The following is a 56,177-nucleotide window of genomic DNA, read 5'->3' as shown; positions in this document are numbered from 1 at the left end:
CCCGGGACCGGGTGTTCGCCGCCGCGCGTGAACTGTCCTTCCAGCCCAACCCGCTGGCCCGCAGCCTCGTCACCGGCCAGACCAGGACGGTCGGGCTGCTGACCAGCGACAGCGTGGGCCGGTTCGGCATCCCGGTGATGCTCGGCGCGGAGGACGCGTTCGGCTCGGGCGAGACCGCGGTGCTGCTGTGCGACGCCCGCGGCGACGCCTTCCGGGAGCAGCACTACCTGCGCACGCTGCTGGCCAGGCGGGTGGACGGGCTGATCGTCGTGGGGGAGAGCACCGACCCCCGGCCATCGATCAGCCGGGACCTGCCCATCCCGGTCGTGTACGCGTACGCGCCCTCCGACGACCCGGCGGACGTGTCGTTCGTGCCCGACGACGTGACCGGGTCGGGCGACGCCGTACGGCACCTGATCGCGCTGGGGCGGCGCCGGATCGCGCACGTCACCGGGCCGACGCACTACACGGCCGCGCGGGAACGCGCGGAGGGCGCGCTGGGCGCGCTGGAGGCGGCCGGGCTGCCGCTGTCCGGCGGGCAGGTCGTGTACGGAGTGTGGTCGCAGCGCTGGGGGCGGCACGCGGCGGAGATCGTGCTCAACGCCGACCCGGACGTGGACGCCGTCTTCTGCGGCAGCGACCAGATAGCGGCCGGGCTGATCGAGGCGGCCAGGGAGCGGGGCCGGCGGGTGCCCGACGACATCGCCGTGGTCGGCTACGACAACTGGGAGGTCCTCTCGCAGGAGACCCGGCCGCCGCTGACCACCATGGACATGAATCTGGAACTGCTCGGCCGCACCGCCGCGCAGCACCTGTTCGCCGCCATCGAGGGGCGGGCCACCAGCGGCGTGCACCGGATGCCGTGCCGCCTGGTCATCAGGGACTCGGCCGCCCCGCCGGCCTTACAGTGACCCGGGCGCGCAGGCGGCGGAGCATCCTGGCGTCCTCGAAGCCGACCTCGCGGGCCGCGGACTCCATCATCGCGCCGTGGCCGATCAGGTGCTCGGCCCGCTCCAGCCGCAGCGTCTGCTGATACCGGAGCGGGGTCAGGCCGCCGGTGGCGCGGGTGAACGCGCGGGTCAGCGTGCGCTCGCTGACGCCGGCGTGCGCGGCCAGCCGGGACAGCGGGAGCGGCTCGGTGAAATGGCCGTCGATCAGGTCCTGGACCCGGTGCACGGTGTCGTCCAGGTGGGCCCGGTGCCGGAGCATGGCGCTGGCCTGGGGTTCGCCGCCGTTGCGGCGGGCGTACACGACCATGTCGCGGGCCACCCTGGCGGCGGCCGCCGGGCCGTGGCGGGCCGAGAACAGGTGCAGGGCCAGGTCGATGCCGCTGGCGATGCCGGCCGAGGTGACCACCCGGTCGTCGACGGTGTAGAGCACGTCGCGGACCACGGTGGCGCGCGGGTACCTGGCCGCCAGCTCGTCCTGCAGGTCGTGGTGGGTGGTGCAGCGGCGGCCGTCCAGCAGCCCGGCCAGGCCCAGCGCCTCCGCGCCCGCGCAGACGCTGGCCACCGTGCCGCCGGCCGCGTGGTGGGCGCGCAGCCGCGCCAGCTCCTCCTCGCGGGGGCGCGGCCCGGCCCGCAGCGTGGCGGCCCGCCAGCCCGGGACCAGGATCAGATCGTCCCGCTCCAGTTCGGGCCAGCGGGTCTGGGCGACCACCGGCAGCCCCTGGGCGCTGGTCAGGTGCTCCCGCTCGGCGACGTAGGTCAGCTGGTACGCGCCGTGGAAGACCTGGGCGGGGCCGGCCAGGTCCAGCAGGTGCACCCCCGGAAGCAGGACGAAGACGACGCGGGTCATTCCAGTTCGGCCACCGTGACGATCCGGGCGAAGCGGTCGCGCAGGACGGCCTCGGTGCGGGCGACGATCTCCTCGGCGGTGAATCCGCCGACCGGGCCGGTCGTGGTGGCGTCGGTGACGAACAGGACCTGATACCCGAAGTCGCTCCCGACCCTGGCGGTGGTCTCGACGCACTGCTCGGTGCGGATGCCGCAGACCGCCAGCTCGGTCACGCCCGCCTCGGTGAGCAGCTGCTGGAGGTTGGTGGTGGTGAAGGCGTTGTGGGAGGTCTTCCGCAGCGCCGGCTCGCCGGGCAGCGGGCGCTCCACCTCGTCCATCAGCCGGACGTGCCCGTTCGCGGGGTCGAACGCGTTGCCGCTGCCCGCTTCGGCGTGCAGGACCCAGACGACGAGGTCACCGCGGGCGCGGGCCAGCCGCACCAGGCGGTTGACCGGTTCGGCGATCTTCGGGTTGCCGATCTCGTCCCAGCTGGGCAGGGCCCGGAAGGACTCCTGGACATCGATCACGATCAGAGCTCGCTTCATGTCTTCCAGTCTGACCAGGACACACACTACCCGGCAGAGCTGATCCAGCCGATTGCCGGACCGATCCGGTCACGGCCGTTAAACCTGTTTCCGGCGGCCGGGGGGTTTGGGTAGGCTCGCCGCCAATTGACCTTGGCGATGGAGGGGAGGCGGCCGTGCGTTACCACGTGACCGTCGTCATTCCCCCGTCCCGGTACGAGGTGATCCTGGTGTCTTCGGCCGGCCGGCGGCAGCTGCGCGGCTGACGCCGGACGTCCGGGCTGTTCCGTCCGGGATTCGCGCTGTCCTGGCATGGATCTCCCTTGAAGGGCCATGGGCATGCGTACCATCTGAACGACACGCTGGCCGCCGTACGTAATCTGGGCATTCTCGCGCACGTCGACGCGGGCAAGACGACCGTCACCGAGCGGATCCTGTACGCCACCGGCGTCACCTACAAACGCGGCGAAGCGCACGACGGCACCACCGTCACCGACTTCGATCCGCAGGAGCGCGATCGCGGGATCACCATCTTCGCCGCCGCGGTGAGCTGCGTCTGGGACGGCCACCGGATCAACCTGATCGACACCCCCGGGCACATCGACTTCTCCGACGAGGTGGAGCGCTCGCTGCGGGTGCTCGACGGCGCGATCGTGGTGTTCGACGGCGTCGCCGGAGTCGAGCCGCAGAGCGAGTCGGTCTGGCGCCAGGCCGACCGATACGGCGTGCCCCGGATCGCCTTGGTCAACAAGCTGGACCGGGCGGGCGCGGACCTCGACGCGGCGGCCGAGTCGATCCGCGAACGCCTGCACGTCACCCCGCTGGTGGTCCAGCTGCCGATCGGCCGCGAGGACGGCTTCACCGGAGTGGTGGACCTCGTCCGGATGCGCTCGCTGATCTGGGCCGACGGCCAGGACACCGCCCGGGAGGGCCCGGTGCCGGAGGACCTCGGGGACGAGGCGCGGCGGCGGGCCCGGCTGCTCCAGGAGGCGGTGGCCGAACGGCACGCGCTCGCGCTGGAGGAGTTCTGCGCGGAGGCGGCCGTCTCCGCGCCGACGCTGGCCGCCGCGCTGCGCGACCTGACCCGCACCGGTGAGGGCGTGGTCGTGGTGTGCGGTTCCGCCTACCGCAACCGCGGGATCGAACCGCTGCTGGACGCCGTCGCGGCCTACCTGCCGTCGCCGCTGGACGTGCCGCCGGCGCCGGGGCCAGCCCGTGCGACCCCGCCGCGCCTGTGCTCTTCGAGCCGGCGACGGTGGCCGACCGGGTGGTCTCCGTGGCCGTCGAGGCCGGCTGGCGGGACGCGCTGGCCGAAGGCCCCCTGGGCGGTCACCCGGTGACCGGCCTGCGGGTCACGCTGACCGACGGAGCCACGCATCCGAAGGACTACTCGGAACTGGCGTTCCGCACCGCCGGCCGGTTCGCGCTGCGGGAGGCGCTGCGGGAGGCGCTACGGGAGGCGCTACGGGCCGGCGCGATGGTGCTGCTGGAACCGATGGCCGAGGTGACGGTCACCGTGCCCGGCGACGCCGTCGGCGGCGTGCTGGGCGATCTGGCCGCGCGGCGCGGCCGGGTGTCCGGGTCCGTCGTCCGGGCCGGAACCGTGGTGATCACCGCGACGGTGCCGCTGGCCGAGCTGTTCGGGTACGCGAACCGGCTGCGGAGCCGTACCCAGGTTCGGCCGGGCGCCCGCGCTGAACGGCCTGGATCTCGTCGTCGGAACCGGCGAGGTGCACGGCTTCCTGGGGCCCAACGGCGCGGGCAAGACCACCACCCTCCGGGTGCTGCTCGGCCTGCTGCGCGCCGACGCGGGCCGGGTGCGGGTGCTCGGCGGCGACCACTGGCAGGACGCGGTGGAGCTGCACCACCGGCTGGCCTACGTGCCCGGCGAGGTGAACCTGTGGCCCAACCTGTCCGGCGGCGAGGCCATCGACCTGTTCGGCGAGTTGCGCGGCGGTCTGGACAAGGCCCGCCGCGCCGAACTGCTGGAGCGTTTCCGGCTGGACCCGGCGAAGCGGTGCCGTACCTATTCCAAAGGCAACCGGCAGAAGGTCGCGCTGATCGCCGCGGTTGCCTCCGACGTGGAGCTGTTCGTCCTGGACGAGCCCACCTCCGGGCTGGATCCGCTGATGGAGGCGGCCTTCCAGCAGACCGTTCACGAGGTGAGCGGGCGCGGCGCGACCGTGCTGCTGTCCAGCCGACGAGTTCCCAACCGAGGAGCTGCGGGCCACCGCCCTGCGCGGAGCCGGGTCCAGCCCGGCCGTCCTGCTGATGCGCGGCACGCCCGACGGCACCAGCCTCGGCGCCACGGTCAACTTCCGCAACCTCGCGTTCATGCTGGTCCTGGCCGCGCTGATGAGCACGTTCGCGGTGGTACGGCACACCAGGCGGAACGAGGAGACCGGACGGGCCGAGCTGATCGGCGCCAGCAGCGTCGGCCGCCACGCCGTGCTCGCCGCCGCGCTGGCCGTGACGTCCGGCGCGAACCTCGTGCTGGGCGCGCTCCTGACCGGCTTCCTGCTCGCCGCGGGACTGCCCGCGGCCGGGGCGTTCGCGTTCGGCGCGGCCTGCGCCGTTGACCGGTATGGCCTTCGCCGGGATCGCCTCCGTCGCCGCGCAACTCTTCCAGAGCGCCCGCGCCGCCAACGCCTGCGCGGCCACCGCCGTCGGGGTCGCTTACCTGGTGCGCGGCATCGGCGACGCCCTCGGCGAGCGGGCCGCCGACGGCGTCCAGATGACCGGCGGCTGGGCGTCCTGGGCGGCTCCGCTCGGCTGGGGCATGGCGGCACGGCCGTTCGGCGCGGAACGCTGGTGGGCCCTCGCGCTGCCCCTCGTCCTGCTCGCCGTCTGCGTGTACGGCGCTTTCGCGCTGGCCGACCGGCGTGACCTGGGGGCCGGTCTGATCCCCGACCGGCCGGGCCCGAAGACCGGGTCGCGTTCGCTGCTCAGCCCGATCGGGCTGGCGTGGCGGCTGAATCGCGGGTCGGTGCTCGGCTGGGTGGCCGGAAGCACCGTGTTCGGCGTCGGGATCGGGTCGCTCGGCAACGCCGTGAACGAGGCGATGTCCGGCAACACGGGAGCCTCCAAACTGCTCGGGCCGCTCGCCGGGACCGGCCGCGCCGACCTGGTGGACGTGTACTTCGCCGCGATGATGAACGTGTTCGGGGTGCCGGAGCCGGTCTCACCGACGCGTCCGTCGGCGGCGACGAGGGCGTCGCGACCCTGATCGGCGCGGGTCTCGCCCAGCTGCCCGCCGCGCTGGCCGTGGCCGGTTTCTGCCGTGGCCGCCGAGGCGGGGCCGATCGTGAGAGGGTTCGCCGATCCGCCACCGTGGGGTTGCCGTGCGCGGCGCGCAGCAGCAGCAACGCGGCCAGCGCGCCGACGAGCAGGGCCAGCAGGAGCAGGACGCCGACCACCACCGCGTACCCGCTGGACAGCAGGGACACATCGGATCGGCCCTTGATGAGGCTGAATCCGATCAGGGCGGCCAGCGCCGAGGCCATTGCGCCAGGCGGCCGCCGCCGCCCGGACGCGGGGCAGTTCGGTGCGGGAGCATGGCCAGCTGGTCCTGCGCCCGCCGCGGGGCGCCCGGCCGGCCGGGACCGCCCGGCTGCGGGTGGACCGTCATCGGCCCGCCGCCGGGAGCACGAACAGCCAGTAGGCGCCGCAGCCGACATACCCGTCGGGACGTCCCGGGTGCGCCTCCTCGCAGGTGCAGATCATCGGCTCGCCGCGATCGGCGGCCTCCGTGGGCCGGGCGCCTTTGAAGATCGTGGCGGTGACCGGGATCTCGATGTGGGCGGCGCAGCGGGGGCAGGGCCGTGCACCACCAGGTCCGCGCCGTAGGTCTCGACGGTGAACTGGTCCGCCGTGCGTTTCGCGTACTCGGGAGAGGTGATCGCCTGGTACGCCAGCGGGCCGGACTCCTCGGACATACCGGTCTCCTTGTTCGGGCCTATGGGCCTATGTGGATGAAGGGGGTCCACACGCTGGGCTGGTGTGGGTGCCGCGCGCGCAGCCGCCGGACGGCCTGGTGCAGCGCCGGCCGTCCCGCCGGGTGACGGCCGACGGGAACGCGGGATATCCGGGAATCTCGGTGCGTGTTCCGCTCAGGCATGTCCGTCCTGGGGCCGGCCGGAGCGGATGAACGCGAGGACCGCGAGGACGCGGCGATGCGAAGCGGGGTCGTCGAGGAGTTCCAGTTTGCCGAATACCTGGGCGACGTGGGCTTCGACGGTGCGTTCGGTGATGATGAGGCGGGCGGCGACGGCCTTGTTCGACAGGCCTTCGGCGATCAGCGCGAGGACCTCGCGTTCCCGGCCCGTCAACGCCGCGAGGGGATCCTTCGCCCGCCGTCTGCCCAGGAGCCGGGCGACGATCGTGGGGTCGATCACCGTTTCGCCGTCGGCGAGCCGGCGGAGGGCGTCGACCAGGATGGCCTGGTCGAAGACGCGTTCCTTGAGCAGGTAGCCGACGCGCTCGGGATGGTCGCGCAGGAGGCGCATCGCGTAGGCGGGCTCGACGTACTGGGAGAGGACGAGCACGCCGATCCGCGGATGCTCGGAACGGATCCGTTCGGCCGCGACCAGGCCCTCGTCGGTGTGCGTGGGCGGCATCCGGATGTCCACCACGACCAGGTCCGGCCGCTCGGCGTGTACGGCGGCCAGCAGCGCGCGGGCGTCGTCGACTTCGGCGGCCACGGTGTAGCCGGACTGGTTGAGGAGGTACGCGACCCCCGCCCGGGTCAGCAGCGAGTCATCCGCCACCACCACGCGCATGAGATCTCCGCTCACTCGTCACCACGGCCGAGCCTAGTGCCGTCGATGGGAATCTCCACGCGGATGTGCCCGCCGGTCGCGGTCAGCCGGCCGCCGAGCGCGCCGACTCGGTCGCCGAGGTGGCCGGGCAGGCCGGGAACCGCTCCGGTCACCCGCAGGACGAGCAGGTCCGCGGGGGTTTCCACGGATACGGCCAGCGGGCCGGTGGCCGCCTTGATCGCGCTGTCGGTGACCAGGTAGACGGCACGTTCGACCGGGGGCGGGAAGCGTGCCTCGGGGAGGTCGGAGAGCTCGACGGCGACGGGCGCCCGGACGGCGAGTGACCAGAGCGCCCCTTCGATGCCCGTCTCTTCGAGGATGACGGGGAAGATGCCGTGGGCCAGCTCCCGGAGCTCCTCCAGTGCCTGGAGCACCACGTCGACGGCGGCGTCTTCGGCCATTCTGAGCTCGAAGGCGACCGCGAGGAGCCGCTGCTGCGCTCCGTCGTGGAGGTCGCGTTCCAGCCTCCGGCGGGCGTCGTCGCCCGCCGCCACGACGCGGGCCCGGGAGGCGCGCAGGTCCGCGATCTGCGCGAGCACCTCGGCGCGGAGCCGCTCGTTGTCGATGGCGAGCCGGGCCGCCGGGCCGATCCGTTCGGTGAGCTCCCGGCCGCCGGGGTCGTGCGCGACGACGACGACCGGCTGCCCGTCCCGGACGATGGACGTCGCCGTCTGACCCGGTTTCGGGGTGGTGGGCACTTCGACGCCGCGTGCGTCCACATAGCGGTCGTAGCGGGGGAGCCAGTAGGCGACCGTGAGCGACGGATCGCCGGTGACCCGCGCGAGGGCGGTCTGCAGGGAGACCGAGCCGAGGTCGTCGGCCAGCCGGCCCACGGCGGACCGTCGCAGCCAGCCCGCGACGGTCGTCCAGGCGTCGGCCGCCGCGAGGCAGGTGAGCGCGGCGGCCTGGGCGAGGAAGATCGCGAGGTAGAGCGGGTGTCCGGGGCGTTCCGCAGGGCCGAACAGCAGCGCCGTGCCGTAAAGGGCGGAGATGCCGGTGGCCACGGCTCCCGGGAGCAGGACGAGTCCGCTTACCCCTCGGGCCACGGGGGTCATGCGCCGGAGGGTGTCGAGGGCGCGTGTTGTCACGATGACCCCGAATACGACCGTGAACGCGGCCAAGCAGGTGGTCAGCCACCATGCGGCGGCCGGTGCCGGGAAGGCCAGGAAGAGGTTGTCACTGCCGCAGATCCGCCAGCAGGCGGGGTCGTAGAAAGGGTCGTACACAAGGGCGTGGCTCACCGTGAGCAGTGCCATGATGACGTAGGCGATGATCGGCGGCCGGCGGAGCATCAGGTGCGCGAGGGCGGGCAGCAGGAACGGGATCGCCACCATCGCGGCGCTTCTGACCCAGGAGGGGGCCGCCTCGCCGGCCACCCAGACCGGGGCGAGCCAGCACAGACCCGCGGCGTACGCGGCGGAGGCCCGCCGGCTGACGGCTCCTCCCGCGAACAGGCACCCGGCGGTCACCAGGGTCAGCACCGCGCCGGGGATCCCCGCGTGGATGCTCGTGGGCCCGACGGCGTGGACCGTCGCGAAGCCGTACGCGACCGCGGCGAGCGGGAGCGCGAGCCGCGCGGCCAAAGGGATGACCGGCACGCGCCCATTGTCATGCGCCGCCCGCGGCCTGTCATTGCGGCTAGCACGGATGGCCGCCCCGCCAACAGCCGTGCTGGTGTCGATGGCATGGCGGTAACCCCTCTCTAGCGTCGATCCTGATGCCGAAGGAGTGGTCAGTCATGAGACTGGGAAACGTCTTGATCCTCGCCGCGACCGCCGCGCTCGTGGCGGCCTGCGCGAACACGACACAGGGTGGCAAAAGCGGCCCCGGGTCCGCCGTCACCACACTGACGATGGGAACCGACGACAGCCCCGGAATGCCCGGAGCCGAAGCCATCGAGGAGTTCGCCAGACTGGTATGGGCGAAATCCGGCGGATCGCTGCGGATCGAGCCGAAATGGCAGGCCGCCGGGACGAAGGCCGACTGGGACCAGGAGGTGGCCCGCCTGGTCACCGGCGGAGGGCTCGACCTAGGCATGATCCCGGCCCGCGCCTGGGACACCGAAGGCGTCACCAGCCTGCGCGCCCTGCACGCGCCGTTCCTCGTCACCTCCGACTACCTGGTGGACCGGATCCTGGCCGACGACGCACTGACCACCGAGATGCTGGCCGGCCTCACCAAAACCGGCGTGACCGGCCTCGCCCTGCTTCCGGAGGGGTTACGCCACCCGTTCGGGGTGGACGGCCCGCTCACGGCGCCGGCGGACTTCGCCGGGAAGAAGATCCGCTCCCCGCGTTCCGGCACCGCCTACGCGCTCCTCCGCGCGCTCGGCGCCGAACCCGACGACCTGCCCGGAGACGCGCTGGGGCTCGCGCTCGCCGACAAATCCCTGGCCGGCCAGGAATCCTCGTTCACCTGGGCGCCCACCTCCCTGCCCACGGGCGTGGGCGCCGCCAACGTGACGTTCTTCCCGAAGGTGAACACGCTGGTCATCCGCTCATCGGTGCTCACCGGCCTGTCCGGGCCGCAGCGCACGGCCCTCACGGAGGCCGCGACGCAAACCGCCGCATGGGCCCGCGCACACCGCCCCTCGGAACTCGAAGCCGGCCGCTCCTTCTGCAAGTACGGCGGCGCGGTCGTCCTCGCCGACAAGAGCGACATCGTCGCACTGGAAGCCGCGGCCCAGCCGGTCTACCCGATGCTGGAGCAGGACGCCCAGACCAGGACGATGATCGCGCGGATCCGCGAACTGAAGACCCAGGCGCCGGCCCCGGAAACGGCCATCCCCTGCGACGGCAGGAAGACCGGGAAGACCCTCGCGAAGACCGCCACGGGGGAAAAGTTCCCCGAAGGCGTCTACCGCGCGGACATCCCGATGCAACGCTTCCTCGACAACAACGTGAACCCCGTCTGGGCGCGCGACAACTCAGGCATCTCCACCCTCACCTTCAAAGAAGGCACCTGGCACCACCACGTCGGCGGCACCCCCGACGACGCCGACTGCCACGGCCCCTACACCGTGACCGGAACCCAGGTCGTCCTCTCCTTCCGCGAGGTCCTCTGCGGCACCGCGGGCGGCGACCTGTTCACCGCCAAGTGGCGCCGCACCGACGGCGAACTCGACTTCCTCGACGTCGAGGCGGGCCAGCCGGGCGAGGACGCACTCATGTACGTCCTGTTCGGCAGCGAACCATGGAAGAAGATCGGCTGACGGTCAGCGCGGTTCGGCGGCGAGGGGGATCACGGCGACGAGTCGCGTTCCGTCGTCCGGAGCGGAGGTGACGGTGAGGTGGCCGTCGAAGGTTTCCACCCGGTCGGACAGTCCGCGCAGGCCGGTGCCCAGGGCGGGGTCGGCGCCTCCGGCGCCGTTGTCGTGGATGTCGATGGCCAGGTCCGCGCGGTGCTGGGTTACGGCGACGGTGACCATGGAGGCGGCGGCGTGTTTGGCGGCGTTGGCCAGGGCTTCGGCGCACACGAAGTAGGTCGCGGCCTCGATCTCCGGCGGCAGTGTTCTCGTCGAGACGCTCAGCCGGACCGGGACGGGGGAGCGTCCGGCGAGGGCGGTGAGGGCGGGTTCGAGGCCGCCGTCGAGTTCGCGGGGGTGCAGGCCGTGCGCGAGGGCGTACAGCTCGTCCAGGGTGTCCGCCAGATGTCCGGCCGCCCGGCCCTGGGGGAGCGTGCCGAGCAGGGCGGTGAGGCGGAGCATGGGACCTTCCTGCAACCGGGCCGCGAGCTGGTGGCGTTCCTCGTCCGCGGCCACCATGAGCCGCCGCCGGGACGCCGCCAGTTCGGCCGCCTGAGCGGCCACCTCGGCTTGCAGGGCGGCGTTCACGGCGGTCAGCCGGGAGGCGGTGCCGACGGCTTCGACGGTGGCGGGGTCGGTGAGCACCGCCCGGTCGTGCACGATCACGGCGAACGGAGCGCCGCCGTCGTCGACGAGGGTGGCGGCCAGGTCGCCGGCGGGGAGCGTGACCGGCGTTCCGTGTTCGTCCACGTATCCGCCGTCCCGCCAGAAGCCGACCCGCAGCCGCGGGTCACCGAGGGTTTCGGCCAGCGCGGCACGCAACGAGCCCGGCTGGGCCAGCTCGATGACCCGGTCGGCGACTTCGGCGGGACGCCGCCACGCCAGGGCGACCGCGATCCCGGCCAGGGCGGCCTGGTAGCCGAGGAGCACGGGGATCGCGACCTCACCGGCCGGGAAGAGCACGCGGCTGACCGCGCCGCCGTACAGGGCGAGGGCGAAGGCTGCGGACGCCTGCGCCGTCACCTGCCGCCCGGCCACCACCACGAGCAGGGCCAAGACGAGCAGGACGGAGGCCAGGTCCGAGTTCCAGACGGGCTGGGCGAACGCGGCCGCGTAGCCGGTTCCGACCGCCGCCCAGCCGAGCCGGGTCGCGGGCCGCCGACCGGGAAAGCAGACCAGCGCGTGGACCAGCGGCCCCCGATGCAGGTACCACAGGGCCGGATCGAGGTTCCCGGCGAACCAGGCGAACCCGGTCAGAACGAGGAGCGCCCCGGGGGCCCGCCGCCCATACAGCCCGCCCCCGACGAGAACCAGCCCGGTCAGCAGGTCGGGAATCCACAGTCCCGGCTGATCCCACCCATAACCGGCCCATTCGGACGCGACCCCCGCCACCAGCGCGGCGACCAGCACCGGGACCCGCATCCCGTCACCCGAGAAGATCGCGGAGCGCGGCACCGGACAGTTCGTGTTTGGGGAGAAAGCGTGCGTTCTTCAGTCGCGGCCCATAGGTCGCGGCGTCCCGGCTGGAGACGAACACGATCTCGGCCGGCCCGCTCAGCCGCGCGGCGACCGCGAATCCGTCCAGGCCGGGCAGCTGGATGTCGAGCAGGACCACATCCGGCCGGAGCCGGTCGACGGCGGCGACGGCCTCCGCAGCGGTCGCGGCGTCGCCGACGACGACGAAACCGCCCGCCTCAAGAAGCGCCCGGGCGGCCAGCCGGAAGCCCTCGTGGTCGTCGACGATCAGCACGCTCCGGGGCACAGGTCGATGGTCGCACCCGTACGCCGGCAGGGCACTGGTGCTGGCACGGATGCCCTCACATCCGGGGCCGGACCACCGCGACGGGGCAGTGCGCGTGGTGCAGCACGCTCCGGCTGACCGAACCCAGCACCGCCGACCCGAGCCCGCTCCGCCCGTGCGACCCGACCACCAGCAGATCCGCCTCCGCCGAGGCGTCGATCAGCGCCACCACCGGATGCTCGCAGTGCACGTCGATCGTGACCCGGACCCCGGGATACCGGCCACGGAACGAGTCGACGAGCTCGGTGGCCACGATGCGATGGTCGGCGTTGATCTGGTCCAGCTCGTAGGCGGCGTTCGCCGCGTACGCGTACACCGGCAGTTGCCAGGTGTGCACCGCGCGCAGCGCGCTCTCCCGTGCCCAGGCCTGCTCGAACGCGTACGCCAGCGCCGGCCGGCACTCCGGCGAGTCGTCCACCCCCACCACGATCTCCCCGCGCACCCATTCCGGCCGGTTCCGCACCACGACCACAGGACCTGGCGCGTGCCCGGCCACCCGCATGCTCACCGAACCGACCACGAGCCCGGCGAACCCGCCCAGCCCGCGGCTGCCCACCACCACCTCGCCGAATTTCGCGGCCTGCTCCCGCAGCACGTCGGCCGCGCCGCCGTCCACCGCCTCCACGCTGATCGCCAGCCCGGCGTGCCGGTCCCGCGCGGCCGCCTCGGCCGCGGCGAGCACCTCGGCCGCCTCCTGGTCGAGCGCGTCGTCCAGCGCCGTGTCGGAGAACCGCGAGAGCTGGTACGGCTGCCGCTCCACCGCGTACACGATCCGCAACGGCACCCGCGTCCGGGCGGCGTCGTCCGCGGCCCATTCGACCGCGGCCAGAGCGGTGGGCGAACCGTCGGCGCCGACCACGATGACATCACTCATGGATCCTCCTCCGTCGGCATTAATCGCACTACGCGCTCCCGCCCCCGGCCTAGGGCCGTAAGACCCTGCTTCCCGGGCCGATCGGCCATGTCCGCCGGCCCCCGGCCCGGAAAGACTGGACGAGACGGCCGCGCTATAAATCTACAATGTAAAGGGCATCGGGCTGGATATGCTGCCCGTGCGGTTGGTTCGCCTGAGTCCTCTGGGTTCAGGCGTCGCAAGAGGGAACCCGGTGCGAATCCGGGACTGCCCCGCAGCGGTGAGTGGGAAACGAAAGCCGTCATCGGCACTGGATGCGCGCCATCTGGGAAGCGACGGCCGGTAGGAGACAAGCAAGGCGCCCGCGAGTCCGAAGACCTGCCACCGCCCGCGCGCCGCCCGGCGCGTGGTGATCCATGGCCTCGCGGGAGGGCCGGGGACGTTCCCTTGGGCTGCCGCGCGTCCGTGGACCGACATGGCATGAGCCGAGGGAAGGACGCCATGAGTCCGGTTACCAGCACCATTTCCGGTTATCCGCGAATCGGGCCCGATCGCGAGCTGAAGCGGGCCGTCGAAGACCACTGGGCGGGCCGCGTCGACGCCGCCCGCCTCCAGGAGATCGCCGCCGGGCTGCGTGAACGCACCTGGCGGGAACTCTCCGCCGCCGGGCTGACCACGGTGCCGTCCAACACGTTCTCGCTGTACGACCATGTCCTCGACACGATCGTGATGGTCGGCGCGATCCCGGAGCGCTTCGCGGGTCTCGCGGAGCCGTACTTCACGATGGCCCGCGGCGACGAGGGCGTCGCGCCGCTGGAGATGACCAAGTGGTTCGACACCAACTACCACTATCTGGTCCCCGAGTTGCCCCCCGAGACCCGGTTCCGGCTCGACTGGAGCAAGCCGCTCGCCGAGTACGCCCAGGCCAAGGCGCTGGGCATCGAGACCCGCCCGGTGCTGCTCGGGCCGCTCTCGTTCCTGCTGCTGGCCAAACCGGTCGACCTGGGCCTGCTGGACGGCCTGGTCGAGGTCTACGCCGAACTCCTGGAACGGCTGGCCGCCGCCGGCGTCGCCGAGGTCCAGCTCGACGAGCCCGTCCTGGCCGCGGACCGGTCGGAACGGGAACTGGCCGCCCTCCGCCGCGCCTACGACCGGCTGGGCGACCTGCCCAGCCGCCCCCACCTGCTGGTCTCCACCTACTTCGGGGAGATCGGCCCGGCCCTCGCCATCCTGGCCGGAACCCGGGTCGAGGCCATCGGCCTGGACTTCGTCGCCGGTCCCGGCAACCTGGAGGCGCTGGCCGCGATCGGCGGCCTGCCGGACAAGACGCTCGTCGCCGGCGTCGTCGACGGCCGCAACGTGTGGCGCGCCGACCAGACCAAGGCGCTGTCCCTGTGCGCCGCCCTGTCCGGGCTGGCCGACCGCCTAGTGGTCGGCACCTCGTGCTCGCTGCTGCACGTGCCGCTCGACCTCGACGCGGAAACCGGCCTGGACCCCGGCGTCCGGGCCCGGCTGGCCTTCGCCAAGCAGAAGGTCGCCGAAGTGGTCGCGATCGGCGCCGCGCTCAACGGCAGCCCGGCCCCGGCCGGCCCGCCGCCCGCCCACCCGATCGTGAACGCGCGCGTCCGGGCCCGCCTGGACGCCCTCCGCGACCCCGCCACCCGCCTCCCGCACGCGCAACGGCTCGCCATCCAGCGCCGCAGCCTCGGCCTCCCGCCCCTCGCCACCACCACGATCGGCTCCTTCCCGCAGACCGCCGACGTCCGCCACGCCCGCGCGGCCCTCCGCGCCGGCACCGTCACCCCCGCCGAGTACGACGACCGCATGCGCGCCGAGATCGCCCGCGTCATCGCGCTCCAGGAGGAGATCGGCCTCGACGTCCTGGTCCACGGCGAGCCCGAACGCAACGACATGGTCCAGTATTTCGCCGAACTCCTGGACGGCTACGCCGTGACAGAACACGGCTGGGTCCAGTCCTACGGCAGCCGCTGCGTCCGCCCCCCGATCCTGCACGGCGACGTCTCCCGCCCCGAGCCGATGACGGTCACCTGGGCCACGTACGCCCAATCCCTCACCCGCAAACCCGTCAAAGGCATGCTGACCGGCCCGGTCACCATGCTGGCCTGGTCCTTCGTACGGGACGACCAGCCGCTGCCCGACACCGCCCGCCAGGTCGCCCTCGCCCTCCGCGACGAGATCCACGACCTGGAGGCGGCCGGCATCCAGATCATCCAGGTCGACGAGCCCGCCCTCCGCGAACTCCTCCCGCTGCGTTCGGCGGACCGGGAGCCGTACCTGGCCTGGGCCGTGGCCGCCTTCCGCCTCGCCACCGGCGGCGTGGCCGACCGCACCCAGATCCACACCCACATGTGCTACTCCGAGTTCGGCGAGATCGTCGGCGCGATCGGCGACCTGGACGCCGACGTCAGCACCGTCGAAGCCGCCCGCTCCCGGATGGAACTCCTCGACGACCTCCGCACCTCCGGCTTCGGCCGCGGCATCGGCCCCGGCGTCTGGGACATCCACTCCCCCCGCGTCCCCTCCACGGAGGAACTCACCACCGCCCTCCGCCGCGCCGCCTCCTCCGTCGACGCCACCCTCCTCTGGGTCAACCCCGACTGCGGCCTGAAAACCCGCGATTACCCGGAAACCGAGGCCAGCCTCCGCAACATGGTCACGGCCGCCCAGCGCGTACGCGCAGAAATCGCCTGACCGACCGGCATCCGCGTCCCAGTCAAGGTGCCGATCGGTGCGCACCGGCCCGCCTTCAAAGTCGACATCGCCCATGCCTGATCAGATGCACACAGCACCGGATTGGTTCTAACGCTACTTCTGGGGGCGTTCGGCGGTGATGGTGTCGTAGTCGGGGATGCGGGTGGAGATGGGGTCGCCGGTGAAGTTGCCGACCCAGCCGTCGTCGTCGTGGAAGAAGCGGATGGCGGTGAAGGCGGGGGTGGTGCCCATGTCGAACCAGTGGGTGGTGTTGGCGGGGACGCTGAGGAGGTCGCCGGATTCGCAGAGGACGGCGTGGACCTTGCCGTTGAGGTGGAGGTAGAAGATGCCGGAGCCGTCGACGAAGAAGCGGACCTCGTCGTCGTCGTGGGTGTGTTCGGCCAGGAATCCGGTGCGGGCCGGACCGCGCCGACCCCCGCGTGTACGGCGACGGCGTGCTGACCGGCTACCTGGCGAAGGTACGGGCCGACGCGGCGGCCTTCGGCGCGGCCAAGGCGGCCCGCCGGGTGATCGGCTTCTCCCGGGTCACCGGCATCGAGACCCTGGCGGAGGAGGAGCGGGTGACCGCCATCCGGGGCGTGCTGCGCGCCGCCCGCCACCTGCTCACCGCATCTCCAGGCCAGAACCTGTTCGATCGGGTCGGCGACCTGCTGGTCAGCGGGTAGCGATCCGGTAGGCGAGCAGCCAGTCCACGCATTCGGTGATGTGCCTGGCCCTCAGCGGGGTGGGGGCCCAGGTGTAGAGGCCGTGCGACGCGACGATGACGGCCGGGGTGGCCGGGTCGTAGGCCGCTTCGAAGCGGTCGCCGAGTTCGGCCATGTCCTGGCTGTTGGCGATCACCGGGATGATCACCTCGTCGTCGTGGGCCAGACGGCCGATGCCTTTGAGGGTCTCGATGTCGCGGAGCCGTACCCCGCCGGGCCAGTGGTGGCCGGCCACGACGGAGTTCAGCGTGTGCACGTGCATGATGGAGTCCGCGCCGGTGAGCGCGGCCACCCGGGCGTGCAGGCCCGCTTCGGCGGAAGGGGTCAGCGGTTCGATCCCGTCGACCGTGACCGGGCCGCCGCCGGGCCCGACCACGGCCACGTCGGAGGCGGCCAGTTCGCCCTTGTCCAGGCCGCTGGCGGTGACCGCGAGGCGGAGCGGGTCGCGGGTCACCACCTCCGACAGGTTGCCTGAGGTGCCGCGCATCCAGCCGAGCGCGGTGAACCTGGCGGCCTCGGCGGCCAGCCGCGCGCCCGCGGCGAGCACGTTCTCGGCGGTGGGACTCATGAGAGCTCCTCGAAACTCGCGATCACCAGGTGCGCGCCGAAATCGGCGCGCTCGCTGAGCTCGCCCGCGCGGCGCACCCCGGTCGCGCGCCACCCGGCCGCCGCCGCGGCGTCCAGTTCGGCCGGTACGTCCGACAGGAACAGCAGCTCGCCCGGCGGCGACTCCAAGGCTGCCGCGATCCGGTCGTAGGACGCGGGTTCCCGCTTGGAGCCGGCGTTGACCGTGTCGAAGCGGCGCTCGATCAGCGCCGACAGGTCGCCGTCCGGGGTGTGCCGGAACCACGGCCGCTGGCTGGCGACCGACCCCGAGGAGAAGACCGCCAGCCGCCGTCCCCGCCGGCGCCAGTCGCGGAGGGCGGGCGGCACGTCAGGGAAGAAGTGCGCGGTGAGGTCGCCGGCCGCGAAACCGTCCGCCCAGATCTTGCCCTGAAGCGTTTTCAGCGGGGTCGCCTTGACGTCGCCGTCCATCCAGGCGTGCAGGATCGCCACGGTCTCGCCGGTGGTCTCGCCGCCGGTCTCGCGTACGGCGTCCGCCACCTCGGGGTCGTCGCGGTGCGCGTCGATGTACGGGCCGAGCCGGGTCCGGGCGTACGCGTACAGGCCGACGTGCACCGACTCGGTCGAACTCGTGGTGCCTTCGATGTCCAGCACGATCCAGGCAGGGCTCATCGAGTCAGCATCTCCACGAAGTCGGCCACGAAACGGGGCGCGTCCACCTGAGTGATCACCCGCGTGGGCGGCGCCGCCTGGTAGGGGAAGGCCGGCGGCAGCCCGTCGTGGGTGCGCATCAGCCGGGCCCGCGACAGGAAGCCGTCGGTCCTGACGTTCACCGGGCCGTCCACCCAGGCGGTCGCGAACCCGGGATCCAGCAGGATCCCGGCCGCGAGCGGGTCGTGCAGCGGGATCACCCGGCGTCCCCACTCGTTCTGGTAGAAGTCCAGGTACGCGTCCAGGATCTCGGTTGCGAACCTGGCTTTGGGGGTCTCGGCGGCCCGCAGCGCGGCGATCGCGCGCTCGTCCAGGATGGTGGTCCCGGTGACGTCGACGCCCACCATCACCAGCTCCCGGCGCGGCGCCGCGAACACCGCCCCGGCCGCCTCCGGGTCGTTGTTGATGTTGGCGTCGATCATCAGCAGGGTGCCCGGCGGCGCGTACGGGCCGGAGCCGCCCATCAGCACCACCGACCGGTAACGGGTGAACAGGTCGGGGTCGAGGCGGAGCGCCGCCGCCAGGTTGGTCAGCGGGCCGAGAGCCAGCAGGTCGAGTTCGCCTGGCTGCTCGGCGGCCAGCCTTACCAGGAGTTCCGCGGCGCTCTCCGCGGACACCGCGGGCATCGGCCGGTCGTAGCCGAGGTCGCCGAGGCCGTCCGAGCCGTGCACGTGCCCGGCGATGTGGGCGGGCCCGGCCAGCGGTTCGGCGGCGCCCCGCGCGATCGGCACGTCCAGGCCGAGCAGGCGCAGGACGTGGCCGATGTTGCGTACCGCGTCCGGGTCGACGCAGTTGCCGTACACCGAGGTGACCGCGACGATCTCGGCGTCCGGCCGGGCGGCCAGGTAGAGCAGGGTGTGTGCGTCGTCGGTGTCGGTGTCGGTGTCCACGACGATCCGCCGGGCCTCGCTCATGTGCTGCCTTTCTCGGGTGCGCGCCGCCTGGCCGCCACGGCGGCCAGGACCAGCGCGACAAGCGTGATCACGTACGGCGCGGCGTCGGCCGCCTGCTGCGGCAGCCCCGCGCCCTGAAGCCGGAAGCCGACCGCCTCCGCGACGCCGAACAGCAGGCAGGCCGGCAGCAGGCGGCCGGGCAGCACCCCGCTGAGCATGACCGCCACCACCGCGATCCAGCCCCGGCCCGCGCTCATGCACTCGCTGAACAGCGTCACGTTGCCGAGCGCCAGCTGCGCCCCGGCCAGCCCGCACAGCGCGCCCGCGACCAGCACCACCCCGTGCCGGTACGCGCCGGCCCGCAGCCCGGCCGCCTCCGCCGCCTCCCGGTGCTGGCCGACGCCGCGCACCCGCAGCCCCGACCGGGTCCGGCCCAGCCGCCAGGCCGTGGCCGCGACCAGCACGGCCGCGAGCGGCACCAGCGGCCCCAGCACGGGCACGTCCAGGCCGAGTTCGGCCAGCGTCGGCAGCCCCGCCAGGTCCGGCGAGGTGTAGGTGCCGCCGCTGCCGAAGATCTGCCGCATCAGGAACGCGGTCAGCCCCAGCGCCAGCAGGGTGACCCCCACCGCCACCACGATCGGATCCGCCCGCCAGGCCACCGAGGCGGCCGAGAGCAGCCCCGAGAACAGGACGGTGGCGGCGACCGCGCCCAGCACGCCCGCCCAGGCGCTGCCGGTCAGGTCGCTGACCACCACGGCGGTGAACGCGCCCCACAGCAGCTGGCCCTCAAGCGCGATGTTGAACACGCCCGCGACCTGGCAGATCAGCCCGCCCAGCGCGGCCAGCAGCACCGGCGCGGTCGCCGTCAGCACGCCGGACAGAAAGGAGAACTCCAGCAGGTTCACTCGGTCGCCCTCCGCCCGCGCACGGTCGCGAACACGGCCACGATCACGATGATCAGCCCCTGCACGATCTGGGTGAGCTGGCTCGGCACCCCGGCCTCCCGTTCCATCCCCTGCCCGCCCACCTGGAGCACGGTCAGCAGCGCCACCGTGACCGGCACCACGGCAGGCCGCGCCGCCGCCAGCAGCACGGCGGCCACCGCGGTGAAGGTGTAACCGGGCGCGGTCAGCGCCCCGTCCACGAACCGGTACGGCGGCCCCAGCACGATCAGCCCGCCCGCCAGCCCGGCGAACCCGCCACCCCCGGCCAGCGCGATCGCCGCCAGCCGATCCACCCGGACACCCCCATAACGGGCGAACTCCCGGTTGTGCCCGGTCGCCCGGATCTCATAGCCCAGCACGGTACGGCCGTCCGCGTACCACCAGATCCCGGCCAGCAGCACGACCAGCGGCAGCCCGATCGCCAGCACCGGCGGCAACGGCACCAGCAGCGCCAGCGCCGCCGCCGCGATCCCGCCGGCCGAGAGCTGGCCGTCGCCGCCCAGGTTGAACTGGCCCGCCCGCAGCGGGATCGCGAACGCCATCCCGAGTGTCGGCACGAACGCGGCGATCGTGTACTCCAGATTGCCGTCCGCGACCGCGCCCCGGATCAGCGCGGGGTAGGCCACCGCGGGATCGACGCCCACCACGACCAGCACCAGCGTGGTCAGCAGCAGCGCGCCGCCGATCGCCACCACGGGGGTGGACAGAACCACCCGCCGGATCATGGCAGCACCCCGGTCATGGCCTGGCCCAGCCGCGCCTCGGTGGCGTCCGGGGTGAACTCCGCCACCAGGCGGCCCTCGAACAGCACCAGGATGCGGTCCGCGAGCTCGCGCAACTCGGCGAGCTCACTGGACTGCAGGAGCACGGCCGTGCCCCGGTCGCGGGCCTCGATCAGCAGGGCGTGGACGCGTTCCCGCACGCCCACGTCCACGCCCTGGCTCGGTTCCTCGACCACGATCACCCGGGACTCGCGGGTGAGCTCGCGGGCGAGCACGGCCTTCTGCGCGTTGCCGCCGGAGAGGGCCGAGATCGGGATGTCCACGGAGGCGGCGCTGATGGCGAACCGCTCGGACAGGTCGCGGGCGCGGGCGCGCACGGCGGCGCTGGGCAGGCCGAACCGGCCGCGCGCCAGCCGGTGTTGCGCGCCCATCAGGAGGTCCTCCGCCAGGGACAGCTCCGGGGCGGTGGCGCGGCCGTGGCGGTCCTCGGGCACGTACGCGACGCGGGGGTCGCGGCCCTGGCGGACCGGGAGGCCGTCCAGCAGGATCCGGCCGGACTCGCCGGGCGGGCGGAGGCCGGTGACGGCGTCGATGAGCTCGCGCTGGCCGCTGCCGGCCACGCCGGCGATGCCGACGATCTCGCCGGGGCGTACCGCGAACGAGACGGCGGTCAGGCGGGGCACGTCGTCGCCGTCGCGGACGGTGAGGTCCTGCACGCCGAGGGCGGGCGCGCCGTCCGGCCGGGCCAGGCGGCGGGGGGCGGGCGGGGTGAGGGAACGGCCGATCATGGCGTGCACCAGTTCGTCGGCGTCGGTGCCCGCCGTGGTGAAGCGGCCGGTGACGCGGCCCTGGCGGAGCACGGTGACGCGGTCGCTGGCGGCCAGCACCTCGGTCAGCTTGTGCGTGACCAGGAGGATGGCGACGCCGGTGGCGGCCACCGTGCGGAGCACCTCGAAGAGGCGGTCGGCCTCGCCGGGGGTGAGCACGGCGGTCGGTTCGTCCAGGATCAGCACCTCGGCGCGGCGGTGCAGGGCGCGCAGGATCTCCACCCGCTGGCGGACGCCGACCGGGAGCGTGCCCACCCGGGCCGAAGGGTCGGCGCGCAGGCCGTACCGGTCGGACAGGTCGGTGACCGCCCGGTGGGCGGCGGCGCGGTCCAGGCGGCCGGCGGTGACCGGCTCGGCGCCGATCACGACGTTCTCCGCCACCGTCAGGTCGGGGAAGAGGCGGAAACGCTGGTGGACCATGCCGAGGCCGTGCCGGATCGCGTCGGCGGGGGAACGGAGCCTGATCCGCTGGCCGGCGCGCAGCACGTGGCCGGAGTCGGGGCGGTGCAGGCCGTACAGGACGGACATCAGGGTGGACTTGCCGGCGCCGTTCTCGCCGACGACGGCGTGCACCTCGCCCCTGGCGACCGCCAGGTCGACGCCGTCGTTGGCGAGCACGGGCCCGAACCGCTTGGTCACGCCGACCAGCTCGGCGGCGAGTTCCACCGTCAGCCCTGGAGCGGGTCCGCGACGGTGATCTTCCCGGCCACGATGTCGTCGCGGACCTGCTTGACCTTGGCCAGCACCTCCGGGTTGTCGGCGACCGTGCAGCCGGAGGAGGCCACGCCGGGATCCAGCGCGACCACGCCGACGCCGCCCTCGGCCAGGCCGTAGACCTTCACGCCGCCGGTCTTCCCGGCCGCGATCTCCTTGATCGCCGCGCTCTCCGCCACGTCCACGTGCTTGAGGATGTTGTCGATGATGTTCCCCGGGCTCTGGGCGCACTGGTTGACGTCCACCCCGAAGCCCTTGGCGCCCGCGGTCGCGACCGCCTCGAAGACGCCCTGGTTGCCGCCGGAGGCCGCCGCCGAGACGATGTCCACGCAGCGGCCGGTCAGCGTCTGGGCCTGGGACTTGGCCCTGGCCGGGTCGCTGAACGGGTTGGTGCCGCCCACGTAGAGCGGGGTGCCGGTGACCTCGGGCCTGACCGAGGCGGCCCCGGCGAAGAACGGCTCGATCCAGCGGTGGATGAACGGCGTGTCGAGCGCCGCCACCACGCCGATCTGGCCGCTCTTGGTGAGCAGGCCCGCCTCGACGCCCGCCAGGTACGCCGCCTCGTGCTCCTTGAACGACACGCAGGCCAGGTTGGCGGCCTGCTCCTTGGCGCACGAGTCGACCTGCAGGAACTGCTGGCCGGGGTGCTGCTTGGGGACGGTGTTGAACACGTCGTCGAAGGAGAAGCTGATGCACGATGACCGTCGGCTTGGCCCGGACCGCCGCGTCCACGTTCTGCGCGATGGTGGTCGGGTCCTTGCTCTCGTACAGCTTGAAGGAGGCGCCGAGTTCCTTGGCGGCGGCCTCCGCGCCCTTGACGCCGAGCTGGAGGAAGCTGTTGCCGCCGACCGGGTTCGGGGTGATGAGGATGATCGACTTTTCGGGGGCGGTGGTGGCCGGGGTTCCGGTCTCGGTTCCGCCGCACGCGGCGAGGGCGAGCAGAGCGGCGAGGCCCGAGAGGGCAGGGGTGAGTCTCATGGGTCCTGGTTCTGTGGTGCTCGATGGCGCATCGGGAGCATATCCACGTATTTCCTACCAGAACAACCTGTAATCCGGCGGCGCCCGGGGCGGCCGTCACCCGCGCCGAGGACGTGCTGCGGCTCTGCCCGATGGGCGCGCCCGCGCTGGAGTCGCTCATCGCCGCGCTCGCCACCCTCGTCTACGCCGACCGCGCCGACCTGGCCGGACGCTGGTGCGAGCCGCTGCTGGAACAGACCACCACCAACTGCGACCCGCACTGGCAGGGCATGTTCGCCGCCATCCGGGCCGAGACCGCGATCCGCCAGGGGCGGCTCAGGGACGCCGAGCGGTGCGCCCGCGACGCCCTCACCCACCTGCCCACGGCCGCCTGGGGAGTGGCGCTCGGGCTGCCGCTGGCCGCCATGGTGACGGCCAAGACCGGCCTGGGCAAACCCGAGGACGCCGCACGCTACCTGGCCGTCCCGGTGCCGGACGCGATGTTCCAGACCCCCGTCGGGCTGCACTACCTGACCGCGCGCGGCACCTTCCGGCTCGCCGCCGGAGCCCCGGAGGACGCCCTCGCCGACTTCCTGGCCTGCGGCGACCTTATGCGAAGCTGGGACGCCGACCTGCCCGGCCTGGCCGCCTGGCGGCTCGGCGCCGCCCGCGCCTGCCTCGACCTCGGCCGTACGGCCGACGCCAGGGCCTTCGCCGACGACCAGCTCGCGCGGCTCGGCCCCGGCTCGGCCAGGGTGCGCGGCATCGCGACCCGGCTGCGCGCCGCGACCCTCCCGGTCGAGCAGCGCCCGGCCGCGCTGGAGCACGCGGTGGAGCTCCTGCAGTCCGCCCAGGACCAGCTGGAACTCGCGCACGCGCTGGCCGACGCCGGCTCCGCGTACTCCCGGCTGGGAGACGGCCACCGGGCCAGGTCGGTCGGCCGCCGCTCCAGCCAGCTGGCCAGGACCTCCGGCGCGGAGCCGCCCGAGCCGCCGCGCGGGCCCGCCATGGGAACATCCCGCTCTGACCTTTGTGGGCGAAACCCGCCAAAGTTGATCCACTACTGTGTTGTGCGTCGCCTTACGGACGGGGGAGCGGGGCATGAGCGCGGGAGACTTCGACTACGAGAGCCACGGCCAGGGTTACGCCGTGCAGCGGCGCACCGATCCGCGGATCGCGGCGCAGGTGCACGCCGCGCTGGGCGAGGGCCGCAGCCTGATCAACGTCGGCGCGGGCGCCGGGTCGTACGAACCCGAGGACCGGTATGTCGTCGCCGTCGAACCGTCCGCGGCCATGCGCGCCCAGCGCCCCGCCACCCGCGTGCCCGCCCTGAACGCGACCGCCGAAGACCTGCCGTTCGACGATGGCGCCTTCGACGCCGCGCTGGCCTCGATCACCGTGCACCAGTGGAAGGACCGGGAGCGCGGCCTGCGCGAACTCCGCCGCGTCTCCCGGGGGCCGGTGGTCGTGATGACGTTCGACGGCACCGCGCTCGACCTGCTCTGGCTCGGTGAGTACGCCCCTGAGCTGTTCGCCGTGGAAAGCCCGCGATACCCGGACATCGACTGGATCGCCGCCCGGGTCGGCGGCACCGTCCGGGTGGAGACGGTCGCGATCCCGATCGACTGCGTGGACGGCTTCACGGAGGCCTACTACGCCCGCCCCGAACGTCTCCTCGACCCCCTGGTCAGGAAATCCCAGTCGGCGTGGGGTTTCGTCGACGACGCCGACGAGGTCCGCGCCGTGGAACGCCTGCGCGCCGACCTCGAGAGCGGCGCCTGGGACGCCCGCTTCGGCCACCTGCGCAGTCAGCCCGAATTCCTGGGCTCACTCCGCCTGATCATCGGTCTCCCGTGACCTGATCGGGAACCCCCGCCTTAACCCGCACGGAACCCCTCTTCTGAGGCAATTCTCTCCTGTTCCGCCGCCTACGTTTCTGTGCTATGAGCAAGCCGCGTAGAAATACGCCGACAGGCGTGAGATTCGCTTGGATGGGCCCAGTCCTCGGCGGGGTCCTACTGCTTTGTTCCTGCTCGTCGGAACCAGAAAGCGCCTCATTCTCCAACCCGATCCCCCCGGCGGCAGCGGAATCCACGGCCCCTCCAGCCGAATCCGATCCCCCCGAGCCCATCGAGGAAGAAACCGACGACGGGGAATCCCTCATCGACGAAGAATCCACCCCGGCCGAGGACCCCGAGGAAACCGAGGACGAGTTCTTCGGCGGCACCTACACGGTGACCATTTCCGGTGTCGCCGGCTGGACGGAATTCACCCGCGAAGGCACGGTCACCATCCAGGAGACGATCGCCGAAGTCGGCACCAACAACGGCGTCAACCCCATCGACGTCTGCCTCGTCTCCGGTATGCCCGCCGGCCTCCCCGAAGTGGGCGCGATCTGGTTCGCCAGCAACTCCGGCTGCATCCCCGGCGCGGGCGCCGCCCAACTCGACATGGCCTACGTCGAAGTCGACGGCTCAACGGTAACGGTCCAGCCCGACGAACGCATCGCCGCCACCCTGTCCAACAACTTCACCGTCAACGACGACTACATCACCTCATCCATCTTCGCCCCGGTCTCCGGCCAGATGACCATCACCACAGACGCCGACGGCGACCTCTCCGGCTCCATCGCCATCACCGGCTACAGCGGAATGGGCACCGCGACGTACCAGGCGGAAATCAGCGGGCAACGCGCGTGATGGCCCGGCGGAGCGGGTGGCGTCCACTACGACTCGCGGCATGGGATGTGGGGCCGTTCGCGGCCCTGGCTGGATGATGGCGCGCAGCTCGCCTTGGCGCATTTGGCTGGACTGCGAATGGTTACAAGGAGCGGAGGTAGCCGGTGACCGCTGATGCGTCGTCCGGGGCGGCGATTAGGCCGATGTAGCCGTCTGGGCGGATGAGGACAAGGGCGTCCTGGCCGTATGTGTGTGCCACGTGCCCGGCGACGTCAGCGAGGCCGCCTGGCCCGATCAGGTAGGGCTTGACGATGTCGGTCTTGAGGTCGTTGAGTGTGGTGCCGCAGCGTTCGCCCAGGCCGAGCAGGGTGAAATGGGGTCCGCGGAAGAGGGCGAACAGGCGTTTCCGTGTGCCGGTGAACGGGTCGAGGCAGGGGGCGACCCTCTTCCGCTACTTCCCCACGAAAGAGGACCTGATCCTGCACCGGATCGCCGACCACCAGGGTGAGGCCGCACGGGTGGTGCGCGACCGCCAGCCCGAAATCTCGCCGCTGACCGCACTCCACCGGCACTTCCGGTCCGGCCTCGACAGCCGCGACCCCGTCACAGGCCTCAACGACCATCCCGTGGTCATGGCTTTCCACCGCCTGGTGTTCACCACACCGAGCCTGGCCGCACGGGTCACCCAATACATGCTCGACAACGAGGAGTCCCTGGCAGAGGTCCTCAGGGGTGACATCACGGCACGACTCCAGGCGGCACAAGTGATCGCCGTCCAACGGGTACTCGCCCGAACCAACTGGCAAAGACTGGTGGCAGGTCAAACCGCCGACGAGGTCTATCCCGAGGCCGTCGCCGACGCCGACCGGGCATTCGCGCTACTCCAGACCGGCTTCCGCGATGCCACCGACGCCGATTCGTAGGAATTCCAACCCCGAGGGGTCAGGGGCGGTGGCGTTCGGCTTTCATTCGGGCGACCATGGCGGCGGCCTGGGTGCGGCGTTCCATGCTGAGTTTGCTGAGGAGGTTGGAGACGTAGTTCTTCACGGTTTTCTCGGCGAGGAAGAGGCGCTGGCCGATCTGGCGGTTGGTGAGGCCTTCGCCGATCAGGTCGAGGATTTGGCGTTCCTGGTCGGAGAGGGCGGCCAGGGGGTCTTTGCGGGCGGCTCGGTCGCGTAGGCGCTGGAGCATGGTGGCGGTGGTTTGCGGGTCCAGGAGGGAGTGGCCGGCGGCGATGGTGCGTACCGCGCCGACCAGGTCGGAGCCGTGGATCTGCTTGAGGACGTAGCCGGCGGCGCCGGCCATGACGGCGTCGAAGAGGGCGTCGTCGTCGGCGTAGGAGGTGAGCATCAGGCAGGCCAGTTCGGGGATCCTGGAGCGGACCTCGCGGCAGACGCCGACGCCGTCCCCGTCCGGCAGGCGTACGTCCAGGACGGCGACGTCCGGTCTGAGCGCGGTGATGCGGGCGATCGCCGACTCGGCCGTGCCCGCCTCACCGACGATCTCGATGTCGTCTTCCGCTTCCAGCAGGGCGGCCACGCCACGGCGGACGACCTCGTGGTCGTCGACCAGGAACACTCGAATCATGCCTTGAAAATAGGCCTTGATCGCTGCCGGGTGTAGGGACCAAGGTCACCTGTGGCGCGATCTCTCGCCCGGCCGGGCCGACCATTTGCGAATTTGTCCGATTAGGGACTTCCGTCCCTACCCTCTCCGCCGCGTCGCGGCTGAGCTGAAAGGTAGCGGACAAATGGAGGTGGAGTGATGGGCACGATGTCGCACCGCGACCGGGGCTTCTTCCCGGAGATCCTCGACATGCTGCAGGCCCCGATGGTCAGCATGCGCCCGATGGGCCAGGGTGTGCGGTTCGAGGACTTCATGCGCGACGGCGAGTACGTCCTGCGGGCCGAACTCCCCGGCGTGGACCCGGCCAGGGACGTCGAGGTAACCGTGAGCGGCGGAATGATGACCGTCCACGCCGAACGACACCAGGAGGACAAGGAAGGAACCCGTACCGAATTCTCGTACGGCAGCATGACCCGATCGATCAGCTTGCCCATGGGCGCGATGGAAGACGGCATCAACGCCGTCTACGACAAGGGCATCCTGGAGATCACCGTCCCGATCGCCGAGAACAAGCAGTCCGGCATGCGGGTCCCCATCTCAACCCCGTGAATCAGATGGGGTCTTGAAGGGTCGAAAGTCCCGAATGTGAAGGACTTCTGGGGTGGCCGACGGGAGTCGTTCAGCACTCAAAAGCCGGTGGCGGAAGCGCTGTCATAAAGCTGTCATAAAGATGCGACAGCACACAGGGCCACCACCGAAAGGGGCCGACGATGGCCACCCCCACCCTCCCCGTCACGAACGCCCTCACCCCGAGAACCACCTCCCGGCCCGTCGACCACGTCTGGGCCGTCACCCGTATCGCCATCGGCTGGATCTTCCTCTGGGCCTTCCTCGACAAGGCCTTCGGCTGGGGTTTCGCCACCCCCGCGGACCGCGCCTGGATCAACGGCGGCAGCCCGACGACCGGTTTCCTGAAGGGCACCGGCGAGCACGCCCTCGGCGACTTCTTCGCCACGCTGGCCGGTCAGGGCTGGGTGGACTGGCTGTTCATGCTCGGCCTGATCGGCATCGGCGTCGCGCTCATCACCGGTGCCGGCATGCTGATCGCGGCGGCGGCCGGCAGCCTGCTGCTGGTCCTGATGTGGGCGGCCGAACTCCCACTGGCCACCAACCCCTTCATGGACGAGCACCTCGTCTACGCCGCCGTACTGGTCGGCCTGGCCCTGGCGGGAGCCGGCGACACCCTCGGCCTCGGCAGGTGGTGGGGCAACACCACAATCGTCCGGAAACACCCAGTCCTCAAGTAACGCAGAGCCCCCAGGACGCCCATCCACCCCCGATGGGCGTCCTGGCTTATGGGTGCGAAAATCCCGACATGACCCCCAGTGAGCCGCACCCCCTCATCCCGAGCATGCGCCTGGACGAACTGCTGGCCGAACTCCAGACCCGGTTGCAGGCCGTGCTCTCCACCCGGGACCGGGTGCACGCCCTGCTGGAGGCAGTGGTCCTGGTCGGCAGCGACCTGGAGCTGGAGACCGTGCTGCGCCGCATCGTGGAGACCGCCGCCCGCCTGGTCGACGCCGGTTACGGAGCGCTGGGGGTGATCGGCGAGGAGAACACGCTGGTCGAGTTCATCCCGGTCGGCCTGACCCAGGAGGAGATCGCCCGCATCGAACACTGGCCCCACGGCCTGGGCCTGCTCGGCTTGCTGATCAAAGAACCGGTGCCGCTGCGACTGGCACGCATCTCCGACCACCCGGATTCCTACGGCTTCCCACCCGGCCACCCGCCGATGGGCTCCTTCCTCGGCGTCCCGGTCCGAGTCCGCGACGAAGTGTTCGGCAACCTCTACCTGACCGAGAAGCGCGGCGGCGCCGAGTTCGACGAGGAGGACCAGGCCGTGGTGACGGCCCTGGCCACCGCCGCCGGCGTCGCGATCGAGAACGCCCGCCTCTACGAGGAGAGCCGCCGCCGCGAAATCTGGCTCCAGGCCTCCACGGAAGTCACCACCAGCCTCCTCTCGGGCGAGGACGTGGACGAGGTACTGACCCAGGTGGCCCGCCGGGTCCGCCAGATGGCCGATGCCGATCTCGCCACCATCATGTTCCCGGACAGCACCAAGCAACTGCGCGTCATGTACGCCGACGGCGCAGTGGACGAACCGGCCGCCAACGGGCTCACGCCAGCCGCCGATGGGACCACGTCGGCCGCCGACGGGCTTACGTCGGCCACCGGCCGGAGCACGTCCGCCTCCGACGGGCTCACGCTGGTCACCGACCGGACCAGGTCGCCCGTCCATGGGATCACGCCGGACGAGACGGTCTCGCCGGACGCCTACCGGAGTGGCGAGCCGCGAGCGGGTTCCAGTGACGATCCCTCCTGGGGCCCCGTGGCCGCGATTCCGCTGGGTGCGGTCGGGTCGGTCCGCGGTGTCCTGGGGCTGGCCAAACGGCCGGGCAGGCTGCCGTTCACGCCGTCCACGCTGCGCATGCTGCACGCGTTCGCGGGCCAGGCCGCCCTTGCCCTGGAACTCGCCGAGGCGCGCGAGCACGCCGAGCGCCTGAGCCTGCTGGAGGACCGGGACCGGATCGCCAAGGATCTGCACGACATGGTCATTCAGCGCCTGTTCGCGGTCGCGATGACCTTGATGAGCATGGTTCGCCTGGTGGAGCGCCCGGAGTCCGCCACCCGGCTCCGGCACGCCATCGACGAACTGGACGACACGATCCGCCAGATCCGCTCCACCATCTTCGCCCTGCAGACCCCGCCCGGCGAGTCCGAGCCGAGCCTGCGGGCCCGGATCGTCGACCTGCTGGAGAGCGCCCGCGGCCATCTCGGCTTCATGCCCGGCCTCCGGATGGAGGGCCAGCTCGACAACGACGTTCCGGCCCCCCTCGCCGACCACCTGCTCGCCGTACTCCAGGAAGCGCTTTCCAACGTGGTACGGCACGCGAAAGCCTCAAAAGCCCAAGTGTCCGCGATCGTCACCAGCGAGAACGTCACGCTCATCGTCGAGGACAACGGTGTGGGGCTCCCGCCCGACGGCAGGCGGAGCGGATTGCGCAACCTCCGCGAACGGGCGGACCAGCTGGGCGGATCGTTCGCCGCCGACGCCGCGCCCGGCGGCGGCACCCGCATCATCTGGAGCGTCCCCCTCACCTGAGGACCAAGGTCTCTGGCAGGAGCGCGCGCCTGCGGTGACCCTGGAATACATGGACACCCTGGATCGAGTGGACGCCTACTGGCGCGCGGCCAACTACCTTTCCGTCGGCCAGATCTACCTGCTGGACAACCCCCTGCTGACCGAGCCGCTGCGCCCCGAGCACATCAAACCCCGCCTGCTGGGCCACTGGGGCACCACCCCCGGCCTGAACTTCTGCTTCGCCCACCTCAACCGGATCATCGCCGAACGCCGCCAGGACATGATCTACATCGCCGGCCCCGGCCACGGCGGCCCCGCGGCCGTGGCGCACGCCTGGCTCGAAGGCACCTATTCCGAGATCTACCCGGACGTCTCCCAGGACGCCACCGGCATGCGCCGCCTGTTCCGCCAGTTCTCCTTCCCCGGCGGCATCCCCAGCCACGTGGCCCCGCAGACCCCCGGCTCCATCCACGAGGGCGGCGAACTCGGCTACTCCCTCGCCCACGCGTACGGCGCCGCCTTCGACAACCCCGGCCTGGTCGTGGCCTGCGTCATCGGCGACGGAGAAGCGGAGACCGGACCCCTCGCCGCCAGCTGGCACTCCAACAAATTCACGGACCCGGCCAGGGACGGGGTCGTCCTGCCCATCCTGCACCTCAACGGCTACAAGATCGCCAACCCCACGGTCCTGGCCCGCATCCCCGCCTCCGCCCTGGCCAAACTGCTGGAAGGGTACGGCTACCGCCCCCACCTGGTCGAAGGCGACGACCCGGCCGTCACCCACGAGCTCATGGCCGCCACCCTGGACGCCGTGTTCGACGAGATCACGGCATACCGGGCCGGCCGTACCGACCGGATGCCCATGATCGTTCTGCGGACCCCCAAGGGCTGGACCGGCCCGCACTCGGTCGACGGCCTGCCGGTCGAAGGGACCTGGCGGGCGCATCAGGTCCCGCTGGCCAAAGTCCGCGAGAACCCCGAACATCTGGCCATGTTGCAGGCGTGGATGCGTTCCTACCGGCCGGAGGAGCTGTTCGACGCCGCCGGTCGTCCGGTCGCCGAGATTCGGGAGACCGTACCGGCCGGGGTGTTGCGGATGAGCGCCAGCCCGCACACCAACGGCGGCCTGCTGGTGCGCCCGCTGGCCCTGCCGGACTTCCGCGACTACGCGGTGCCGGTCGTCGAACCCGGGCTCGTGCTCACCGAACCGACCCGGGTGCTGGGCCGGTTCCTGCGCGATGTCATCGTCGCGAACCCGCGCGACTTCCGGCTGATGGGCCCCGACGAGACCGACTCCAACCGCCTGTCGGCCGTTTTCGAGGTCACCGGGCGGGCCTGGAACGCCGAGACCCTGTCCACCGACGAGCATCTCGCCCCCGGCGGCCGGGTCATGGAGGTGCTGAGCGAGCACCTGTGCCAGGGCTGGCTGGAGGGGTATCTCCTGACCGGACGGCACGGCCTGTTCAACTGCTACGAGGCGTTCATCCACATCGTCGACGCAATGTTCAACCAGCACGCCAAATGGCTGGACGCCTGCCGCGACATCCCGTGGCGGCGGCCGATCGCCTCGCTCAACTATCTGCTGTCCTCGCACGTGTGGCGGCAGGACCACAACGGGTTCAGCCACCAGGATCCGGGCTTCCTGGACGTGGTCGTCAACAAGAAGGCGTCCGTGGTGCGCGTCTACCTGCCGCCGGACGCCAACACCCTGCTCTCGGTCGCCGACCACTGCCTCCGCTCGCGCGACTACGTGAACGTGGTCGTGGCGGGCAAACAGCCGGTGCTCGACCTGTTCCCGATAGATGAGGCGATCACGCACTGCACCCGCGGCCTGGGCATCATCGACTGGGCCTCCAGCGACCACGACGGCGAACCTGATGTCGTGCTGGGCTGCGCTGGGGACGTGCCCACGCTCGAAACCCTGGCCGCCGCGGCCCTGCTCCGCGAGCACCTGCCGGCCCTGAAGATCCGCGTGATCAACGTGGTGGACCTGATGCGCCTCCAGCCTCCGTCCGAACATCCGCACGGCATGTCCGACCTCGAATACGACACCCTGTTCACCACCGACCGCCCGGTCATCTTCAACTTCCACGGCTACCCCGCGCTGATCCACCGCCTCACCTACCGCCGCCACGGCCACGCCCACCTGCACGTCCGCGGCTACAAGGAGGAAGGCACCACCACCACCCCCTTCGACATGGCGATGCTCAACGAAATCGACCGCTACCACCTGGTCATGGACGTCATCGACCGCGTCCCCGGCCTGGGCGCCACCGCGGCCCACCTCCGCCAGCGCATGTCCGACGCCCGCCTGCGCGCCCGGGCCTGGACCCGCGAACACGGCGAAGACGACCCGGCCATCCGCGACTGGACCTGGCCTGCCGCCTGAGCACGCGGGCTCCGCAATCCGTGACCGGACCGGGCCTGGCTGATCACGCAGGCTCCGACCATCCGCGACCGGACCTGGCCTGCCTGATCACGCAGGCTCTGGCCGGGCGCGGCCGGCCGGTCGGCCTGCTGGCTGATCACGCAGCCTCGGTGACTCGCTCGTCGCGCCAGGAGTTCTGAGCCGGGAGGGTGATCACGTGGTTGGAGCTTCGGGTCAATCCCTGAGCCGGGGGAGGACCTCGGCTCCCAGACGGCGGATGTTCGCCAGGGTGCGCTGGTGGTCGCCGGCGCCCTCCACCATCAGGATGAGGTGGTGGAGACCGGTGGTGTCGCGGGTCGCCCGGAGGGTTTCCACGCAGTGGTCCGCGTCGCCGACAGGGTGGGTCCGGATCAGGAAGTCCATGTATTCGTTGAGGTCGCGGGCCTGGCGGGGTCGACCGTCCGCGCGTACGTATCCGGCCAGGCCCGGCTCCAGCCAGCGGGGGAGCAGGGTTCTCAGTTCGTTTCGCGCCGCTTTCGTGGAATCGCCGACGTAAGCGAGCACCGCCGCCAGATGCGGGGCGTCGAGGTTCGGCGCCGTCCGCTCGTATTCGGCCAGGATCGCGCCTTTGGCGGCGTCGTCCAGTTCCATGCCGAGGAGCAGGCCAAGGCCGCGCTCGGCCGCCAGGCGGGTCGTCCGGTCCGAAGCCCTGGCCACCACCGGGCGGAGCCGGGCGGACGGCACCATCGCCACCTCGCGGAAGCGGAAGAACTCGCCGTCCGCCGACACCGAAGGCCGGCTCAGGGCCTGGCAGAGCAGGTCGAGGGATTCCGGGAACCCCCGTTCCCACCGGGCCAGGCCGGCCCCGAACACCTCCAGATCCACCCACGGGCCGCCCCGGCCCACACCGAGCGTGAAACGGCCGCCGGACAGGTGGTGCAGCATGGCGGCCTGCTCCGCCAGGGCGACCGGATGGGCGGTGGACAGCACGCTGACGGCCGTGCCGACCGTGATCCGCTCCGTCCGGCCCAGGGCCATCGCCGCCAGCGTGATCGCGGACGGGCACACCCCGTACGACATGAAGTGATGTTCCGCGATCCAGGCGTCGTCGAAGCCCGCCTCCTCGGCGGCGGAGACCGCCGCCAAGGTGTCACGCAGGACCTGCTCGGGTGGGCGGCCGGGACCCCCGGCCGCGATGAGGAATACACCGATCCGCATGCCCCCCATCGTGACGTCAGATGAAGGTGGGAGCCTCCACCTGCGGCACGGCGCAGAACAGGCCGACCTCCCGCGTCACCGCGCGGATCTCGGCGAGCAGCAGCGGCGACGGCAGCACGTACGGCTCGGCCGCGGCCATGTCGACCTGGTAGCCCATGTCGCCGAGGGCCGCCACGGTCAGCCGGCTCAGCGGGTTGCCGACGCCGGTGCTGACCCTGCTGGTCATGAGCTCGCCGCCGAACACCGACTCGCGCCAGTGCGAGCCGACGCTGCCGGGACCGCCGACGTTCTCGACCGGCACCGGGTGCGGTTCGCCGGTGCCGAGCAGGATCGCGAACTCCTGGCCCGCGCCGGTGCCGGTGAAGACCGGGTCGGGGGTGCCGAAGCCTTCGACGAGGTGCAGGTCGCCCCAGATGCCGGCGCCGAAGCCCAGCGCGTGGCCCATCTCGTGCGCGATGACGTCGTGCAGCAGGCCGGACTGCTCCATCCGGTCCAGGTCGAAGCTGTCGAAGGTCATCGTGCCGACGGCCGGGAGATGGCTGGCGGTGCGGATGAGCAGCGGGCGGGCCTGGCCGAGGACGTTGCCCTGCGGCGTCCCTGCCCCGTCGATCTTCGCGCCCTGGGCCAGGATCACGATGTCGTCGATGACCTCCTCCGCCGTCAGCCCTTCGGGGAGCTCCGGCAGGTTCGGGATGGCGACGTCGGGCAGATCGCCGACGATCATCCGGGCCCAGCGGTCGGCGGCGGCGGCGAACGCGGCCTTCTGGGTTTCGCTGAGGCCGCCGAGGAAGCGCACCTCGATCGTGAACGGCGACTTGGTGTCCGTCAGTGCCAGCGCGCGCTCCGAGCTGGCACGTGCCATATGGGTCTCGAACTCGCTCATGGGTTCCGTTTCCCCTCTCCGTGACGGACTTCGATCGTGCTCCGTCCGGGGGCGTCACGGCTTGAGTAGCCCGCTACTCAACATCGGAGTGGATGTCCCGATCTGGACACGACGAGAACCAAACCCCGCGCTGCCCCGTCCCCCTTGTGCCCCTCTGTCACACCTTGGAGTCGTCTTGTCGATCCGCGCGGTCATCTCCGTCGCCGTCCTGGCCGGTGGGGTGCCCTGCAGCCTGCCCGCCACCGCCCACTCGTCCGCCGCGACCGACATCGTGGAGTACGAGTGCACGACGAACGCGGTACAGGGAAGCAGAACATCAGGGTGAAAGGTCACGATGACGATGCCGACGGGTGCGACCCCGGGCGTGCAGATGAGCATCGGTGTCCTGCTGAGCTACGAAGGCACCGGTTTACGCGCTCCCACCACGGGACTCCCCGCCGGCACCAAGGTGTACCCCTACGCCTCCATCAGCGAACTCCCGGGCCTGAACTCCGCCACGGGCGTCGGTGAACTCGGCACGATCGCGGCCGGTCAGGTCATCACCCTGCCGACGACGACCGTCAACCTGCTGACGAAGTCGGACAATGAAGGCATCGCATCCGTGCGGCCCGGGGCCATGAACTTCGGCACGAGCCCAGGAGCGCCGTTCATCCAATGCCGGGTGCTGAACGCGACCGCCCTGCAGACCTACCCGCTCACCGTGTCGGGCGGCGGCCAATCGGCCAGTTCCACTCCGTCGCCGACCGTGACCGCCACCGCGGCGGGCACTGATGACGAGACAGCGGACGAGACCACCGACGGCGACATCTTCGAGGATGAGAGCGGGATGGAGACGCCGGTGGGGGCGGCGGAGACCGGCGGGGGCGGGGACGCCGGGCCCGATGGGCGGATGCTCGTGGGCACCGGCCTGCTGATCATCCTGGCGGCCGGTTCCGGTCTCCTGCTGCACCGTCGCGGCACCTCCGTCCGCCCACGCTCACCGCGTCGGCCGGGCGACATTTCCCGAAATGTCGCCCGCTAATTCGAGGGGGTCCGGGATTCTGCCTACGATGATTCGGTGAATGTGCTCGACAGGCCGGAGTGGGAGGCCAGGGCTGAGGCTCATCGGCGGCGGGTGGACGGGTGGATCGGCCCGCATCTGAGCCGCCGCCGCGCCGGCGTGGCGCACCCGGTGGAGGACTTCCTGTTCAGCTACTACGGCTATCGGCCCAGCCGGTTGCGCCGCTGGCATCCGGGGGCGGGAGTCGTACTCGCCGGGGCGAGGGAGTACGGCACGGGATACCTCGACGCGGGCGACGGCGCGACCCTGGACACGGCGGCGCTGATGGAGCGGCGGCGGGAGAGCATCGAATGGGTCGCCGGGCTGCTGGCGGCCACCGCCGGGCGGCCCGGGCAGTTCGGGTGTTTCGGCATGCACGAGTGGGCGATGGTCTACCGGCAGCCGCGCGAGGAGGTCAGGCACGCCGCCCAGCCGCTGCGCATGTCGCTGGAGGAGGTGGCCGTCGTCGTCGAGGAACGCCCGCTGCGCTGCACCCACTTCGACGCCTTCCGGTTCTTCACCGCGCAGGCCCGGCCGCTGAACCTGGTCCAGCCCACCCGCGAGCGCCAGCCCGAGCTCGAACAGCCCGGCTGCCTGCACGCCAACATGGACCTCTACAAGTGGGCGGCCAAACTCTCCCCGCTGGTGCCGAGCGAACTGGTGGCCGACTGCTTCGAACTGGCCCGCGACATCAGAGCCGTCGACATGCGCGCCAGTCCGTACGATCTGAGCCACCACGGCTACCAGCCGATCGAGATCGAGACCCCCGCCGGGCGGATCGAGTACGCGGCCGCCCAGCGTGACTTCGCGAACCGGGCGGCGCCGCTGCGGCAGCGCCTGCTGTCCGCCTGCCGGGACCTACTGACCGAGGCCGGCGCAGCGTAGGACGGCCGGGATCAGGCGCTCGTTCTCGAGGGCCGCGCCCGCCGGGTCCGGGATCTGCCGCTGCGCGTAGCCGTAAGCGATGCCGGTGCGCGGATCGGCGAGCGCCTGGGAGCCCGCCGCGCCGCTGTGGCCGAAGGCGTCCGGGCCGAGCGACGGGTAGAGCAGGGCGACGGCTTCGAAGCCGAGGGCGAACTTGTTCTTGTCGTCGGTGACCAGGTCGGTGCCAGGCGTGTGCAGCCGGGAGAATTCGGCGATGGTGGGCGGTGTCAGGAGTTCGAGGGCGGCGGCGTACATGCCGGCGAGTCCGCGGGCGTTGCCGACGCCTCCGGCGGAGGCCGGGCCCAGCCTGCGCACCGTGGGGCTGTTGCCGAAGCCCGCCAGGTTGGTGGGGGAGAGGGCGTTGAGGTTGAACGCGATCCCGGTCAGGCTCAGCGGGTCGATCACGACATCATCGGAGAGCGGCTGCGTCGGCCGCGCCCGGACGAATCGGGAATCGAGCTCCGGAGGCAGCCCCAGGTAGAAGTCGAGCCCGTACGGCACCCGCAGGCGCGTTTCGTAGATTTCCTGAATCGACTGCCCGGTCGCCCGGCGGACGACCTCGCCGGTGAGCGCGCCGATCACGAACGCGTGGTAGCCGTAGGCGGTTCCGGGCGTCCAGAACGGCCGCTGCCCGGCCAGCCGTTTCGCGATGATCCGGTCGTCGGCGAGCTCCATCTGGGTGAAACCGCCGTCGACGCCGATCAGGCCCGCCCGGTGGGACAGCAGGCCGCGCAGGCTGATCTCCGCCGGAAACTCGGGCCAGTGATCGCCGACCGGCCGATCCAGATCGAGCACGCCGTCCTGCACCAGCAACGCCACGACGAGATGCGCCGCACCCTTGGTGGAGGAGAAGACGGGATGCAGCGAATCGCCCGTGATGCCGTCCCCGGCCCAGAGGTCGACGACCTGTTTCCCCTGCCGGAACACCGCGAGCTGCGCGCCCGCCTCGTCCGGTTTCGCCGCCAGTACGGCCGCGAACTCGTCCCGTACATCCTCGAACCCCGGCGCGACCGCCCCGTGCACAATGACCATTACGCCGACTCCCAATTCCAACCTTTCGCGGCACTCTAGGCCCAGGCTGGAAATGTCGGTATATCGGGTGGCAGGGTTACCGGTCCTCCGTGATCAGGCGGTTCACCAGCCGGGGCAGCGCCACGCTGATCGGATCCCTGATCACTTCACTCGCCAGCTCGTCGTACGGCGTCGCCCCCGCGTTGACGATGATCAGCTGAGCGCCCGACTCGACCGCCAGGCCCACCAGCCCCGCCGCGGGCTGAACCTGCAACGACGTCCCCACCACGACGAACACCGCGCTTCGCTCGGCCGCCCGGACGGCCTCGTCGAGCGGCCCCTGCGGCAGCGCCTCGCCGAACATCACGGTGGCGGTCTTCAGAATCCCGCCGCAGTCCCGGCAATCCGGATCGTTCTCCCCGCCGTCGATCCGGTCGAGCGCCTCACGCAGTGTCGTACCTACCGCGCATTTCACGCAGACCACCCCGAACATGTTCCCGTGCAGCTCCAGCACCTTGTCCGGCGCCGACCCCGCCCGCTGATGCAGGCCATCCACGTTCTGCGTGATCAGCCGATCCAGCCGCCCCGCCCGCTCCAGCGTCACCAACGCCAGATGCCCCGGATTCGGCTCCGCCTCCCACGCCGGGCTGCTCCGCCGGAACTCCCACGACCGCCGCCGGATCTCCGGATCGCCCAGGTAATAACCGATGGTGACGAGCCGCTGATAGTCGGGATCCGCCCGCCAGAGCCCCTGCGGCCCTCGATAGTCGGGAATCCCCGACTCGGTGGAGATCCCGGCCCCGGTCATCACCGTGATCATTTAGGCCCCCTTCGGCGCGTGACGGCATCCCGGGCCCGTTCGCGTCCACCAGGCCCGGTACGGTGGATCTTCGTAATATCTCACCATCGAGCGGACTTCCATCGCATGCGTTCGCCCGTGCAGTGCTCAGCGGACTTCGCCTCATCGCCCGCGAAGTCACCAAGTTCGGAACGATCGGCGCGATCGGGTTCGTGATCAGCGTGCCCGGCTCGAACGTGCTGCGCTACGGCGTCGGCCTCGGCCCGCTGACGTCCGTCGTCCTGGCCACCGTGGTGGCGTGCGTCTTCACCTACTACGCGCACCGCCACTGGACCTGGCGCGACCGCGGCAATTCCGGGCAGATGCAGGAGTTCGCGCTGTTCGCCATTTTCAATGGCATCGGCCTGCTCATCCAGCTGCTCTGCGTCGGCTTCACCGAATACACCCTCAAGCTCAGCAATCCGGTGGCGCTCAACTCCGCCAACCTGGTGGGCGTGGCCGCGGGAACGCTGTTCCGCTTCTGGGCCTACCGGAAGTGGGTCTTCTTTCCGGTCACGGTACGGGACGTGCCGGAAGCGAACCAGGAGACGCAGATTCCGGTCCCCCGGAGTACGCAGGACTGATGTTTCAACGGCACGCGAGGGGTACGTGCCGGGGATGGATGCCATCGTTTTCCTCAAAAATGACCATAAAACGGTCGAAAAGCTGTTCAAGCGGTACGAGAAGGCTGGGCGGAAGGCGTACAGAGAGAAAAGAGAGCTCGTCGCCAAAGTCATCGAAGAGCTGACCGTACACGCGCACATCGAAGAAGAGATCTTCTACCCGGCCGCGCGGAAAGCCGCGCCGGAGACCGACGACCACGTGCTCGAAAGCGTCGAGGAACACCACGTGGTGGCGTGGATCCTGGCCGAACTCAAGAATCTCGACGTCAAGGACGAACGATTCGACGCCAAGGTGACGGTGCTCATCGAGAACGTCCGCCACCACGTCGAAGAAGAAGAGCAGGAGTGGTTCCCGCAGGTGCGGGCCGCGATGGGCCGCAAACGGCTGCGGGAACTCGGCGAGGAGATGGAGGCGGCCAAGCCGCGCGCGCCCCGCGACCCGCTGAGCGTGCCCAGCGCCGACGCCTAGAGAGCGCTCAGGAGTCGTCCAGGCGTGGGAAGGCGACCTCCCGCAGAATCAGGCCCAGAGCGGCCGCGACCGGGATCGCGATCAGCGCCCCGACGATGCCCAGCAGCGTCGCCCCGACGGTGACCGCGATCAGGGTGACCACACCGGGCACCTCCACCGCCTTGCCCATGACCCGGGGCACCAGCACATAGTCCTCGAACACCCGATACACCAGGACGAACCCAACAGTGGCCAGGGCCACGGGCAGTGAGACCGACAGGGCCACCAGAGCGACCGCGATCCCCGCGATGGTCGACCCCACCACGGGAACCAGGTCCATCAGCGCGACGAACAAGGCCAGCAGCAGCGCGTACGGCACCCGGAAGATCTCCAGCCAGACGAAGGTCAGCACCCCCGCGACCAGCGACGTCGCCAGGTTGCCGAGCACGAACATGCCCACCTTGCCGAGAATGTCGTCCGCCATGAGGATCGCCCTCGGCCGCCGCGAGTTCGGCACACACCGGTACACGGTTGCCTTGATCCGGGGCATGTCGGCGAGGAAGTACACCGTGAGCACCAGCACGATCACCAGCGAGGCCGCCGCCCCCGCCACCACCTTCCCCGCCCCCAGCACACCACCGACCAGGGACAGGCCACGCTCCCCGGTGCCCAGCTGCTGAATGTGCCGGGCCAGCTCGAATCGTTCGTTGAGCTTGCCGAGGAAGGTCCGCTGGCTGGTGGCCTCCTTCAGGTAGGTCGGCGCCTCATGCGCGAACTGCGCGCCCTGGGTGAGGATCGCCGGAATCGCCAGCGCGAGGAAACCCGCCACCAGGCCCAGCGTCAGCGTCACGATGAGCAGCACACTCGCCCATCGGGGCAGGCCCCGCCGTACCAGCCAGGCCGCGGCAGGTTCGAGCCCGATCGCCAGGAACAACCCCAGCCCGATGAGAATCAGCACATCCCGCGCCGCTCCCAGCAGCAGGATCACCCCATAGGTCGTCGCCACCCCCGCCGCCGCCGTCATCCCCACGAAGAAGGGCGACCGGCGATCGAACGGCCGCCCCCGTTTGCCGAACGGCCTCTCCTCCGAGGAGGTGGCGACAGCCGTCTCCACCGCCCGCTCCACCGTCCCCGGCGCGGGCTTCCCCGCCTCGAGATTCGGCGACGCCGGCGGCTTCTCTTCAGGGGATTTCATGGCATATTCCGGACTCCCATGCCACGCTCCTACCCCTTGGCTGTCGCCATTCGCACTGGTCAGCGGGCTTTACCCCGATTTCACGTCGGTACGAAGATCAGGTCGTTCTGAAGGTGACCAGATAGGCCAGGATGAGGATGGTCAGGACGACGAGCAGGACGCTCGTGCCGCTGACCATCACGACGACGCGGGCCCGCTGGATCAGCCAGCGGATGGCGCCCAGGACCAGCATGATCGCGGTGCCCAGGATGAGCAGCGTGATGCTGGTGGGGTCGACGGGAACGGGCGGCATCGCCAGGCTGTGGAGGATTACCGTTGACATGGACTCACCTCGCTGAAGTTAACTGAGATTTCAGCTCCTCAGATGAATTCACCTGGGTGGACTGATGCCCGTTGGCCGAGTCGGCCATTCTCCCCTCCTGGCCAGAAAAAGGTGACTAGAATGGCGGCCTCGATCTCGTGACTGCCACGTAGTAGCCACTTCGTTATTGCTCAGCTGCATGTTCTTCATTTCGCTCGGGGTTTAGTGATATAGCTGAAGTTCAGGTGAATTGGAGTCGTGGTGGCCGTCGATCGAGAAACACTGGCCCGCTGGTTGCGAGAGCTTCGCGAAGAGCGCTGGCCGGGCATGCGGATCACACAGGCTCAGCTTTGTGCCGCTTTCGGGGTCAGCGTCCCGTTGGTCTCGTCATGGGAGTCGGCTCGTACCCCGAAGATCCCGCCGATGGATCGCCTCCAGGGCTACGCGATCTTCTTCGCCACCAGGCGCTCGATGGCGGGCGGAGTCCCGAGGCTGCTGGCTTTGCCGGACCTGACCGATGAGGAACACGCCGAATTCGATCGGCTCTTCACCGAGCTGAAACGACTGCGCGCCATCGCCCTCGCCGATCAGAACACCGTGCAGACGGGCGGGGAGGAGAAGCGCGCCGGCGTCAGCGCCGGCCCGTGGCATTTCGCCGACGACATGCCGATCACCATCATCTGCTCGCAGGTCCCGGGCGAACTACGAGCCAAGATCCCGTACGCGGATCCGAACTTACCCGACTACATCGACCTGTATCGCTATTCCGACCTCGATTCGCTGTTCGAACTCCACGGCCACTTACGCGCCGCGAATCCGTCCAGCCTGGTCACCCTCCGGTCGGTCGGGGATCTGGAGGCCGACGATCTCACCACCCACATCGTGCTATTGGGCGGCGTGGACTGGAATCGGATCACCGCGTCATTCCTCGATCGGCTCGAACTCCCCGTCCGGCAGGTGCCCGATTGGGCGGGTGAGAAGGGGCCCTATTTCGAGGTGGACGAGGCCGATGGCACCCGGAGGCATCACGCCACGCTGAACGGGGCGGATCGCACGCTGGTGGAGGATGTGGCCTTCTTCTATCGCGGTCCGAACATCAACAACAAGGAGTGCACGGTAAGCATCTGCAACGGGATCTACGCCCGAGGCGTGTACGGCGCGGTCCGAGCGCTCACCGACGCGCGGTTCCGCCAGCGAAACGACGCCTACCTGGGCGAGCGTTTCGCGGACGCCGAGTCGTACAGCATGCTCATGCGGGTCCGGGTCGAGGGCCGCCTCGTGCTCACGCCGGACTGGACCATCGACACGGTCCGGCTGCACGAATGGCCGGAGCCGTCCGATGCCAACTGAGATCGAACGGACGCACCATCACGGTTCGCACCGGCATCTGATCACCGAATACGACGAGCCGCCCACCGGGCCACCCGCGCCCGTGCACGCCATCGTGGTGCCCACGATCCGGCATCCTCGCTGGCTTAAACACGCCGCCCGGCTGGCGGGATACCTCGGGTGCCCGCTCGTGTCGCTGCACAGCCGGAACTGGAGCAGCGCGGCGCAGGCGGAGAGGGTCGTGCCGCCCGAGGTGGACCTGATCGCGATCGACATCGGCGACGTCGGCCAGCTGAACCTGCCGGCTTTCGCGACCGACGCCCTGCTGCGCGGCACGATCTTCGATCGGGTCACCGATCTGAGCGCGAAGCGCAACGTGGGGCTGGCACTGGCGCGGATGACGGGCTGGGAGCGCATCGTCTTCCTCGACGATGACATCGAGGTCGGGGCGCTGCACGAGGTGTCGCGCGCCGCCGCGCTTCTGGATATCTACGACGTCGTCGGGATGCGGATCGGTGGCTACCCGGACAACTCCGTGGTGTGTCACGCCTATCGGGAGACCGGCGGACGTCAGGATTCGTTCGTCGGGGGCGGCGCGCTCGCCGTGGAGACGACCAGGAACGTCTCCTTCTTCCCGAACGTGTACAACGAGGACTGGTTCTACCTGCTGGGGGAGAAGTCGGTGCGGCCGCTCGCCGTGACGGGGATGGTGAAGCAGCGGCCGTACGACCCGTTCGACCGGGAGGGCAGGGCGCGGGACCAGGAGTTCGGTGACGTGCTGGCCGAGGGCGTCTACTGGCTTCTGGACGAGGGATCCGGGCGCGGCTGGAGCGCGGCGGCGGATCACCGGCATTGGGAGCGTTTTCTTATTCGGCGCCGGAAATTCGTGGAGCACGTGCTGCGCCGGGTCCGGGCGAGCCCGGAAACCGTGAAATCCGATCCGAAATCGATGGAGGCCTCCCTGCTGGCCGCTCTCGGCCGGCTCAGCCGAATCGAGCCGAAGTTCTGCGTCGAATATGTGGAAGCGTGGCTGGAAGATCGTATTCGGTGGGAGAAGTACCTGGGTGGTTTGCCGAAATACCCCGGGAGGGTCGGCGGCGCGGCCGAATGGCTGATCGGCGAGGGGTCGCGCCGGACGGATCGAGGTCATCGATAGCCTATGATTTCCCCGGCGTTAGCCGGGAATGTGTGGTTTGTGGGACATATTGCTATCAGACGGGCGGATCGCGGAGATCTCCCCGAGCTCGTGCGAGCCCTGGGGCAGGAACACTATTTTCTCGACCGGCTGAACTCCCAGGCCATCGGCCATGGCGTGCTGCTCGTGGCCTGGCAGGACGCGACCCCCGTCGGCGACGTCTACCTCTGGCTCGCGGCGGCCGAGGAACGAGAACTCCGGGCCCATTTACCGGACGTTCCATTGATCACCCATTTGGAGGTCGTCGAAGGGCGTCGTAATAGGAGGGTCGGCACCCGGCTCATTCGCCACGCCGAACGGTATCTGTGGCTGGCCGGATTCAAGCAGGTCGCGCTCGGCGTGGCCCTGGACAACGAGGCCGCCCGGCGGCTGTACGCCCGCCTCGGATATGCGGAATGGCCGCACGGCCAGCTGGCCACCACGGAAGTCCTTTTCCACGCTGACGGCACACGTGAACTGAGACCGGAACTCTGCAGAATCATGACCAGGCGACTCGACCTCGACTAGGCCGGCAGGTCCGGGAGCACTTTGGCGCCGAACATCTGGATGAAGGCGGTCTGATCCTGGCCCACGTGATGCAGGTAGACCTCGTCGAAACCGAGGTCGACGTAGTCGGCCAGCCAGGCGCGGTGGCGGCCCAGGTCGGCGGAGATGTGCACCGCCTCGGCGACCAGTTCCGGGTGGACTGAGGCGGAGACGGCGTCGAAGAGTTCGGCGGTGTCCAGGTCCCAGCTGGCCGGCGGGCCGAAGACGTTGGAGCGCCACTGGTCGTACGCGACGGCCTGGGCCTCCTCTTCGGTGGGGGCCCAGCTGAGGTGGACCTGGACGGCGGCGGGGCCGCGGCCGCCCGCCTGGCGGTAGGCGTCCAGGACCCGGCCCGCCGCGGGGCCGCCGACGGTGATCAGGCCGTCGGCCCAGTCGGCGCACCAGGCGGCGGTGGCTTCGGAGACGGCCGCGCCGAGCAGGAGGGGCGGTTCCTGCGGGCGGGTCCAGAGGCGGGCGCGGTCGACGGTGACGAGGCCGTCGTGGCTGACCTCCTCGCCGGCCAGCAGGGCTCTGATCACGTCGACGCATTCGCGCAGGCGGGCGTTCCTGACGTCCTTGCGGGGCCAGCCGTCGCCGGTGATGTGCTCGTTGCTGGCCTCGCCGGTGCCCAGGGCGGTCCAGAAGCGCCACGGGTACATGGCGGCCAGCGTGCCGATGGCCTGGGCGATGATCGCCGGGTGGTAGCGCTGGCCGGGGGCGTTGACCACGCCCATCGGGAGGGTGCCGGCCTGGAGGGCCGCCCCGAGCCACGACCAGGCGAAACCGGACTGGCCCTGGCGGGCGCTCCAGGGCGAGAAGTGGTCGGAGCACATGGCCGCGGTGAAACCGGCCTGCTCGGCCTGGACGACGGCCGCCAGCAGCGCGGTCGGATGGGCTTGCTCATGGGAGGCGTGGAAGCCGTAGGTCGCCATCGCGGTCGACTACCCGGGGACGGCAGGGTCTCACTTCGGAACTGCTGGAGAGATCGCCGGCGCGAGGTGAGAATAGTGATATGTCGGATATCAGGGCGTTTCGCGCGGCGGATGTGACGTTACGGGTGACCTCGGCGGGGGAGCCGCTGGCGGGCCGGGAGGTGGTGGTCGCGCAGCGGGATCACGCGTTCCTGTTCGGGTGCATCGGGTTCGACTTCATCGATCTGGCCAACGGGACCGGGACCGAGGCGGACGAGCGCCTCGCCGAGCAGTGGTTCGGCCTGTTCAACGCCGCCACCCTCCCGTTCTACTGGGGGCAGTTCGAGCCCGAACGCGGGAAACCGGACACCGTGCGGCTGCTCAACACGGCCCGCTGGTTCGCCGAGCGCGGCTGCGTGGTCAAGGGGCACCCGCTCGCCTGGCACACGGTGACGGCGGACTGGCTGATGGACCTGACCAACGAGGAGATCGCGCGGGTCCAGGTCGAGCGGATCAAGCGGGAGATGACCGACTTCGCCGGGGTCATCGACTTGTGGGATGTCATCAACGAAGTCGTGATCATGCCGATCTTCGCGCAGTACGACAACGGCATCACCCGGATCTGCCGGGAGATGGGCCGGATCCCGATGGTCCGCATGGTCTTCGACGCCGCCCGCGAGGCCAACCCGCGCGCCACCCTGCTGCTCAACGACTTCGACATGTCCGCCGCGTACGAATGCCTGATCGAGGGCGTGCTCGAAGCCGGCATCAAGATCGACGCGCTCGGCCTGCAGAGCCACATGCACCAGGGCTACTGGGGCGAGGAGAAAACCCTCGCCACCATCGACCGTTTCGCCCGGTACGGCCTGCCGATCCACTTCACCGAGACGACCCTGCTGTCCGGCCACCTGATGCCACCGGAGATCGTCGACCTGAACGACTACCAGATCCCCGACTGGCCGACCACCCCCGACGGCGAGGCCCGCCAGGCGGACGAGGTCGCCCGGCACTACCGCACCCTGCTCTCCCACCCGTCGGTCACCGCCATGACGTACTGGGGCATGACGGACAACGGCTGGCTCGGCGCCCCCGGTGGCTTCGTCCGGACCGACGGAACCCCCAAACCGTCGTACGAGGCCCTGCACGCCCTCATCAAGGGTGAATGGTGGCTCCCGCCGACGACCCTGCGTACGGACGAGGAGGGCCGGGTCCGCTTCAACGGCTTCCTCGGGGACTACGAGGTCTCAGCGGGCGGGGACGCCGCCACGTTCACGGTCGCCGCCGCGGGCGAGACGGCGATCGAGGCGGCCCTCACGTGACGGGATCCTGCGCGCGTTTCGCCTGCCGGTAGACGCGCATCTTCGCGCGGGTGCCGCAGACCGCCATCGAGCACCAGCGGCTGCCGCGATTGCGGGACCGGTCGTAGAAGATCCATTCGCAGCGCGGCTCGTGGCAGGCTTTGAGCCGCTGCCACGAGCCGTCGGCCACCGCCCCCGCGACCGACGACAGGATCGTCGCCAGCGCGCCGCGAATGTCGGTGAGCGCGGGCCGCAGCCCGAGCGGATCGGAGCCGGCGTCGAAGCCCACGATGAGCGGGCAGTTCCTGGCGATGTGCGCGATCGCCTGGCGGGCTTCGAGGTCGGGGCCCGCGCCGTTGTTCTCGCGGAGCAGCGCGCGCACCGCCTCGCGCAGGACGACGGCGTCGTGGCGGTCGTGTTCACCCACCGGCACCGGGCCGAGCCCGTTGCGGGCCAGCCAGTCCGCCAGCCCCGCCGCGGTGGCGAACTCGTCAGGGCCGAACTCGATGCTGACGCTGTTGACGAACACCTGAACGAGGCCGAGCGAGCCCGGGGCCACGGCCCTGTCTGCCGGGGGGACCTTCATCCCTCCTATCTAGCTCATCAGGTGATGAAACGCTCGTCGATGGCCGGCCGAGGTCGTCCCAGTCCCCGGCCGGCTCCGGTCCGTGACCAGCGAAGACCCGGCCGGGGCCGACAGTGCGTCGCACAAAGTGTCATGGGCGGCTAACACTCACGTTTCGACCCGTTGACGGGCACGTATCCCCTATGTAACCTTTGGCCAGCGCTGCGCAAGAATCTTGCAAAGTGCTGTTCAATTTCTCGCTGTTCCTCGCAACTTCAGGGATGCACTGCGTCCGTGCACCTGCCCCCCATCCGCGTCCGGTGACGGCAACGCGCTGCACCGGCCCACCCCTGTCGTTCCTGACGAGAGATAGAAGACGCGATGAGAAAGACGCACGGACCGTTACGCATGGTCGCAGCCGCGCTCGCGGCCGGCCTTCTCGTCCTCGCGGGGTCGGTCGTCCCGGCCGCCGCCGCGGGCGGGCCCAACCTCAGCCTCGGCAAGACGGCCGCGGCCAGCTCCTCGACCGCGGGTCACGCGGCGGGCAGCATCAACGACGGCAACCAGGCCACCTACTGGGAGAGCACCAACAACAGCTTCCCGCAGTGGGCCCAGGTGGACCTCGGCAGCGCCACCAGCATCGACCAGGTCATCCTGAAGCTGCCCAACGACCCCGCCTGGCAGACCAGGACCATCACCCTGTCGGTCCAGGGCAGCAACGACGGCACCAGCTACGCCACGATCGTCGGCTCGGCCGGCTACACGTTCAACCCGGCCACGAGCAACACCGTGACCATCAACTTCCCGGCCGTTTCGACCCGGTACCTCCGGATCAACATCACGGCCAACAACGGCTGGCCCGCCGGTCAGCTCTCGGAGCTGGAGGTGTACGGAACCAGCACCGGAGGTTCCGCCAACCTCGCCCAGGGCAAGACCATGACGGGCAGCAGCGTCTCCCAGAACTACGTGGCGAGCAACGCCAACGACCTCAACCAGGCCACCTACTGGGAGAGCAACAACAACGTCTTCCCCGAGTGGCTCCAGGTCGACCTCGGCGCCTCCCTGCCGGTCAACCGGGTCGTGCTGAAGCTGCCGGCCTCCGGCTGGGCCACCAGGACCCAGACGCTCGCCGTTCAGGGCAGCCAGAACGGCTCGACGTTCACCGACATCGTCGCCTCGGCGGGTTACGTGTTCAACCCGGCCAACGGCAACACGGTGACGATCAACTTCAGCGGCACCACCACCACCCGGTACGTGCGGCTGAACATCACCGCCAACACCGGCTGGGCGGCCGGCCAGATCTCCGAGTTCGAGGTGTACGGCCCGACCACCGGTGACACCCAGCCGCCGACGGCGCCTGCCAACCTGGCCTTCACCGAGCAGACCGCCGGCCAGGTCCGCCTGACCTGGACCGCCGCCACTGACAACGTCGGCGTGACCGGGTATGACATCTACGCCAACAACACGCTACGGGCCAGCGTCGGCAACGTCACCACCTACACCGACACCCAGCCGGTCAGCGCCACGGTGACCTACTTCGTGCGGGCCAAGGACGCCGCCAGCCTCGTGTCGGGCAACAGCAACACCGTCACCCGCCAGGGCCAGAGCGGCGACACCCAGAACCCGACCGTGCCCGGCAACCTGACCTACACCGAGCCGGGCTCCGGCCAGATCCGGCTGGCGTGGACCGCCTCGACCGACAACGTCGGCGTCACCGGCTACGACGTCTACCGCAACGGCACCGTCGCGGCCTCGGTCGCCGGCAACGTGCTCACCTACACCGACACCCAGCCGGCCACCGCCACGGTGACCTACTACGTCCGGGCCAAGGACGCGGCCGGCAACCAGTCCGGTGAGTCCAACTCGGTGACCCGGCCCGGCTCCAACCCGCCGGGCACCAACCTGGCCACCGGCAAGGAGATGGTCGAGTCCGGCCACGTCCACACGTTCGTGGCGGCCAACGCCAACGACGGCAGCCTGGACACCTACTGGGAGGGCGCGTCCGGCACCTGGCCGAGCGTGCTCACCGTCAAGCTGGGCGCCAACGCCAGCGTCACCTCGGTGGTGCTGAAGCTCAACCCGTCCAGCGCGTGGGGCTCCCGTACCCAGAACATCCAGGTGCTGGGCCGCGACCAGGCCGCCACCGGCTACACCAACCTGGTGTCGGCGGCGAACTACACGTTCAACCCGGCCGCGCAGAACACCGTCACCATCCCGGTGACCGCGACCACCGCGGACGTGCAGATCCGGATCAACAGCAACACCGGCGCGCCCGGCGGCCAGATCGCCGAGTTCCAGGTGTTCGGCACCCCCGCCCCCAACCCCGACCTGGTCGTCACCTCGGCCACCTGGTCGCCCGCCTCCCCGGTCGAGACCGACGCCATCACGCTGTCGGCCGTGGTCCGCAACAGCGGCACCGCGAACGCCCCGGCGAGCAGCGTCAACCTCTACCTGGACACCACCAGGGTCGCCACGGTGAACGTGCCGGCGCTGGCCGCGGGCGCCCAGACGACCGTGACCGCCAACATCGGCCCGCGCGACGCCGCCGCCTACTCGGTGAACGCCAAGGTCGACGAGGCCAACACCATCATCGAGCAGAACGACGGCAACAACGCGTACGTCAACCCGGCCGCGCTGACCGTCCGCCCGGTCGACAGCTCCGACCTGGTGGCCTCGCCGGTGGCCTGGACCCCCAGCAACCCGTCGGGCGGCCAGACCGTCACCTTCAGCGTCGGCATCAGGAACCAGGGCACGGTGGCCTCGGCCGGCGGCGCCCACGGCATCACCCTGACCGTCCTCAACGACCAGGGCACCGTGGTCCGCACGCTGACCGGCACGCACACCGGCGTCATCAACGCCGGCGCCACCGCAGCCCCGATCGGCCTCGGCACCTGGACGGCCGCCAACGGACGCTTCACGGTCCGCGTCGTGCTGGCCAACGACGCCAACGAACTGCCGGTCAAGCAGGCCAACAACACCACCAACACCAGTCTCTTCGTGGGCCGCGGCGCGAACATGCCGTACGACCACCTGGAGGCGGAGGACGCCGTACGCGGCGGCGGCGCCGGCATCGTCGGCCCGAACCGCACCATCGGCGACCTCGGCGGTGAGGCCAGCGGCCGCCGCGCCGTCACCCTGAACACCAACGGCGCGTTCGTCGAGTTCACCACCCGGGCGCCCACCAACACCCTGGTGACCCGCTTCTCCATCCCCGACTCGGCGGGCGGCGGCGGCATCAACTCCTCGCTGAACGTCTACGTCAACGGCACCTTCCACAAGGCGATCAACCTGACCTCCAAGTACGTGTGGCAGTACGGCAACGAGGCGAGCCCGAACAACTCGCCCGGCTCCGGCGGCCCGCGTCACATCTACGACGAGGCCAACGTCTTCCTGAACAGCTCGTTCCCGGTCGGCACGAAGATCCGTCTCCAGAAGGACCCGGGCAACGACACCACCTACGCGATCGACTTCATCGACACCGAGCAGGTCGCCCCGATCGCCAACCCCGACCCGGCGAAGTACGTCGTGCCGACCGGCTTCACCCAGCAGGCCGTCACCGCCGCCCTCGACAAGGCGCGGATGGAGACCGGCTGGGAGGGCGTCTACCTGCCCGCCGGCGACTACCAGGTGTCGAGCAAGGTCACCGTCTACGGCAAGGCCATCAAGGTCGTCGGCGCCGGCCCCTGGTACACCAGGTTCTACGCCCCGACCGGCCAGGAGAACACCGACATCGGCTTCGACATGCAGTCGTCGGCGAACGGCACCACCTTCAGCGGCTTCGCGGTGTTCGGCAACTACACCCAGCGCAACGACGGTCCCGGCAAGGTCTGGAACCTGACCGGCGTGAGCAACATCACGATCGACAACATGTGGATCGAACACCAGATGGTCATGGTCTGGGGCACCAACGTCAGCAACCTGACGCTGACCAACAGCCGCGTCCGCAACATGTACGCCGACGGCCTCAACCTGACGAACAACAGCCGCAACAACACGGTCAGGAACATCGACGCCCGCTCCACGGGTGACGACGCCTTCGCCCTGTTCAACGCGGTCGACATCGTCCAGGGCGACAACACGGGCAACCTCTGGGAGAACCTCTCGGTGACCACCCCGTGGCGCGCGGCCGGCCTGGCCGTGTACGGCGGCTTCGACAACACCTTCCGCAACATCTACATCGCCGACACGCTGACCTACTCCGGCATCACGGTCTCCTCGCTCGACTTCGGCTACCAGTTCCGGGGCTTCGGCACCACGCCGACGGTGCTGGAGAACATCTCGATCATCCGGTCCGGCGGCCACTTCTGGGGCGCGCAGACCTTCCCGGCGATCTGGCTGTTCTCGGCCTCCAAGGAGTTCCGCGGCATCCGGATCAGCAACGTCGACATCGTCGACCCGACCTACAGCGGGATCATGTTCCAGACCAAGTACACCGGGTCGACCCCGGAGAACCCGGTCACGGACACGATCCTCACCAACATCACCATCACCGGCGCGCAGAAGAGCGGCGACGCCTTCGACGCCAAGTCCGGGTTCGGCATCTGGGCGAACGAGCTGCCCGAGCCGGGTCAGGGCCCGGCGGTCGGCTCGGCCACCTTCAACAACCTGGTGCTGAGCAACAACTTCCAGAACATCAAGAACACCACGTCGACATTCACCATCAACACCAACTGATCCCCATTGACGACGGTGCCGCCGGAGGTCTCGACCTCCGGCGGCACCGCCGTCAGTCCCACCAGAACGACCAGGCGTGCTTGCCCCGGATCTGCTCCGCGTAGTCCTCCAGGGTGCCCGGCCCCTGGATGATGCTGTCCGGGCAGAACGTCCAGTGCTCGGCCGCCACGTGCAGCGCGTGCAGCCCGCCGGTGGGTGGCGCGGCCACGCTCAGCTCCAGGGTGTTGAAGCCCGCCCCGACCACCAGCACCCCGAACCGCTCCTCCCAGCTGCGCAGCACCGCCGCCAGCGGGACCGTCCACTCGTTGTGGTTGATGGCGCCCTGCCAGCCCATCACGGCCAGCGCGTCGGCCCCCCGGTCGGCGGCCACCAGCCCGAGCGGCGTGCCGTTCCTGGACAGCACCTTGGCGTACCAGTCGGCCACCACGCCCGGCTCGGCCACCAGCGTGCCCGGCTCGGCCAGACCGGGGGAGACCGGTCCGAACGGCTCCAGATTGCCGATCTGGTCCTTGTCGGCCTGCTCCACCCAGTCGGCCCAGACCTCGTCCATGAAGTCGCCGGCCCGGAAGTTGTCGATCTCGGCGGCCGTGTCCGGCGCGATCTGCCCGATCGACCAGGGCTGCACCGACTCCTCCAGCAGCAGCGGCCACAGCCCCGACGCCGGATGCTCGGCCCGCAGCCGCGCCCACAGCTCGCCGGAGACCGGGTCGTCGCTCAGCCAGAACGCCGGACGGCGGTGGTCGCGCCGCCGCTCGAAGTTCGGGTCGGGCCAGACCGCCGCCCCTTCCGGCAGATCCACGCCCAGGGACCGCCCTTCGCCGTCGTCGGCGAAAAGCTCGCGTATCTCGGGTGGCAACTGCCCTTTCCTAACCGGCACGGCGAAGAGAATAGTTCACGCGTTCTTCGGGCGGTTTCGGGAACAGGTTGTTTGGCCTATCGTCATGCTCGTCGTCGCACGTGGAGGTCGCCATGCCGCCGCCCCGACCGTTGCGGCCGGGGGATCCCGAGCAGCTGGGGGAGTACCGGCTCACCGGGCTCATCGGCGAGGGTGGCCAGGGCACGGTCTTCCACGGCGAGACGGCCACCGGGACGCCGGTCGCGGTGAAGGTCCTGCACGCCCGGTTCTTCGAGCGGGCCGACGCGGAGCGGCGTTTCTTCAACGAGGTGGCGGCGGCCCGGCGGGTGGCCGAATTCTGCACCGCCCGGGTGATCGACGCCGACATCACCCACGCCCGGCCGTACATCGTGAGCGAATACGTGGACGGCGAGTCGCTGGACGAGCTCGTCCGCCGGGAGGGCCCGCGGGACGCGGGCGCGCTGGACCGGCTCGCGGTCGGCACGGCCGCCGCGCTGGCCGCCGTGCACCGGGCCGGGATCGTGCACCGCGACTTCAAGCCCGCCAACGTGCTGCTCGGCGCGGACGGCCCGCGGGTGATCGACTTCGGCATCGCGCAGGTGGTGGACGCCGCCGGGACCGAGGCCAGCCGGGTGCAGGGCTCGCCCGCGTACATGTCGCCGGAGCAGCTGGCGGGCCGCCGCCCCGGCCCCGCCTCGGACGTGTTCAGCTGGGCGGTCACCCTCAGCTTCGCCGCGACCGGCCGCCCGGCCTTCGGCAACGACTCCATCCCGGCCGTGATGAACCGCATCATGCACCGCGAACCCGACCTGGCCGAGGTGCCCGCCCGGCTGCGCGGCGTGCTCCGCGCCTGCCTGGCCAAGGATCCGGCGGCCCGGCCGAGCGCCGCCAAGCTCCTGATGACGCTGGTCCACCTGGAGGACGAGGCGGACCAGCCCCGTGGCCGCCTGCTCCCGCGCTGGGCGCTCGGCGCGCTGGCCGCCGTCACCGTGGCCGCCGCCGGGGCGGCCATCGCGATCCCGCTGTGGCCGCGCGGCCCTGCGGTGGTCCCCGCCGCCGTGCGGGCCGCGCCGATGGCCCTGGCCACCGTCGGCCCCGGCTTCGGCGAGCCGCTCGGCACGCCCTTCGCCGGCCACACCGGCGAAGTCCTCGCCCTGGCCACCGCCACCGCCGGGGAGCTGCCGGTGGCGGTCTCGGCCGGCCGGGACGGCACCGTGCGCCTCTCCGACGTGCGCACCGGCGCGGCGGTCGGGCGGGCCCGGACGGTCGGCGCGCTGTCGATCTCCGCGGTCGCCCTCGGCGACCTGGGCGGCCGCCAGGTGCTGGTCTGCGGCGGGTACGGCCGGGGGCTGTGGCTCTCCGATCTGGTCACCGGGCGGGCGATCGGCTTCGGCGGGCGGCCGGGTGACGTGCTGGCGCTGGCGGTGGCCAGCCGGGAGGGGCAGCCGGTCGTCGTCACGGCCGGGCAGCACGCGGTGCAGGTGATCGACCTGGCCACCGGTGAGGTGCTGCTGGCGGTGGGGGGCGGCGCGTCGGACGTGGCCATGTCGCGGATGGGCGGGCGGGAGATCATCGTGACTGCCGCCCTCGACGGGATGGTTCACCGGTGGGACGCCAGGACGGGGGAGGCGGTGGGCAGGCCGTTCGCGGCGCCCGGCTCGCGGCTGGCCCTGGCGGAGGTGAACGGGCGGCCGGTGGTGGTGTCCGGCGCCCCGGACAACACGCTGCGGGTGCTCGACCTCGAAACGGGCGCGCCGGTGGGGGAGCCGTATCCGGGGCACACGGACAGGATCAGCGCCGTCGCCACAACCGTGCTGGACGGGCGTCCGTTGGCCGTCACCGGGAGCTGGGACGGGACGGTCCGGGTCTGGGATCTCGGTTCGGGGCGTCCGCTCGGCGGGCCGCTGTCCGGGCCGGAGGGGTGGGTCACGTCGGTGGCCGTCACCGAGGTGGACGGGGTGCCGCTGCTGGTGGCCGGGAGCAGGGACGGCACTGTACGGACCTGGCGGCTCTAGCCGAGCGAGGCGAAGGCGATCACGTTGTCGGCGTAGTGACCCCGGCCCGCGTCGAACGAGCCGCCACAGGTGATCAGGCGCAGCTGGGCGTCGTGGGTCGGGCCGTAGACGGCCTCGGTCGGGAACTCGTCCTTCGGGTAGACGCGGACCTCGTCGATCCGGAACCGGACCCTGGTGCCGTCGGCGAGGTCCACGTGCACGACGTCGCCACGCTTCAGCTTCCCGAGCCGGGCGAAGATCCCCGGGCCCGACCGGCTGTCCAGATGCCCGGCGATCACGGCGGGGCCCGGGTCGCCCGGCCGTACCCCCGCCGAGAACCAGCCGGCCACCGCCGCCTCGACCGGCGGGATCATCACGCCCTTCGGGTCCAGGGTGAGCCGTTCCAGCGCGCTCCTGACGCCGATGGCGGGCATCGAGACGGAGACGGGTTCGGCGTGCCGTACCGGCGGGGAGACCACCGCGACCTGGCCCCGCACCGCCGACCAGCCCGGAACCGGGGTGGCCAGGGTGGGCGCCGGGGACGGGCGGGTGGTGCCGCAACCCGCCAGGACGGCCACCAGCAGGGCGGCCGGCAGGGCGCGCCGCATGTCAGGTCACGCGGCGGCGGCGCAGGACGACCGACAGGGTCAGGGCGATGCCGGCGAGCACGATCGCGACCCCGATGCCGCGCGGGGTGTCCCGGGTGGCGAGGCCGCCCAGGCCGGTGTCCACCGCGCCCTTCGGCGTCACCCCCGGCGCCGCGGCGTCCTGGAGGCTCAGGATGTCCAGGCCGCTCTTACCGTCCAGCACCACGACCGTGTTCGTGCTGCCCGGCGCGAGCACGACGTCCGCGCTGGCCGACCCCGACCCCGCGGCCACCGTGATCTTCTGCGTGGCCGCGTCGACCGGCCGGTAGTCAGGCGTGTTCGCGAACCGCAGCTCCTCCTCGAACACCGCGCCGCCCGCCGTCACCTTCAGCGTCCGCTCCTTCAGCGACGCCGCGATCACCCGCAGCCCCGCCTTCCCCGACGGCAGCGCCATCGAGTCAGGCAGCACCTGCAGCCGGATGCTCTGGTACGGACCCATCCCCGCCACCGTGTACGCGTTGCCCCCCGCCACCCGCACGTTCGCCGACAGCACCGGCGGCGTGCTCGCCCCCGCCCCCGCCGGGCGCATCGCCACCGTGTACTGCCCCGCGTTCAGGTTCTGGTACGGCGAGACGCCCCCGTACGGCACCGCCTTGAGCACCAGTTTCGGAGCGCTCCCGCCGAACGGATACAGATACACGTCCACCGCCGGCGTGTCCGGCGACAGATGCGCCAGCCGGACGTGCCCGACGGCGGCACTCTCGGCGTGCGCGGGGATCGAAAGCCCGAGGAAGAAAGTGACGAGAAGGGCGATACGCGGCAGGATCATGAGGGCCAGCTCCCTGGGGTTCAGGAGGAGAGGGAGCCCGTCGGGCTCGGTGCGGAATACCGGATGCGCAGGATTGTGGACGCTGCGTCACTCGGCTGAGCCAGTTTGACCTCTATGGGATGGAATTGTGATTGCTGCGCATCCAAGAACCTGACAATTCCCGAAATTTTGGTTTTTGAGGGCTTGTGTCCGTCGATGGAGCTGATCTCCACGCTGCGCAGCGGCACCCCGGGATCCGCGCCCGGGTCCCCGAACGCCCGCACGTACAGCCGATGGGAAGCGGTGATCGCCGCCAGCGCGCTCAGCAGCCGCGCGTCCACCTCACCCGCCGCCAGCTGCCTGGTCGCGTCCGGCGCCGCCGCTAGCCGCGGATGCCCGAGCAGCTCCCGCCCCGCC

At 70.9% G+C, this 56,177-nt stretch carries 55 protein-coding genes, 2 pseudogenes and 1 riboswitch (1 of these 58 running past the window's edge); of the genes and pseudogenes, 26 read left to right on the top strand and 31 right to left on the bottom strand.

What is annotated here, in order from left to right; genetic code table 11:
* On the top strand, positions 1-911 hold the 3' portion of the coding sequence (locus tag Acor_RS07415; protein ID WP_155335813.1) for a LacI family DNA-binding transcriptional regulator. It extends 115 nt beyond the left edge of the window; only the last 911 of its 1,026 coding nucleotides appear in the window; the start codon falls outside the window, past its left edge; the stop codon is at positions 909-911.
* On the opposite strand, the gene Acor_RS07410 is transcribed toward Acor_RS07415, so the two are convergent.
* Positions 877-1,797: a GlxA family transcriptional regulator gene (locus Acor_RS07410; RefSeq protein WP_155335812.1), complete on the bottom strand. Its 921-nt coding sequence runs from the start codon at positions 1,795-1,797 to the stop codon at positions 877-879. The genes Acor_RS07415 and Acor_RS07410 overlap by 35 nt on opposite strands.
* Positions 1,794-2,321 carry a cysteine hydrolase family protein gene (locus Acor_RS07405; protein ID WP_155335811.1) on the bottom strand — a complete coding sequence of 176 codons (528 nt, stop codon included), beginning with the start codon at positions 2,319-2,321 and terminating at the stop codon, positions 1,794-1,796. Before Acor_RS07405 ends, Acor_RS07410 begins: the two co-directional genes overlap by 4 nt.
* Positions 2,322-2,623: 302 nt before the next feature.
* On the opposite strand from Acor_RS07405, the gene Acor_RS07400 reads away from it, so the two are divergent.
* The 4 genes and pseudogenes from Acor_RS07400 (at position 2,624) to Acor_RS07390 (ending at position 5,526) form a co-directional block, all read left to right on the top strand.
* The gene (locus Acor_RS07400; protein WP_218034173.1) at positions 2,624-3,640 is read left to right on the top strand and encodes a GTP-binding protein; all 1,017 of its coding nucleotides are present in this window, start codon (positions 2,624-2,626) and stop codon (positions 3,638-3,640) included.
* A pseudogene (locus Acor_RS46155) lies at positions 3,535-3,915 on the top strand (hypothetical protein); the annotation flags it as partial. The gene Acor_RS07400 and the pseudogene Acor_RS46155, both read left to right, overlap by 106 nt.
* A gap of 79 nt (positions 3,916-3,994) precedes the next feature.
* Positions 3,995-4,879, top strand: coding sequence for an ABC transporter ATP-binding protein (locus Acor_RS44065; RefSeq protein WP_155335999.1), 885 nt, complete (start codon positions 3,995-3,997; stop codon positions 4,877-4,879).
* A complete protein-coding gene (locus Acor_RS07390; RefSeq protein ID WP_170316834.1) occupies positions 4,876-5,526 on the top strand; it encodes a hypothetical protein in 651 nt (216 codons plus the stop codon). The genes Acor_RS44065 and Acor_RS07390 overlap by 4 nt, the downstream gene beginning before the upstream one ends.
* A gap of 493 nt (positions 5,527-6,019) precedes the next feature.
* Here Acor_RS07390 and Acor_RS07385 read toward each other — a convergent pair whose 3' ends face one another.
* The 3 genes from Acor_RS07385 to Acor_RS07375 all read right to left on the bottom strand — a co-directional run bounded on the left by Acor_RS07385 (position 6,020) and on the right by Acor_RS07375 (position 8,715).
* Positions 6,020-6,235, bottom strand: coding sequence for a hypothetical protein (locus Acor_RS07385; RefSeq protein ID WP_155335809.1), 216 nt, complete (start codon positions 6,233-6,235; stop codon positions 6,020-6,022).
* Positions 6,236-6,409: 174 nt separating this feature from the next.
* Positions 6,410-7,078: a response regulator transcription factor gene (locus Acor_RS07380; RefSeq protein ID WP_155335808.1), complete on the bottom strand. Its 669-nt coding sequence runs from the start codon at positions 7,076-7,078 to the stop codon at positions 6,410-6,412.
* An 11-nt stretch (positions 7,079-7,089) separates the two neighbouring features.
* A complete protein-coding gene (locus Acor_RS07375) occupies positions 7,090-8,715 on the bottom strand; it encodes a sensor histidine kinase (protein ID WP_155335807.1) in 1,626 nt (541 codons plus the stop codon).
* A gap of 140 nt (positions 8,716-8,855) precedes the next feature.
* Between Acor_RS07375 and Acor_RS07370 the strand changes: the two genes are divergently transcribed.
* Positions 8,856-10,328 carry a TRAP transporter substrate-binding protein gene (locus Acor_RS07370; protein WP_170316833.1) on the top strand — a complete coding sequence of 491 codons (1,473 nt, stop codon included), beginning with the start codon at positions 8,856-8,858 and terminating at the stop codon, positions 10,326-10,328.
* A 3-nt stretch (positions 10,329-10,331) separates the two neighbouring features.
* Here the strand turns inward: Acor_RS07370 and Acor_RS07365 are convergent, their stop codons facing one another.
* From Acor_RS07365 to Acor_RS07355, 3 genes are read right to left on the bottom strand one after another with little or no spacing between them, the layout of a single operon-like run.
* A complete protein-coding gene (locus tag Acor_RS07365; RefSeq protein WP_155335805.1) occupies positions 10,332-11,816 on the bottom strand; it encodes a sensor histidine kinase in 1,485 nt (494 codons plus the stop codon).
* Positions 11,788-12,123 carry a response regulator transcription factor gene (locus Acor_RS07360; RefSeq protein ID WP_155335804.1) on the bottom strand — a complete coding sequence of 112 codons (336 nt, stop codon included), beginning with the start codon at positions 12,121-12,123 and terminating at the stop codon, positions 11,788-11,790. Before Acor_RS07360 ends, Acor_RS07365 begins: the two co-directional genes overlap by 29 nt.
* Positions 12,124-12,178: 55 nt before the next feature.
* Complete coding sequence (locus Acor_RS07355) at positions 12,179-13,036, bottom strand: universal stress protein (protein WP_155335803.1); 858 nt, start codon at positions 13,034-13,036, stop codon at positions 12,179-12,181.
* A gap of 167 nt (positions 13,037-13,203) precedes the next feature.
* A riboswitch (cobalamin riboswitch) is annotated at positions 13,204-13,415 on the top strand.
* 101 nt (positions 13,416-13,516) lie between these two features.
* Between Acor_RS07355 and metE the strand changes: the two genes are divergently transcribed.
* Positions 13,517-15,727, top strand: coding sequence for a 5-methyltetrahydropteroyltriglutamate--homocysteine S-methyltransferase (gene metE / locus Acor_RS07350; protein ID WP_155335802.1), 2,211 nt, complete (start codon positions 13,517-13,519; stop codon positions 15,725-15,727).
* Positions 15,728-15,841: 114 nt separating this feature from the next.
* Here the strand turns inward: metE and Acor_RS44060 are convergent, their stop codons facing one another.
* Positions 15,842-15,979: a hypothetical protein gene (locus Acor_RS44060; RefSeq protein WP_246238478.1), complete on the bottom strand. Its 138-nt coding sequence runs from the start codon at positions 15,977-15,979 to the stop codon at positions 15,842-15,844.
* Positions 15,980-16,132, bottom strand: a pseudogene (locus Acor_RS46150) (hypothetical protein); the annotation flags it as partial.
* Between the two features lie 35 nt (positions 16,133-16,167).
* Between Acor_RS46150 and Acor_RS07340 the strand changes: the two are divergent.
* The gene (locus Acor_RS07340; RefSeq protein ID WP_155335801.1) at positions 16,168-16,413 is read left to right on the top strand and encodes a hypothetical protein; all 246 of its coding nucleotides are present in this window, start codon (positions 16,168-16,170) and stop codon (positions 16,411-16,413) included.
* Here Acor_RS07340 and mtnB read toward each other — a convergent pair.
* From mtnB to Acor_RS07300, 8 genes are all read right to left on the bottom strand, one after another.
* On the bottom strand, positions 16,403-17,020 hold the full coding sequence (gene mtnB / locus Acor_RS07335) for a methylthioribulose 1-phosphate dehydratase (RefSeq protein ID WP_155335800.1): 618 nt from the start codon (positions 17,018-17,020) through the stop codon (positions 16,403-16,405). The two genes, Acor_RS07340 and mtnB, sit on opposite strands and share 11 nt — an antisense overlap.
* Positions 17,017-17,688: an acireductone synthase gene (mtnC, locus tag Acor_RS07330; RefSeq protein WP_155335799.1), complete on the bottom strand. Its 672-nt coding sequence runs from the start codon at positions 17,686-17,688 to the stop codon at positions 17,017-17,019. The genes mtnB and mtnC overlap by 4 nt, the downstream gene beginning before the upstream one ends.
* Positions 17,685-18,641, bottom strand: coding sequence for a nucleoside hydrolase (locus Acor_RS07325; RefSeq protein WP_155335798.1), 957 nt, complete (start codon positions 18,639-18,641; stop codon positions 17,685-17,687). The genes mtnC and Acor_RS07325 overlap by 4 nt, the downstream gene beginning before the upstream one ends.
* Positions 18,638-19,525 (bottom strand): ABC transporter permease, encoded by an 888-nt coding sequence (locus tag Acor_RS07320; RefSeq protein WP_218034171.1) that lies wholly within the window; start codon positions 19,523-19,525, stop codon positions 18,638-18,640. Before Acor_RS07320 ends, Acor_RS07325 begins: the two co-directional genes overlap by 4 nt.
* A complete protein-coding gene (locus Acor_RS07315) occupies positions 19,522-20,289 on the bottom strand; it encodes an ABC transporter permease subunit (RefSeq protein WP_155335797.1) in 768 nt (255 codons plus the stop codon). The genes Acor_RS07320 and Acor_RS07315 overlap by 4 nt, the downstream gene beginning before the upstream one ends.
* On the bottom strand, positions 20,286-21,779 hold the full coding sequence (locus tag Acor_RS07310; RefSeq protein WP_218034170.1) for an ABC transporter ATP-binding protein: 1,494 nt from the start codon (positions 21,777-21,779) through the stop codon (positions 20,286-20,288). The genes Acor_RS07315 and Acor_RS07310 overlap by 4 nt, the downstream gene beginning before the upstream one ends.
* 2 nt (positions 21,780-21,781) lie before the next feature.
* Positions 21,782-22,519: a BMP family ABC transporter substrate-binding protein gene (locus tag Acor_RS07305; RefSeq protein WP_281353178.1), complete on the bottom strand. Its 738-nt coding sequence runs from the start codon at positions 22,517-22,519 to the stop codon at positions 21,782-21,784.
* Between the two features lie 791 nt (positions 22,520-23,310).
* Positions 23,311-23,793, bottom strand: coding sequence for a hypothetical protein (locus Acor_RS07300; protein WP_155335795.1), 483 nt, complete (start codon positions 23,791-23,793; stop codon positions 23,311-23,313).
* 92 nt (positions 23,794-23,885) lie between these two features.
* Here Acor_RS07300 and Acor_RS07295 point away from each other — a divergent pair, with 92 nt between their 5' ends.
* The 3 genes from Acor_RS07295 to Acor_RS07285 all read left to right on the top strand — a co-directional run bounded on the left by Acor_RS07295 (position 23,886) and on the right by Acor_RS07285 (position 26,385).
* A complete protein-coding gene (locus tag Acor_RS07295; RefSeq protein ID WP_155335794.1) occupies positions 23,886-24,641 on the top strand; it encodes a class I SAM-dependent methyltransferase in 756 nt (251 codons plus the stop codon).
* Positions 24,642-24,775: 134 nt separating this feature from the next.
* Complete coding sequence (locus Acor_RS07290) at positions 24,776-25,483, top strand: hypothetical protein (RefSeq protein WP_155335793.1); 708 nt, start codon at positions 24,776-24,778, stop codon at positions 25,481-25,483.
* Positions 25,484-25,878: 395 nt separating this feature from the next.
* On the top strand, positions 25,879-26,385 hold the full coding sequence (locus tag Acor_RS07285; protein WP_218034169.1) for a TetR family transcriptional regulator: 507 nt from the start codon (positions 25,879-25,881) through the stop codon (positions 26,383-26,385).
* Positions 26,386-26,404: 19 nt separating this feature from the next.
* Here Acor_RS07285 and Acor_RS07280 read toward each other — a convergent pair whose 3' ends face one another.
* Entirely contained in the window at positions 26,405-27,049 is a 645-nt protein-coding gene (locus Acor_RS07280; RefSeq protein ID WP_155335792.1) for a response regulator, read from the bottom strand.
* 177 nt (positions 27,050-27,226) lie between these two features.
* Between Acor_RS07280 and Acor_RS07275 the strand changes: the two genes are divergently transcribed.
* From Acor_RS07275 to Acor_RS07260, 4 genes are all read left to right on the top strand, one after another.
* Positions 27,227-27,637 carry an Hsp20/alpha crystallin family protein gene (locus Acor_RS07275; protein WP_155335791.1) on the top strand — a complete coding sequence of 137 codons (411 nt, stop codon included), beginning with the start codon at positions 27,227-27,229 and terminating at the stop codon, positions 27,635-27,637.
* Between the two features lie 161 nt (positions 27,638-27,798).
* The gene (locus Acor_RS07270) at positions 27,799-28,335 is read left to right on the top strand and encodes a hypothetical protein (protein ID WP_155335790.1); all 537 of its coding nucleotides are present in this window, start codon (positions 27,799-27,801) and stop codon (positions 28,333-28,335) included.
* A gap of 68 nt (positions 28,336-28,403) precedes the next feature.
* Positions 28,404-30,191: a sensor histidine kinase gene (locus Acor_RS07265; protein WP_170316831.1), complete on the top strand. Its 1,788-nt coding sequence runs from the start codon at positions 28,404-28,406 to the stop codon at positions 30,189-30,191.
* A 49-nt stretch (positions 30,192-30,240) separates the two neighbouring features.
* Positions 30,241-32,559, top strand: a complete 2,319-nt coding sequence (locus Acor_RS07260; RefSeq protein ID WP_170316830.1) for a phosphoketolase family protein — start codon at positions 30,241-30,243, stop codon at positions 32,557-32,559.
* Between the two features lie 213 nt (positions 32,560-32,772).
* Here the strand turns inward: Acor_RS07260 and Acor_RS07255 are convergent, their stop codons facing one another.
* Both Acor_RS07255 and Acor_RS07250 read right to left on the bottom strand, forming a co-directional pair.
* A complete protein-coding gene (locus Acor_RS07255; protein WP_155335788.1) occupies positions 32,773-33,756 on the bottom strand; it encodes an LLM class flavin-dependent oxidoreductase in 984 nt (327 codons plus the stop codon).
* Positions 33,757-33,772: 16 nt separating this feature from the next.
* Positions 33,773-34,639, bottom strand: coding sequence for a leishmanolysin-related zinc metalloendopeptidase (locus tag Acor_RS07250; RefSeq protein WP_155335787.1), 867 nt, complete (start codon positions 34,637-34,639; stop codon positions 33,773-33,775).
* A gap of 175 nt (positions 34,640-34,814) precedes the next feature.
* On the opposite strand from Acor_RS07250, the gene Acor_RS07245 reads away from it, so the two are divergent.
* The 3 genes from Acor_RS07245 to Acor_RS07235 are packed head-to-tail and all read left to right on the top strand — an operon-like array spanning position 34,815 to position 36,563.
* Positions 34,815-34,964: a hypothetical protein gene (locus Acor_RS07245; protein WP_155335786.1), complete on the top strand. Its 150-nt coding sequence runs from the start codon at positions 34,815-34,817 to the stop codon at positions 34,962-34,964.
* A 45-nt stretch (positions 34,965-35,009) separates the two neighbouring features.
* Complete coding sequence (locus tag Acor_RS07240; RefSeq protein ID WP_155335785.1) at positions 35,010-35,660, top strand: hypothetical protein; 651 nt, start codon at positions 35,010-35,012, stop codon at positions 35,658-35,660.
* 36 nt (positions 35,661-35,696) lie between these two features.
* Positions 35,697-36,563 (top strand): 3-methyladenine DNA glycosylase, encoded by an 867-nt coding sequence (locus Acor_RS07235; RefSeq protein ID WP_155335784.1) that lies wholly within the window; start codon positions 35,697-35,699, stop codon positions 36,561-36,563.
* Here the strand turns inward: Acor_RS07235 and Acor_RS07230 are convergent.
* Complete coding sequence (locus Acor_RS07230; protein WP_155335783.1) at positions 36,537-37,634, bottom strand: serine hydrolase domain-containing protein; 1,098 nt, start codon at positions 37,632-37,634, stop codon at positions 36,537-36,539. The two genes, Acor_RS07235 and Acor_RS07230, sit on opposite strands and share 27 nt — an antisense overlap.
* A gap of 76 nt (positions 37,635-37,710) precedes the next feature.
* Complete coding sequence (locus tag Acor_RS07225; RefSeq protein ID WP_155335782.1) at positions 37,711-38,433, bottom strand: SIR2 family NAD-dependent protein deacylase; 723 nt, start codon at positions 38,431-38,433, stop codon at positions 37,711-37,713.
* 122 nt (positions 38,434-38,555) lie between these two features.
* Here Acor_RS07225 and Acor_RS07220 point away from each other — a divergent pair, with 122 nt between their 5' ends.
* Both Acor_RS07220 and Acor_RS07215 read left to right on the top strand, forming a co-directional pair.
* Positions 38,556-39,035: a GtrA family protein gene (locus tag Acor_RS07220; protein WP_170316828.1), complete on the top strand. Its 480-nt coding sequence runs from the start codon at positions 38,556-38,558 to the stop codon at positions 39,033-39,035.
* Between the two features lie 34 nt (positions 39,036-39,069).
* Positions 39,070-39,543 (top strand): hemerythrin domain-containing protein, encoded by a 474-nt coding sequence (locus Acor_RS07215; protein WP_155335780.1) that lies wholly within the window; start codon positions 39,070-39,072, stop codon positions 39,541-39,543.
* A 7-nt stretch (positions 39,544-39,550) separates the two neighbouring features.
* On the opposite strand, the gene Acor_RS07210 is transcribed toward Acor_RS07215, so the two are convergent.
* Positions 39,551-40,717, bottom strand: a complete 1,167-nt coding sequence (locus tag Acor_RS07210) for an AI-2E family transporter (RefSeq protein WP_155335779.1) — start codon at positions 40,715-40,717, stop codon at positions 39,551-39,553.
* Between the two features lie 97 nt (positions 40,718-40,814).
* Positions 40,815-41,039, bottom strand: coding sequence for a hypothetical protein (locus Acor_RS07205; RefSeq protein WP_155335778.1), 225 nt, complete (start codon positions 41,037-41,039; stop codon positions 40,815-40,817).
* A 402-nt stretch (positions 41,040-41,441) separates the two neighbouring features.
* Between Acor_RS07205 and Acor_RS07200 the strand changes: the two genes are divergently transcribed.
* The 3 genes from Acor_RS07200 to Acor_RS07190 all read left to right on the top strand — a co-directional run bounded on the left by Acor_RS07200 (position 41,442) and on the right by Acor_RS07190 (position 44,049).
* A complete protein-coding gene (locus Acor_RS07200; RefSeq protein WP_218034168.1) occupies positions 41,442-42,368 on the top strand; it encodes a hypothetical protein in 927 nt (308 codons plus the stop codon).
* Complete coding sequence (locus Acor_RS07195; RefSeq protein WP_155335776.1) at positions 42,358-43,503, top strand: glycosyltransferase family 2 protein; 1,146 nt, start codon at positions 42,358-42,360, stop codon at positions 43,501-43,503. The genes Acor_RS07200 and Acor_RS07195 overlap by 11 nt, the downstream gene beginning before the upstream one ends.
* A 90-nt stretch (positions 43,504-43,593) precedes the next feature.
* On the top strand, positions 43,594-44,049 hold the full coding sequence (locus tag Acor_RS07190; protein ID WP_170316827.1) for a GNAT family N-acetyltransferase: 456 nt from the start codon (positions 43,594-43,596) through the stop codon (positions 44,047-44,049).
* On the opposite strand, the gene Acor_RS07185 is transcribed toward Acor_RS07190, so the two are convergent.
* Positions 44,046-44,999: a TIGR03885 family FMN-dependent LLM class oxidoreductase gene (locus Acor_RS07185; protein WP_155335774.1), complete on the bottom strand. Its 954-nt coding sequence runs from the start codon at positions 44,997-44,999 to the stop codon at positions 44,046-44,048. The two genes, Acor_RS07190 and Acor_RS07185, sit on opposite strands and share 4 nt — an antisense overlap.
* Before the next feature lie 80 nt (positions 45,000-45,079).
* Between Acor_RS07185 and Acor_RS07180 the strand changes: the two genes are divergently transcribed.
* Positions 45,080-46,297: an endo-1,4-beta-xylanase gene (locus tag Acor_RS07180; RefSeq protein WP_155335773.1), complete on the top strand. Its 1,218-nt coding sequence runs from the start codon at positions 45,080-45,082 to the stop codon at positions 46,295-46,297.
* On the opposite strand, the gene Acor_RS07175 is transcribed toward Acor_RS07180, so the two are convergent.
* The gene (locus Acor_RS07175; RefSeq protein WP_155335772.1) at positions 46,290-46,862 is read right to left on the bottom strand and encodes a CGNR zinc finger domain-containing protein; all 573 of its coding nucleotides are present in this window, start codon (positions 46,860-46,862) and stop codon (positions 46,290-46,292) included. The genes Acor_RS07180 and Acor_RS07175 overlap by 8 nt on opposite strands.
* 360 nt (positions 46,863-47,222) lie before the next feature.
* On the opposite strand from Acor_RS07175, the gene Acor_RS07170 reads away from it, so the two are divergent.
* Positions 47,223-51,515 carry a discoidin domain-containing protein gene (locus Acor_RS07170; protein ID WP_155335771.1) on the top strand — a complete coding sequence of 1,431 codons (4,293 nt, stop codon included), beginning with the start codon at positions 47,223-47,225 and terminating at the stop codon, positions 51,513-51,515.
* Between the two features lie 52 nt (positions 51,516-51,567).
* On the opposite strand, the gene Acor_RS07165 is transcribed toward Acor_RS07170, so the two are convergent.
* A complete protein-coding gene (locus Acor_RS07165; RefSeq protein WP_246238476.1) occupies positions 51,568-52,392 on the bottom strand; it encodes a DUF4253 domain-containing protein in 825 nt (274 codons plus the stop codon).
* Between the two features lie 92 nt (positions 52,393-52,484).
* Here Acor_RS07165 and Acor_RS07160 point away from each other — a divergent pair, with 92 nt between their 5' ends.
* Positions 52,485-54,386: a WD40 repeat domain-containing serine/threonine protein kinase gene (locus tag Acor_RS07160; RefSeq protein WP_155335769.1), complete on the top strand. Its 1,902-nt coding sequence runs from the start codon at positions 52,485-52,487 to the stop codon at positions 54,384-54,386.
* Here the strand turns inward: Acor_RS07160 and Acor_RS07155 are convergent.
* From Acor_RS07155 to Acor_RS07145, 3 genes are all read right to left on the bottom strand, one after another.
* Complete coding sequence (locus Acor_RS07155; protein ID WP_155335768.1) at positions 54,383-54,973, bottom strand: class F sortase; 591 nt, start codon at positions 54,971-54,973, stop codon at positions 54,383-54,385. The two genes, Acor_RS07160 and Acor_RS07155, sit on opposite strands and share 4 nt — an antisense overlap.
* 1 nt (position 54,974) lies before the next feature.
* Complete coding sequence (locus Acor_RS07150) at positions 54,975-55,781, bottom strand: DUF4397 domain-containing protein (protein ID WP_155335767.1); 807 nt, start codon at positions 55,779-55,781, stop codon at positions 54,975-54,977.
* A gap of 20 nt (positions 55,782-55,801) precedes the next feature.
* The coding region (locus Acor_RS07145) for a hypothetical protein (RefSeq protein ID WP_218034167.1) at positions 55,802-56,177 on the bottom strand (376 nt) is incomplete at its 5' end.

Source organism: Acrocarpospora corrugata (genome assembly GCF_009687845.1).
Taxonomy (GTDB): domain Bacteria; phylum Actinomycetota; class Actinomycetes; order Streptosporangiales; family Streptosporangiaceae; genus Acrocarpospora; species Acrocarpospora corrugata.
The sequence above is the reverse complement of the archived record's forward strand: the minus strand, read 5'-3'. Positions and strand labels throughout refer to the sequence as shown.

Bases quoted from the DNA above. Each gene is read 5' to 3' on its own strand.
- Acor_RS07410 (WP_155335812.1), bottom strand. From the start codon at position 1,797: ATGACCCGCGTCGTCTTCGTCCTGCTTCCGGGGGTGCACCTGCTGGAC.
- Acor_RS07405 (WP_155335811.1), bottom strand. From the start codon at position 2,321: ATGAAGCGAGCTCTGATCGTGATCGATGTCCAGGAGTCCTTCCGGGCC.
- Acor_RS07385 (WP_155335809.1), bottom strand. From the start codon at position 6,235: ATGTCCGAGGAGTCCGGCCCGCTGGCGTACCAGGCGATCACCTCTCCC.
- Acor_RS07380 (WP_155335808.1), bottom strand. From the start codon at position 7,078: ATGCGCGTGGTGGTGGCGGATGACTCGCTGCTGACCCGGGCGGGGGTC.
- Acor_RS07370 (WP_170316833.1), top strand. From the start codon at position 8,856: ATGAGACTGGGAAACGTCTTGATCCTCGCCGCGACCGCCGCGCTCGTG.
- Acor_RS07355 (WP_155335803.1), bottom strand. From the start codon at position 13,036: ATGAGTGATGTCATCGTGGTCGGCGCCGACGGTTCGCCCACCGCTCTG.
- metE (WP_155335802.1), top strand. From the start codon at position 13,517: ATGAGTCCGGTTACCAGCACCATTTCCGGTTATCCGCGAATCGGGCCC.
- Acor_RS44060 (WP_246238478.1), bottom strand. From the start codon at position 15,979: ATGGGCACCACCCCCGCCTTCACCGCCATCCGCTTCTTCCACGACGAC.
- mtnB (WP_155335800.1), bottom strand. From the start codon at position 17,020: ATGAGTCCCACCGCCGAGAACGTGCTCGCCGCGGGCGCGCGGCTGGCC.
- mtnC (WP_155335799.1), bottom strand. From the start codon at position 17,688: ATGAGCCCTGCCTGGATCGTGCTGGACATCGAAGGCACCACGAGTTCG.
- Acor_RS07325 (WP_155335798.1), bottom strand. From the start codon at position 18,641: ATGAGCGAGGCCCGGCGGATCGTCGTGGACACCGACACCGACACCGAC.
- Acor_RS07315 (WP_155335797.1), bottom strand. From the start codon at position 20,289: ATGATCCGGCGGGTGGTTCTGTCCACCCCCGTGGTGGCGATCGGCGGC.
- Acor_RS07300 (WP_155335795.1), bottom strand. From the start codon at position 23,793: ATGGCGGGCCCGCGCGGCGGCTCGGGCGGCTCCGCGCCGGAGGTCCTG.
- Acor_RS07295 (WP_155335794.1), top strand. From the start codon at position 23,886: ATGAGCGCGGGAGACTTCGACTACGAGAGCCACGGCCAGGGTTACGCC.
- Acor_RS07290 (WP_155335793.1), top strand. From the start codon at position 24,776: ATGGGCCCAGTCCTCGGCGGGGTCCTACTGCTTTGTTCCTGCTCGTCG.
- Acor_RS07280 (WP_155335792.1), bottom strand. From the start codon at position 27,049: ATGATTCGAGTGTTCCTGGTCGACGACCACGAGGTCGTCCGCCGTGGC.
- Acor_RS07275 (WP_155335791.1), top strand. From the start codon at position 27,227: ATGGGCACGATGTCGCACCGCGACCGGGGCTTCTTCCCGGAGATCCTC.
- Acor_RS07270 (WP_155335790.1), top strand. From the start codon at position 27,799: ATGGCCACCCCCACCCTCCCCGTCACGAACGCCCTCACCCCGAGAACC.
- Acor_RS07265 (WP_170316831.1), top strand. From the start codon at position 28,404: ATGACCCCCAGTGAGCCGCACCCCCTCATCCCGAGCATGCGCCTGGAC.
- Acor_RS07260 (WP_170316830.1), top strand. From the start codon at position 30,241: ATGGACACCCTGGATCGAGTGGACGCCTACTGGCGCGCGGCCAACTAC.
- Acor_RS07255 (WP_155335788.1), bottom strand. From the start codon at position 33,756: ATGCGGATCGGTGTATTCCTCATCGCGGCCGGGGGTCCCGGCCGCCCA.
- Acor_RS07250 (WP_155335787.1), bottom strand. From the start codon at position 34,639: ATGAGCGAGTTCGAGACCCATATGGCACGTGCCAGCTCGGAGCGCGCG.
- Acor_RS07240 (WP_155335785.1), top strand. From the start codon at position 35,010: ATGAGCATCGGTGTCCTGCTGAGCTACGAAGGCACCGGTTTACGCGCT.
- Acor_RS07230 (WP_155335783.1), bottom strand. From the start codon at position 37,634: ATGGTCATTGTGCACGGGGCGGTCGCGCCGGGGTTCGAGGATGTACGG.
- Acor_RS07225 (WP_155335782.1), bottom strand. From the start codon at position 38,433: ATGATCACGGTGATGACCGGGGCCGGGATCTCCACCGAGTCGGGGATT.
- Acor_RS07215 (WP_155335780.1), top strand. From the start codon at position 39,070: ATGGATGCCATCGTTTTCCTCAAAAATGACCATAAAACGGTCGAAAAG.
- Acor_RS07210 (WP_155335779.1), bottom strand. From the start codon at position 40,717: ATGAAATCCCCTGAAGAGAAGCCGCCGGCGTCGCCGAATCTCGAGGCG.
- Acor_RS07205 (WP_155335778.1), bottom strand. From the start codon at position 41,039: ATGTCAACGGTAATCCTCCACAGCCTGGCGATGCCGCCCGTTCCCGTC.
- Acor_RS07200 (WP_218034168.1), top strand. From the start codon at position 41,442: ATGGATCGCCTCCAGGGCTACGCGATCTTCTTCGCCACCAGGCGCTCG.
- Acor_RS07195 (WP_155335776.1), top strand. From the start codon at position 42,358: ATGCCAACTGAGATCGAACGGACGCACCATCACGGTTCGCACCGGCAT.
- Acor_RS07185 (WP_155335774.1), bottom strand. From the start codon at position 44,999: ATGGCGACCTACGGCTTCCACGCCTCCCATGAGCAAGCCCATCCGACC.
- Acor_RS07180 (WP_155335773.1), top strand. From the start codon at position 45,080: ATGTCGGATATCAGGGCGTTTCGCGCGGCGGATGTGACGTTACGGGTG.
- Acor_RS07175 (WP_155335772.1), bottom strand. From the start codon at position 46,862: ATGAAGGTCCCCCCGGCAGACAGGGCCGTGGCCCCGGGCTCGCTCGGC.
- Acor_RS07170 (WP_155335771.1), top strand. From the start codon at position 47,223: ATGAGAAAGACGCACGGACCGTTACGCATGGTCGCAGCCGCGCTCGCG.
- Acor_RS07160 (WP_155335769.1), top strand. From the start codon at position 52,485: ATGCCGCCGCCCCGACCGTTGCGGCCGGGGGATCCCGAGCAGCTGGGG.
- Acor_RS07155 (WP_155335768.1), bottom strand. From the start codon at position 54,973: ATGCGGCGCGCCCTGCCGGCCGCCCTGCTGGTGGCCGTCCTGGCGGGT.
- Acor_RS07150 (WP_155335767.1), bottom strand. From the start codon at position 55,781: ATGATCCTGCCGCGTATCGCCCTTCTCGTCACTTTCTTCCTCGGGCTT.